This window comes from Actinomadura rubrisoli (assembly GCF_004349215.1).
Classification (GTDB): Bacteria; Actinomycetota; Actinomycetes; order Streptosporangiales; family Streptosporangiaceae; genus Spirillospora; species Spirillospora rubrisoli.
Genome location: NZ_SMKU01000044.1, coordinates 1 through 40403, shown reverse-complemented (window position 1 = coordinate 40403; position 40403 = coordinate 1). Strand labels below are relative to the sequence as shown.

General features: G+C 73.3%; 35 protein-coding genes. 14 read left to right on the top strand and 21 right to left on the bottom strand.

Going from position 1 to position 40403, the window contains the following annotated elements; genetic code table 11:
* Window positions 1-85: 85 nt before the first annotated feature.
* The 12 genes from E1298_RS11920 to E1298_RS11865 form a co-directional block, all read right to left on the bottom strand.
* Window positions 86-709, bottom strand: coding sequence for a response regulator (locus E1298_RS11920; RefSeq protein ID WP_243725530.1), 624 nt, complete (start codon window positions 707-709; stop codon window positions 86-88).
* Window positions 703-1551 carry a sensor histidine kinase gene (locus tag E1298_RS11915; RefSeq protein ID WP_131892343.1) on the bottom strand — a complete coding sequence of 283 codons (849 nt, stop codon included), beginning with the start codon at window positions 1549-1551 and terminating at the stop codon, window positions 703-705. The genes E1298_RS11920 and E1298_RS11915 overlap by 7 nt, the downstream gene beginning before the upstream one ends.
* Window positions 1552-1820: 269 nt before the next feature.
* The gene (locus E1298_RS11910; RefSeq protein WP_207944574.1) at window positions 1821-2879 is read right to left on the bottom strand and encodes an NAD(P)/FAD-dependent oxidoreductase; all 1059 of its coding nucleotides are present in this window, start codon (window positions 2877-2879) and stop codon (window positions 1821-1823) included.
* 87 nt (window positions 2880-2966) lie between these two features.
* A complete protein-coding gene (locus tag E1298_RS11905) occupies window positions 2967-3332 on the bottom strand; it encodes a nuclear transport factor 2 family protein (protein ID WP_131892341.1) in 366 nt (121 codons plus the stop codon).
* Between the two features lie 78 nt (window positions 3333-3410).
* Window positions 3411-5063 (bottom strand): amidohydrolase, encoded by a 1653-nt coding sequence (locus E1298_RS11900; RefSeq protein ID WP_131892351.1) that lies wholly within the window; start codon window positions 5061-5063, stop codon window positions 3411-3413.
* Window positions 5064-5065: 2 nt separating this feature from the next.
* A complete protein-coding gene (locus tag E1298_RS11895; protein ID WP_165975428.1) occupies window positions 5066-8086 on the bottom strand; it encodes an aminotransferase class III-fold pyridoxal phosphate-dependent enzyme in 3021 nt (1006 codons plus the stop codon).
* 92 nt (window positions 8087-8178) lie between these two features.
* Window positions 8179-9336, bottom strand: coding sequence for an ABC transporter ATP-binding protein (locus E1298_RS11890; protein ID WP_131892337.1), 1158 nt, complete (start codon window positions 9334-9336; stop codon window positions 8179-8181).
* Window positions 9333-10154 carry an ABC transporter permease gene (locus tag E1298_RS11885; protein WP_131892335.1) on the bottom strand — a complete coding sequence of 274 codons (822 nt, stop codon included), beginning with the start codon at window positions 10152-10154 and terminating at the stop codon, window positions 9333-9335. Before E1298_RS11885 ends, E1298_RS11890 begins: the two co-directional genes overlap by 4 nt.
* Complete coding sequence (locus E1298_RS11880; RefSeq protein WP_131892333.1) at window positions 10147-11043, bottom strand: ABC transporter permease; 897 nt, start codon at window positions 11041-11043, stop codon at window positions 10147-10149. The genes E1298_RS11885 and E1298_RS11880 overlap by 8 nt, the downstream gene beginning before the upstream one ends.
* A 7-nt stretch (window positions 11044-11050) precedes the next feature.
* The gene (locus E1298_RS11875; RefSeq protein WP_165975427.1) at window positions 11051-12100 is read right to left on the bottom strand and encodes a polyamine ABC transporter substrate-binding protein; all 1050 of its coding nucleotides are present in this window, start codon (window positions 12098-12100) and stop codon (window positions 11051-11053) included.
* A gap of 63 nt (window positions 12101-12163) precedes the next feature.
* Window positions 12164-13480 carry an aminotransferase family protein gene (locus E1298_RS11870; RefSeq protein WP_131892329.1) on the bottom strand — a complete coding sequence of 439 codons (1317 nt, stop codon included), beginning with the start codon at window positions 13478-13480 and terminating at the stop codon, window positions 12164-12166.
* A 10-nt stretch (window positions 13481-13490) separates the two neighbouring features.
* Window positions 13491-14957 carry an NAD-dependent succinate-semialdehyde dehydrogenase gene (locus E1298_RS11865; RefSeq protein WP_131892327.1) on the bottom strand — a complete coding sequence of 489 codons (1467 nt, stop codon included), beginning with the start codon at window positions 14955-14957 and terminating at the stop codon, window positions 13491-13493.
* Window positions 14958-15083: 126 nt separating this feature from the next.
* On the opposite strand from E1298_RS11865, the gene E1298_RS11860 reads away from it, so the two are divergent.
* The 8 genes from E1298_RS11860 to dacB all read left to right on the top strand — a co-directional run bounded on the left by E1298_RS11860 (window position 15084) and on the right by dacB (window position 23557).
* Entirely contained in the window at window positions 15084-15575 is a 492-nt protein-coding gene (locus E1298_RS11860) for a MarR family winged helix-turn-helix transcriptional regulator (protein ID WP_131892325.1), read from the top strand.
* Window positions 15576-15670: 95 nt separating this feature from the next.
* A complete protein-coding gene (locus E1298_RS11855) occupies window positions 15671-16615 on the top strand; it encodes a hydroxymethylglutaryl-CoA lyase (RefSeq protein WP_131892323.1) in 945 nt (314 codons plus the stop codon).
* Window positions 16608-17417, top strand: coding sequence for an enoyl-CoA hydratase/isomerase family protein (locus E1298_RS11850; protein WP_131892321.1), 810 nt, complete (start codon window positions 16608-16610; stop codon window positions 17415-17417). The genes E1298_RS11855 and E1298_RS11850 overlap by 8 nt, the downstream gene beginning before the upstream one ends.
* Window positions 17414-18601: a CaiB/BaiF CoA transferase family protein gene (locus tag E1298_RS11845; protein ID WP_131892319.1), complete on the top strand. Its 1188-nt coding sequence runs from the start codon at window positions 17414-17416 to the stop codon at window positions 18599-18601. The genes E1298_RS11850 and E1298_RS11845 overlap by 4 nt, the downstream gene beginning before the upstream one ends.
* 2 nt (window positions 18602-18603) lie before the next feature.
* Window positions 18604-19383, top strand: coding sequence for an enoyl-CoA hydratase/isomerase family protein (locus tag E1298_RS11840; RefSeq protein WP_131892317.1), 780 nt, complete (start codon window positions 18604-18606; stop codon window positions 19381-19383).
* Window positions 19380-20993 carry an AMP-binding protein gene (locus tag E1298_RS11835; protein WP_131892315.1) on the top strand — a complete coding sequence of 538 codons (1614 nt, stop codon included), beginning with the start codon at window positions 19380-19382 and terminating at the stop codon, window positions 20991-20993. The genes E1298_RS11840 and E1298_RS11835 overlap by 4 nt, the downstream gene beginning before the upstream one ends.
* Window positions 20990-21952 (top strand): NAD(P)H-dependent flavin oxidoreductase, encoded by a 963-nt coding sequence (locus E1298_RS11830; protein ID WP_131892313.1) that lies wholly within the window; start codon window positions 20990-20992, stop codon window positions 21950-21952. Before E1298_RS11835 ends, E1298_RS11830 begins: the two co-directional genes overlap by 4 nt.
* 54 nt (window positions 21953-22006) lie before the next feature.
* Complete coding sequence (gene dacB / locus E1298_RS11825) at window positions 22007-23557, top strand: D-alanyl-D-alanine carboxypeptidase/D-alanyl-D-alanine endopeptidase (protein WP_131892311.1); 1551 nt, start codon at window positions 22007-22009, stop codon at window positions 23555-23557.
* Between the two features lie 65 nt (window positions 23558-23622).
* Here the strand turns inward: dacB and E1298_RS11820 are convergent, their stop codons facing one another.
* From E1298_RS11820 to E1298_RS11785, 8 genes are all read right to left on the bottom strand, one after another.
* Window positions 23623-24036, bottom strand: a complete 414-nt coding sequence (locus E1298_RS11820; protein ID WP_131892309.1) for a nuclear transport factor 2 family protein — start codon at window positions 24034-24036, stop codon at window positions 23623-23625.
* Between the two features lie 179 nt (window positions 24037-24215).
* Window positions 24216-24893: a response regulator gene (locus E1298_RS11815; RefSeq protein WP_131892307.1), complete on the bottom strand. Its 678-nt coding sequence runs from the start codon at window positions 24891-24893 to the stop codon at window positions 24216-24218.
* Window positions 24890-27709, bottom strand: a complete 2820-nt coding sequence (locus tag E1298_RS11810) for a sensor histidine kinase (RefSeq protein ID WP_131892305.1) — start codon at window positions 27707-27709, stop codon at window positions 24890-24892. Before E1298_RS11810 ends, E1298_RS11815 begins: the two co-directional genes overlap by 4 nt.
* A 16-nt stretch (window positions 27710-27725) precedes the next feature.
* A complete protein-coding gene (locus E1298_RS11805) occupies window positions 27726-28643 on the bottom strand; it encodes a potassium-transporting ATPase subunit C (protein WP_131892304.1) in 918 nt (305 codons plus the stop codon).
* Window position 28644: 1 nt separating this feature from the next.
* Window positions 28645-30822 (bottom strand): potassium-transporting ATPase subunit KdpB, encoded by a 2178-nt coding sequence (gene kdpB, locus E1298_RS11800; RefSeq protein ID WP_207944573.1) that lies wholly within the window; start codon window positions 30820-30822, stop codon window positions 28645-28647.
* Window positions 30822-32483 (bottom strand): potassium-transporting ATPase subunit KdpA, encoded by a 1662-nt coding sequence (gene kdpA / locus E1298_RS11795; protein ID WP_131892302.1) that lies wholly within the window; start codon window positions 32481-32483, stop codon window positions 30822-30824. Before kdpA ends, kdpB begins: the two co-directional genes overlap by 1 nt.
* Window positions 32484-32573, bottom strand: a complete 90-nt coding sequence (gene kdpF / locus E1298_RS11790) for a K(+)-transporting ATPase subunit F (RefSeq protein WP_131892300.1) — start codon at window positions 32571-32573, stop codon at window positions 32484-32486.
* A gap of 76 nt (window positions 32574-32649) precedes the next feature.
* Window positions 32650-33189, bottom strand: a complete 540-nt coding sequence (locus tag E1298_RS11785) for a hypothetical protein (protein ID WP_131892298.1) — start codon at window positions 33187-33189, stop codon at window positions 32650-32652.
* A 275-nt stretch (window positions 33190-33464) separates the two neighbouring features.
* Here E1298_RS11785 and E1298_RS11780 point away from each other — a divergent pair, with 275 nt between their 5' ends.
* The 6 genes from E1298_RS11780 to E1298_RS11755 all read left to right on the top strand — a co-directional run bounded on the left by E1298_RS11780 (window position 33465) and on the right by E1298_RS11755 (window position 39945).
* Window positions 33465-34013, top strand: coding sequence for a toxin-antitoxin system HicB family antitoxin (locus E1298_RS11780; RefSeq protein ID WP_131892296.1), 549 nt, complete (start codon window positions 33465-33467; stop codon window positions 34011-34013).
* Between the two features lie 79 nt (window positions 34014-34092).
* Window positions 34093-34938 carry a DUF4097 family beta strand repeat-containing protein gene (locus tag E1298_RS11775; protein WP_131892294.1) on the top strand — a complete coding sequence of 282 codons (846 nt, stop codon included), beginning with the start codon at window positions 34093-34095 and terminating at the stop codon, window positions 34936-34938.
* A gap of 27 nt (window positions 34939-34965) precedes the next feature.
* On the top strand, window positions 34966-35946 hold the full coding sequence (locus tag E1298_RS11770) for an ATP-binding cassette domain-containing protein (protein ID WP_131892292.1): 981 nt from the start codon (window positions 34966-34968) through the stop codon (window positions 35944-35946).
* The gene (locus E1298_RS11765; RefSeq protein WP_131892290.1) at window positions 35943-36746 is read left to right on the top strand and encodes an ABC transporter permease; all 804 of its coding nucleotides are present in this window, start codon (window positions 35943-35945) and stop codon (window positions 36744-36746) included. The genes E1298_RS11770 and E1298_RS11765 overlap by 4 nt, the downstream gene beginning before the upstream one ends.
* A 193-nt stretch (window positions 36747-36939) precedes the next feature.
* The gene (locus E1298_RS11760; RefSeq protein ID WP_165975426.1) at window positions 36940-38358 is read left to right on the top strand and encodes a M28 family metallopeptidase; all 1419 of its coding nucleotides are present in this window, start codon (window positions 36940-36942) and stop codon (window positions 38356-38358) included.
* Between the two features lie 81 nt (window positions 38359-38439).
* On the top strand, window positions 38440-39945 hold the full coding sequence (locus E1298_RS11755; protein WP_165975425.1) for a hypothetical protein: 1506 nt from the start codon (window positions 38440-38442) through the stop codon (window positions 39943-39945).
* Window positions 39946-39968: 23 nt separating this feature from the next.
* On the opposite strand, the gene E1298_RS11750 is transcribed toward E1298_RS11755, so the two are convergent.
* The gene (locus E1298_RS11750; protein ID WP_131892286.1) at window positions 39969-40208 is read right to left on the bottom strand and encodes a hypothetical protein; all 240 of its coding nucleotides are present in this window, start codon (window positions 40206-40208) and stop codon (window positions 39969-39971) included.
* Window positions 40209-40403: the final 195 nt, after the last annotated feature.

The window sequence follows — 40403 nt, the reverse complement described above, 5'->3', positions numbered from 1 at the left end:
TATAAGAGACAGCCCCGCCCTCCCTTCCCTGGGCAACGATCGCGGCCAACGTAGGCCGCCGCCGTCGAGGCCCGGTCGGGGGTCGTCAGAGCTCCGGCTCGATCAGGCCCGCCGCCACCGCGCGGTTCACCGCGTCCAGCCGGGACCCGGCCCCGAGCTTGGCGAACACGCTGCGCAGATGCCGCTTGACGGTCGCCTCGGTCAGCGACAGCCGCGAGGCGATCTGCCGGTTGCTCAGCGCCCGCGCGGTCAGCGCGAGCACCTGCCGCTCCCGCTCGGTCAGCCGCACCGACCGCTCGCCCCGGGGCAGGCTGCGCCGGGACACGCCCAGCACGATCCGGCTCCCGTCGTCCCGCACCGCCCGGATCGCCGCGACCAGTTCCTCCCACGGGACGGTCTTCAGCAGGTAGCCGCGGATCCCCGCGTCCAGGAGGCCCTCCAGCAGCCGCGGGCCCTCGTGCATGCTCAGGATGATCACCTGGGAGTCCGGGGAGCACGCGCGGATGCGCCGGACGGTCGCCGCCGCGTCCGTCCCCGGCATCTCCACGTCCAGCAGCACCACGTGCGGCCTGCTCGCAGCGGCGGCCGCGACGGCCTCCTCCCCGTCCCCCGCCTCGGCGACCACCCGCAGGTCCTCCTGGGTCTCCAGGATCTCCCGGACGCCCTGCCGGACCAGCGTGTGGTCGTCCACGAGCAGGACGGTCAGCACAGCGGCACCCGCAGCTCCACGCACGTCCCCCGGCCGCCCTCGATCGTCACCGTGCCGCCGACGGACTCCGCCCGCTCGCGCATCGAGGTGATCCCCACCCCGGGCTCGCCGGTGAAGCCCCGCCCGTCGTCGCTGACCCGGCCCCGCAGCAGCCGCGTCCCCACGTCGACCTCGACCACGATCCGCGAGGCGTCCCCGTGCGCGATCGCGTTCCGGACGGCCTGCCGGAGCACGAAGAACGCCTCCGTCAGCACCTCCGGCGGCGCGTGGTCCCCCTCGCCGGCGACCCACAGCCGCAGCCGCGGGTCCGCGACGGCCACCACGTGCTCGCGCAGCGCCTCCCGCAGATCGGTGACCGGCTCCAGCACCAGCTCCGAGGTGATCTCCCGGAGCCGGTCCATCGCCCCGACGATCGCCTGCTCGGCGGCGTCGGACCCGCTGCCCCCCATCAGGCTCCGCAGCTCGATCCGCCGGAGCGCCACCGTCAGCTCCTCGCCGAGCCGGTCGTGCAGCTCCCGCGCGATCCGCCGCCGCTCCTCCTGCCGGGTCCGGGCGACGTGGCGCCGCTCCAGGCTCTCGTTCAGGGCCGCCAGGGCGGTGGCGAACGGCTCGGCGAGGCCGGGATCGTCCCTCAGGCGCCGCGCGGCCCACCGGGCGAAGCACTCGCTGAGCGTCCGCCCGCCGCCCCGTCCGGCGCCGTCCCTCACACCGGCCACGACGTCGTCGAGCACCTCACCGGCCTCGGGCGGGGCGCCCTCGCACCGCGAGACGATCTCCGCGCGGTCGGCCTCGACGAGGGCGGCGAATCGGCGGGCGGCATCGCGGCGGGGCTGTGGAGTCATCCAAGTTCCCGAGGGGAGAGGACCATGGCGACGGTCGCTTTACCCACCAGATCGGCTTTCTCACCTTTCGCCCCGGAAACCGGATCACGGGCGCGGGCGGTGATCAGCGCGGGCGGGCCTCCGTCCACCAGGCAGGCCGCCTCTCCCCCTGGTCCTCCCGATCACGAAGATATATCCGCCGCCCCGAGGACACACCGTTCCGGATATCCCCCGGGAAGCCGAGCGGAATGTCGCCAAAAATGCGCGTATACCCGTATCCGCTCGCGGCGTCAGAGACCATGGCGACGGTCGCCGAGGACGCGTTCGCAGGACTCGCGCTCCATGGCCGCGGAGAACGGGGCGCGGCGGGCGTCCACGGCCCGGCGGGTGTCCTCGGCGACCAGGTCGGCGTTCATCGCCGCCGCCGCGCGCGTCCCGGCGTTCGCGGAGCCGATGACGGTCTCGGCGACATTGGCGACGTTGCCCGCCGCCCACACGCCCGGCACCGCGGTCGCGCCCGACGGGTCGACTGGGACGTAGGTGCCCAGCACGTGCCCCTTCATCTCCATCTCGGCGGTCTCAAGGCCCAGGCCGGTCAGGACGCCGGCGCGGACGGTGGACAGCGGCGCCACGACCAGGGCACGGACGGCCACGGCGCGCCCGCCCGCGAGGACGACGCCGGTCAGCCGGTCCTCCTCGACCCGCAGTCCCTCGACCCGGCCGTCGGCCAACGCGATACCGCGGGCGGCGAGGCGCTCGCAGGCGTCGTCGTCCGGCTCCGGGGCCGTGTGGAGGAACAGTGTCACGTGCTCGCTCCACTGCCTCCACAGCAGCGCCTGCTCCACGCCCATCGGGCCGGTGGCGAGGACGCCGATGGGCTGGTCGCGCACCTCCCAGCCATGGCAGTAGGGGCAGTGCAGCACCTCGCGCCCCCACCGCTGGGCCAGCCCCGGGACGTCGGGCAGCTCGTCGGCCAGGCCGGTCGTCACCAGCAGGCGCCTGGCGAGCACCGAGCGGCCGTCCGAGAGCTCCACCCGGAACCCGCCGTCCTCCTCGCGCCGCGCCGCCGCCACGGTGCCCTCGGCGAGTTCGCCGCCGTATCCGGCCATCTCGCGGCGGCCCCGGGCGAGCAGTTCCCCGGGCGGGACGCCCTCCTGCCCCAGGTAGTTGTGCACCCCGTCCGCCGGGCCGTTGCGCGGCTCCCCGGCGTCGACGACCAGCACCGAGCGCCGCGCCCGGCCCAGGGTGAGCGCCGCGCTCAGCCCGGCCGCACCGCCCCCGGCCACCACGACGTCGTACCGGCGCGTGCCCTCCGGCGAGTCCATCGCCCGTTCTGCTTGTTCGCTCATGCCTCATACCTCCCCATCAGGGAAATCATCGGCGATCGAGCAACAGAACGACAAATCGCATTGCCAAAGTAGCAAAATGAGGCGTGTTCACCTTGGGGTCTGCTGGTGCAGGGCCATCTTCCAGCCGTCGTCGCGGAGCACGTACAGGCTGCTGACGAGGGCGGAGTACTCCGGCGAGCCCTCCCGGCGGGCCACCGCTCCGTAGGTCACCAGGCCCGTGCCGGACGCCGGACGGAGCACCCGCGGCTCCTCCAGCCGGTGCTCCGCCCATGGCGGGCCGCTCATCGACCGCACGATCTCCGCCCGGTCCGTCAGCCGCATCCCGCCCGGCAGCAGCATGACCACCTCGCCGTCCAGGACGCGGCCGTAGAAGTCCGCGGCGGCCGCGCCGCCGGTGGACAGCGCCCGCCAGCCCGCGCGCTCCAGCTCGATGAGCTCGTCCTCGTCCGCCATCGTCCGCTCCTTTCGGTGATCAGACGAGGTCCTCCCCACTGTGCCGCCTGCAGAACACCCTTCGCATGAACGATTCGGCTATGCGTCCCGGTTGTGGACGATCCGGCCGCCCGCGATGGTCAGGACGGGCGTGACGTGCTGGAGCATGTCGTCCTCGACCGTCATGACGTCCCCGTCCAGGACGACGAGGTCGGCGAGGCGGCCGGGGGCGAGCGAGCCCTTGCGCCGCTCGGCGTGCTCGAAGTGGGCGCCCGCCGTGGTCCACAGGCGGAGCGCCTGCTCGCGGGTGAGCCGCAGGTCCTGCGGGACGTCGGCGAACGGGCCCGGGGCGGCGCCGACGAAGGTGGCGACGCCGCGCCGCCAGTCGGGGAAGGTGACCGGCGCGTCCGAGCTGTCGGCGACGTGGACGCCCGCGGCGAGCAGCGCGCCGGCGGGGAAGGCCCGCGCCCACCGGTCGGCGCCGATGGAGCGGGTCATCGACGCGCCGCTGTGCGACTTCATCAGCGAGCTGGTGATCACGCCGATGCCGTGCTCGGCCAGCCGGGCGTAGGACTCCTCCGACAGCAGGGTCCCGTGGATGAGGGCGTGCCGCGCCTCCGGCCACGGGTCGGCCTTGAGCGCGCGGACCATGCCGTCGATGGCCGCGTCCGCCGCCCGGTCGCCCGTGACGTGCACCTGGGCCTGGAGCCGGTGCCGGTGGACGAGCTCGATCAGGCGCATGAGCTCCTCGTAGCGGGCGTCCTCGTCGTCGCCGTGGGTGACGAGGTGGCCGTGGCCGCCCTCGGGGTAGGGCCGGTGCAGCCAGGCGGTGCACTGGGTGGGCACCCCGTCGGCGAACAGCTTGCAGCCGCCGATCCGCAGCCAGTCGTCGCCGAGCCCGGTGGACACCCCCGCGTAGCCCAGCGCCGTCGCCAGGCCCTCGGACGTGCTGGACGGCGACGGCCAGTCCCAGTGCAGCAGCGCGTTGACACGCACCGTCATGCGGCCCTGCCGGTGCAGGGTGATGTAGTCGCGCAGGAGCTCCGGCCACACGATCGGGTCGGTGACGCTCGTGATGCCGAGCGCGTTCAGCGTCGCCATCGCCGAGACGATCGCGTCCAGCCGCTCCCGCTCCGAATGCGCCGGGACGTGCCGGGTGACCAGCTCCTTCGCCGACTCCAGAAGCAGGCCGGTGGGCTCGCCGTCCGGGCCGGCGACGATGTGCCCGCCCGCCGGGGCGGGGGTGTCGCGCGTGATCCCGGCCAGGCGCAGCGCGGCGGTGTTGACCAGGATCGAGTGCCGCGACGCGTGGTGCAGGATCGCCGGGCGGTCCCCGGTGGCCGCGTCGATCAGGGTGCGGTGCGGGCCGGGCTCCCCGTCGAACTCGGGGATGTTCGCCTCGCGCCAGCCCTCGCCCACCAGCCAGTCGCCGCCGCCGGGGCCGGGCGGCGCCTCGGCGAGCGCGCCGCGCAGGTCCTCCAGCGAGGCGATGCCGTTCAGGTCCGCCGAGTACGGCGGCCCGGCGAGGCCGAACATCGCCAGATGCAGGTGCGCGTCGTTGATGCCCGGCAGCACCGTCCGCCCGGCGAGGTCGATAACGGTGGTGGACGGGCCCGCGAGCGCCCGCACGTCGCCGTCGCCGCCCACGGCGAGGATCCGGTCGCCGGACACCGCGACCGCGGTCGCGGTCCGGGACTCCTCGTCCAGCGTGAGGACGTTGCCGCCGAGCAGCACCAGGTCGGCGTCGGTCATGGTCACCAGCCCTCCTCTAGGACGGCGTCCAGCGCCGCCGCGAACTCGTCGGCGTGGGCGGGCGTGAACGTCAGCGGCGGCTTGAGCTTGAGGATGTTCCAGGCCGGGCCGGTCGGATACACCAGCGCCCCCCGGTCCTTGAGCCGCTCGCAGATGATCAGCGTCTCCTCCGAGGCCGGCTCCTTGGTCTCGCGGTCGCGGACGAACTCGACACCGCTGTAGAAGCCCTGGCCGCGCACGTCGCCGATCAGCTCGTGCCGGTCCGCGAGCGCCGCCAGCCGCTCCCGCAGGTACTCCCCGGTCACCAGCGCGTTGTGCTGGAGCCCCTCGTCCTCCACGATGTTCAGCAGCTCCAGTCCCACCGCGCAGGCGACCGGGTTGCCGCCGTAGGTGGAGAAGAACCGCCCGGCCGGGTCGAACGCCCGCGAGATCTCCCGCGTGGTGACCATCGCCGCCATCGGGAACCCGTTGCCGATGGCCTTGCCCATCGTCACGAAGTCCGGGACGATGTCCGCGCCCTGCGTCTGGAACCCCCAGAACGCCTCGCCGAGCCGGCCGAACCCGACCTGCACCTCGTCGGCGATCGTCAGCGCCCCGTGCCGCGACGCCGCCGCGAAGACCGGCGCGAGGTAGCCGGGCGGCAGGACCACCTGCCCGCCGCCCGCCAGCAGCGCCTCGAACAGGTACGCCGCCGGCGGACGGCCCTCGGCGGCGAGCCGGTCGAAGGTCTCGATCACGTGGCCCGCGTACCGGGCGCCCGCGTCCGGGTCGTCGTACCCGTACAGGCCCCGGTAGCGGTCCGGCACGGGCGTGGGGTGGGTGGTGTCGGGCTTGCCGTAGTGCCGGTAGCGGGACGGGCTCACGTCCGCGACGACCGAGGTGTACCCGTGGTAGGCGTCGTCGATGATGACGACGTCCTCCCGCTTGGTGAGGTAGCGGGACATGCGCAGCGCCAGGTCGTTGGCCTCGCTGCCGGAGTTGACGAAGTACACGACGTCCAGGCCGTCCGGCAGCGTCGCGGTGAGCCGCTCGGCGTACTCCGACAGCACGTCGTAGACGAACCTGGTGTTGGTGTTCAGCCTGCCGAGCTGCCGGTTCGCCACCTCGACCAGCCGGGGGTGGCTGTGCCCGACCAGGGTGACGTTGTTCAGCGCGTCGAGGTAGGACCGGCCGCGCTCGTCGTAGAACCGGCAGTCGCGCGCGCGGACCATGGCGATCGGGCGGCTGAAGTAGGTCGGGTGGCTCTCGGGCAGGTGCTCGTGCCTGCCGCGCAGCGCCCGGTCGGCGGTGGGCGTCCAGGCGGTGACCGCGTCCTGCTCGCCGAGCAGCGGGGTCGGGTCGGGGAACAGCTCCCGCCACATCTCGCGCTCGTGGTCGGGCGCCCGGTGCGGCACGGCCGTCCACGCCGCGACCGGCACGGCCGTCGCCTGGATCCGGACGCGCGGCGGCAGCCCGTCGCCGGTGTCGGACGAGACGCGGCCGATCGGGGCGCCCGCGGTCACCTCCTCGCCGGGGGCCAGGTCGGTGGACAGCCCGGTGTAGAGCGTCCCGAACCGCACGCCGTCGGACGGTTCGTGCCACAGCACCAGGTCGGTGCCCGCGACGCCGGCGCCGTCCACGCGTCCGGCCAGCGGCGCGCGGACGGGGGTGCCCGCCGGGGCGAAGACGTCGAGCCCGAGTTCGATGTCGCCGCCGCCCTCGCCGCGCTTGCGGGGCGCGAGGAACCTCGGCTCGCCGTAGCGGGCCACCGGCACGCCGGGACGGTGCGCGAGGATGCCCGCGCGGGCGGCGGCGCGCAGCGAGTCCGGCTCGCGCGGGTCGGCGCCGTCGAAGCACTCGCCGGTCACGCCGAGGTCGACCGCGCCGAGCGGCCCCTCGACCGGCGCCGTCGCGGACGCGGCGCCGCCGGCCAGCCACGCCGCGGCGGGCGCGGTGGCGGGGTGCGCGGGCAGCCCGCACGCCCGCCGGAGGGCGGCGGTGCCCACCTCGGCCGGGATCCCGCTCAGCAGGCGGACGAGGTCGGCGGCGGCGGCCGACCGGTGCCGGGGGTCGCCGTGCCGCCGCCCGGCGTCGAGCCGGGCGGTGGTCGCCGCGACCAACGCCGATCGCACGGCGATCAGCGGGAACAGCAGGTCGATCTCGTCCTCGCCGAGCGGGCGGGCGCCGTGGTAGGCGGCGGTGAGTGCCGCCGCCACCCCTAGCGGGCGGTCCGCGCCGCGCATCGCGCTGGAGGCCAGCACCGCGAGGTCGGCGATCCGCGGGGCGGCCGCCGCGTCCCCGAAGTCGATCACACCGGACACCCGGCGCCACGGGCCGTCCCGGCCGGTCAGCACGTTGAACGCATTGAGGTCGTGGTGGACGACCGCCACCGGCAGCCCGCCGAGGCGCTCGTCCAGCACGGGCAGGTGGCGCGCCTGGATCCGGCCGAGCGCCGCCCGCAGGTCCGGGTCGCGGACATGCGGGACCGACCCGGCCAGCGCCGCGCCCGAGTGCGCGAACTCCCAGTAGTGCGGGTCGGGCGGCTCGGGGTGCGCGAACGTCGCCATGGCCTCGGCCAGCCGCCCGGCGGCCGCGCCGACGTCGGCGAGCAGCTCGGGCGACCTGCGCGGCGCCTCGGCCAGCGGCGTGCCCGGCACCCAGGTCAGCAGCCGCACCAGCAGGCCGTCCACGACCGTGGCCGCCTCGCCCGACCGGCTCCGGACGACCCGCGGGACCGCGAAGCCCAGCCGCCGGTCCGCCAGATGCCCGAGCAGCGCCGCCTGGAACTCGGCGGCCCGCCGCTCGGCCACGGTGGTGATCTTCAGGACGTACTCGGCGCCGGCGTCGTCCACGACATGGGTGTTGCGGTCGGTCTCCCCGGCGAGCGGCCGGAGCGCGGCGGCGCCGAGGCCGTAGACGTCGCGCAGGACGTCCCGCATGAACGCGTCGGTCACCTCGGGAACGCCGGCGGTGATGCGCTCGAAGCGCGCGTCGGCCGCGCCGCCGTCCTCGGTCACGGTGCGGTCGTCGGTGTGCGGTGGCACGGACTGGTCTCCCATCGCCGGGGGCGTGAGCGGGCTTCGGATGTCATGGTTCATGCGCCTGCGTTCATGCTCTTCGGTTCATGCCTTCGGGTTCACGCGTCCGCGGTGACCTCCGCCGCCGCGACGTGCGGGGCCGGGTCCCGGCCGCCGTCCTGGGCCGGGACGACCGCCTGGTGCAGCGGGTCCCAGCTCACGATGACGCCCTCCCCCGGCATCGCGGGCAGCGGCGAGCCCACCGCGTGGGTCGCCGTGCCGGTGCTGCCGTCGTCGAAGCGCAGCCCCACCTGGTGGCGGTCGCCGACGTACACGATCTCGGTGACGGTCGCGCCGATGTGGTTGTGCCCGGAGGCGACCTCCGCCGCGTCGACGTGCAGCGCCAGGCGCTCGGGCCGGACGACCGCGACCATCTCGGCCCGGTCGAGCCGCGGGTCCAGCTCCGGCGCCCGCAGCCCGTGGGCGCCGCACCGCAGGACGCCCGCGGCCCGGTCGACCGTCCCGCGGAAGCAGTTCGACTCGCCGAGGAACTGCGCGACGAACAGCGTCTCCGGCCGCTCGTACAGCTCGGCCGGGGCGCCGACCTGCTCGATCCGGCCCTCGTTGAACACCGCGATGCGGTCGGAGAGGGTGAGGGCCTCGTGCTGGTCGTGGGTGACGAAGATGAAGGTCATGCCGAGCTCGCGGTGCATCCTGGCGATCTCGCGCTGGAGCTGGTCGCGCAGCTTGCGGTCCAGCGCCCCGAGCGGCTCGTCCATCAGCAGCGCCCGCGGCTCGTACACCACGGCGCGGGCCAGGGCCACGCGCTGCTGCTGCCCGCCGGACAGCTGGCCGGGCAGCCGGTCGGCGTAGTCGCCCAGGTGGACGAGCTCCAGCGTCTCGGCGACCTTGGCGGCGATGTCGGGCTTGGACATCTTGCGCTGCTGGAGCGGGAACGCCACGTTCCTGGCCACGCTCATGTGCGGGAACAGGGCGTACTGCTGGAACACCACGCCCAGGTCGCGCTTGTGCGGCTTCAGCCGGGACACCTCGCGGCCGTCGATCTCGATGGACCCGGCCGACACCGACACGAACCCGGCGAGCATCGACAGGATCGTCGTCTTCCCCGATCCGGACGGGCCGAGCAGGGTCATGAACTCGCCGTCGGCGATGTCGAGGGACACATCGTCCACGGCGGGACGCGCCGTTCCCGAATAGACCTTGGAGACCCCCTTGATGCGGATTCCGCGGCTGCTGTCGTTGCTGGTCGTGCTCATCGTGTCCTCCGCTCGCGGCGAACGAACTGCGGGACGAGCAGGATGAGGGTGGTGACGACCACCATCAGGCTCGACGCCGCAGCGATGGTGGGATCGATCTCCAGGGTGATCGAGTTGTACATCTGCACCGGCAGGGTCTGGATGTCGGGTGTCTGCAGGAACAGCGCGACGACCACCTCGTCCAGCGAGGTGACGAACGCGAAGGCGAAGCCGGACAGCACGCCCGGCGCCACCAGCGGCACGGTGATGCGGAAGAAGGTCGTCCAGGGGGTGGCGCCGAGGGTGGCGGCGGCGACGTCCATCGTGCGGTCGTAGCCGGCCAGGCTGGTCGACACGGCCGTCACGACGAACGGCAGCGCCAGCACGGTGTGGGCCAGCACGAACCCGATGGCCGTCCCGTTGAGCTGCCAGCGCAGGAACACCCCGTAGATCGCCACCGCGACCACGATCCCCGGCATGATCATCGGGGCCATCAGCATCGACCGGACGATGCCGATGCCGCGGAACCGGGACCGGGTGAGGCCGAGCGCGACCGCGACGCCGAGCACGGTCGCCGTGAGCGCCACCAGCAGCCCGATCTGCACCGAGGTGAGCAGCGCGTACATCCACTTCTCCGAGCCGAAGAACGACCTGTACCAGCGCAGCGACCACGACTCGGGCGGGAACTTGAAGGTGTCGGCGCCCGAGAAGCTCATCGGGATCACCACCACCGTCGGGGTGATCAGCAGCAGCGCGGTCAGCGCGACGGCCGTCTTCAGGCCCCAGCCGAGGCCGCCCTCGGCGCTGCCCTTCGCGCGGCCCGCCGTCATCTCAGTCATTCCCCACCGCCTTTCCGAGGGCCCTGGCCGGCCCGGCGAACCGGGAGACCGCGAACAGCACCAGCAGCGTCGTCGCCAGCAGCACCGTGCCCAGCGCGCCGCCGCCGCCGAAGTCCAGCAGCTTGCTGACCCGCTCGCCGATCACCTGCGAGACCAGCGACTGCTGCGGCGAGCCCAGCAGCGCCGGGGTGATGTAGAAGCCGAGCGTCATGATGAACACCAGCGAGAAGCCGGAGAGCACGCCCGGCACCGACAGCGGCAGGTACACCCGCGCGAACGCCCGCCACCGGGGCGCGCCGAGACTGCCGGCCGCGTCCAGCAGGCGCCGGTCGATCCCCTCCATGCCGCCGTACAGCGGCAGCACCATGAAGGGCAGCATGACCTGCACCATCGCCAGCGCCACGCCGCCTACCGTGCCGAGCAGCACGACGCCGTCGAAGCCGATCGCGCCGAGGATCCGCTCGATCGGCCCGCCGCGCCGCTCCAGCATGTACCAGGCGAAGTTGCGGGCCATCAGCGACGTCCAGAACGGCAGCAGGACGATCACCGTCAGCACGCCCCGGGCCCGCGGGCCGACCCGCGTCATCGCGTAGGCGTACGGGTAGGCGATCACCAGCGTGGAGACGGCCACGATCAGCGCCGTGACGAGCGTCCGCACGAGCACCTTGACCGAGACGCCGTCGTGCAGCATCGCGGTGTAGTTGCCCAGGCCCACATCGGGGTCGGTGAAGCTGCGCCACACGATCGTGGCGATCGGGTAGAAGAAGAACACCATCAGCAGCGCGGCCGCCGGCAGGATGAGCCAGGCCGCGCGGCGCCGGGGGCGCTGCGCCGCGACCCCCTCAGGCGCCGCCGCCGGCCTCGCCGCCGTGGTCGTCGTGGTCGTCATCGTCGCCTCACCCGGCGAGCCAAGCGGTGTAGCGCTTGGTGACCTCGTCGAAGTTCTTGCCCCACCAGGCGGAGTCGGACCGCACGATGGAGCCCCGGCGCTCGGGCGTGTAGGGGTTGATCCGCTGCTGGAACGGGTCGTAGTTCGGCGTGATGTTCTCGTTGATCGGCTGGACCGACGCCAGTTCCGCCAGCTTGGCCGACGGCTTGTCCTTGGAGGCGAACGCGATGAACTTCATCGCCTCCTCCTTGTTCGGAGCGCCCTTGGGCACCACGAGGTCGTCCCAGTTGACGACCGTCTTGTCCCAGACGGGCTCGAACGGCGCCCCCGCCTTGAGCGCCTGGTAGGCGCGGGCCGACAGCACCAGCCCCATGTCCACCTGCCGGTCGACCAGCATCTGCTGCATCTGCCCGTAGGTCTTGGCGAACGTGGTGACCTTCTTGATCGGCTCCAGCTTGCGGAAGGCGCGGTCCAGGTCCAGCGGGTAGAGCTTGTCCCGGGGGACGCCGTCGGCCAGCAGCGCGGCCTCCAGCAGCCCCACCGCGATCTCCGGCGGCACGATCCGCCGTCCGGGGAACTTCTTGACGTCGAAGAAGTCCGTGATCGTGGTCGGCTGGTTCCCGGTGTACTTCTTCTTGTCGAACATGAAGATCAGGCTGTAGAAGTACGCGGGAACGCCGCACTCGCCGACGGTCCCCTTCGGGAACGCGTTCTTGTCGATGATGGAGAAGTCGAGCTTCTCGACGTACTTGCCGCAGTACTGCTCGGCGGCCGCGGCGCTGGTGTCGACGACGTCCCAGCTCACCTTCTTCGCCTCGACCATCGTCCGCAGCCGCGCCTCGTCGACGGGGCCGTCGTTGCGGATCTTCACCTTGGTCTCGGCGGTGAAGGGATCCTGCCACGCCTTCTTCTGGTAGTCCTGGAAGGGGCTCCCGGTCGACACGAAGGTCAGCGTGCCGCTGGTGCTCTCCGGATTGCCGATGCCGCAGGCCGCGGCCGCGGTCACGGCAAGACAGGCGGCCGCCGCCCTGGTCTTGGTGCCTGTGTTGAGACGCACGGTGTCCTCCGGGTGGGGTGCGTACAAGTCGTGCATGGGGTGGGATTCCGGCGTTGCCGGGTGTTATCGGGCGGCCTCGACCTGTTCGGTCAGCACCCTCGCGAGCGTGTCCACCTGCTCCTCCGTGATCACCAGAGGAGGGGACAGGACGATGCTGGTGCCGGACGCCCGGACGATGACGCCCGCCGCCCGCGCTCCTGCCTGGACCCCGGAGGTGTCTCCCCCGGTGAACTCCACGCCGAGCATCAGCCCGACGCCGCGCACTTCGAGGACGTGGTCCAGTCTCTCCAGCGGGCGCAGCGCGTCCAGCAGCCGCCGGCCGAGCCGGTCGGCCCGCTCCAGAAGCCCCTCGCGCCGCAGGATCTCGATGTTGGCGAGCGCCACGGCGGCGCCCACCGGGTGGCCGTTGTAGGTGAACCCGTGCAGGAACGAGGCGCCCTCGGCCAGTTCGAGCACCCGCTCACCGATCAGCACGGCTCCCATGGGGATATACCCGCTGGACAGGCCCTTAGCAGTGACGATGATGTCCGGCTCGATGCCGTAGCGCTCGCTGGCGAACCAGTGGCCGGTCCGGCCGAACGCGGTGACGATCTCGTCGGCGATCAGCAGGATGCCGTGGCGGCGCAGCACCTCCCGCACCCGCGGCCAGTAGCCGTCCGGGGGCGGCACCATGCCGCCGACGCCGAGCACCGGCTCGCCGATGAACGCGGCGATCCGCTCCGGCCCGATCTCCTCGATGCGCTGCTCCAGCTCGGCGATCAGCCGGTCGGCCGCCACCGCGTCGCCGGACAGGGCGTGCGGCTTGCCGAGGAACTCGATGCCTGGGACGAGGGGCCCGTACCCGGCGCGCAGCCGGTCGATCCCCGTCGCGGCCAGCGAGCCGCCGCCCATGCCGTGGTAGCCGCCCGTGCGGGCGAGCACGACGACCCGCTCGGGGCGGCCGGCGTGGTGGTGCGCCAGCCGGGCCAGCTTGATCGCCGTCTCGGTGCCCTCGGACCCGCCGCTGGTGAAGAAGACCCGCCGCATCCCGGCGGGCGCCAGCTCCAGCAGGCGCTCGGCCAGCCGGATCGACGGCTCGTTGGAGTAGTCGCCGAAGGAGGAGTAGAACTCCAGCTTGGCGATCTGCTCGGCGGCGGCGTCGGCCAGCTCCCGGCGGCCGTGGCCCACCGGGCACTGCCACAGCCCGCAGGTGCCGTCGATGTAGGAGCGGCCTTCGACGTCCCACACGATCGCGCCCTCGCCCCGGTCGAGGACCAGGGGCTCGGCCGGCGCGCCGATCACGCTGTGCGGATGGACCAGCGTGCGGGCGTCCAGCTCGGCGAGCTCCCGCGCGCGGCCGGCCTCGGACCGGGCCGGGGTGGTCTGCTGTCCCGTCGTCATGACACCGTCCTCACAGCTTCATCGAAACGGACTTGGTCTCCAGGTAGGCGTCGATGCCCTCGCTGCCGCCCTCGCGCTCCTGCCCGCTGTTCTTCATCCCGCCGAACGGCAGCTCCGGACGGACGGGGGCGGCGTCGTTCACCGCGACGATCCCGAACTCCAGCCGGTCCACCGCCCGCCACACCCGGGCGAGCCCCGAGCCGAAGACGTAGGCCGCCAGCCCGTACTCGGTGGCGTTGGCCCGCTCGATGGCCTCATCGTCGTCGTCGAAGAGGTAGACCGGCAGCACCGGCCCGAACGTCTCCTCCGAGCTGATCAGCATGCTGTCGTCCGCGCCGGTCAGGACGGTCGGCTCGTAGAAGGCGCCGGTGAGGCCGGGCCGGGCGCCCTCGCCGGGCGGCGGGGTCCACCGGCGGCCGCCCGCCGCGACGGTGGCGCCGCGCTTGACCGCGTCGGCGACGTGCCGCTCGACCTTGTCCAGGCCGGCGAAGTCGATCAGCGGGCCGAGCGTCGTGCCCTCGTCGGCGCCGTGCCCGGGCCGCAGGGCCGCGACCCGCTCCAGCAGCAGCGGCAGGAACGCCTCGTACACCCCCCGCTGGACGAACAGCCGGTTGACCGCGATGCAGCTCTGCCCGGCGTTGGCGAACTTCGCGGCGGCGGCGGCCGCCGCCGCGGCCGGCAGGTCGGCGTCGTCGAACACGATGGCCGGCGAGTGCCCGCCCAGCTCCAGCGAGGTGCGCCGCAGGTGGCCTTCGGTGGCGCGGATCAGGCTCAGGCCGACGTCGGTCGAGCCGGTGAAGCTCACCTTGCGCAGGCGCGGGTCGGCGAGCAGGGCGCCCACCACCTCCGCCGGGCGCGTCGTGGTGATCGACTGCAGCACGCCCGGGGGCAGCTCGCCCGCCTCGGCGATCAGGCGCACCAGCTCGGTGCCGATCATCGGGGTCTGCTCGGCGGGCTTGACGATCACCGGGCAGCCGGCCGCGAGGGCCAGCGCGACCTTGCGGACGAGCATGCTCGCCGGGAAGTTCCACGGGGTGATCGCGAGCGCGGGGCCGACCGGCGAGCGGAGCACCAGCCCCGGGCCGCCGGCGGCGCGCGCCGTCACCCGGCCGTCGGCCCGCCTGCCCTCCTCGGCGGCCCAGTCGAGCATCCGGGCGCTGCCCATGATCTCGCCGCGGGCCTCGTGGAGCGGCTTGCCGTTCTCGCCGGTCATCAGCGCCGCGAGCTCGTCGGCCCGGGCGCGGACCCGGGACGCGGCGGCGCGCAGCCTGGTGGCGCGGTCCTCGGCGGTCGTCTCACGCCAGGAGGGGGCGGCCGCGCAGGCGGCGTCGAGGGCCGCGAGCGCCTCCTGCGGCCCGGCGTCGGCGGCTCGCGCGACGACCTCCAGCGTCGCCGGATCCACCACCTCGAAGGCGGAGGCCCCCGCTCGCCACTCCCCATCGATGAGCAGGGTGGCGGTGGACGGGTCTACGGGCATGGTGTGGCCCTCCTCGTGATCTGCGATACGCCGACCGTGATCGGTACTGGTCAGCAGTCTGAGAACCAAGTGTTGTATTTGTCAACACCCTTCCGCGGATCCGTCCACGGGCTTTACAGTGGGCGCATGAACGCTCATCCAGCGCGCTCGGCAGATCCGGCCGCCGAATCGACGGCGCTCCTTCCGATCAGGGAGCTGCTGTCCTACCGGCTCCATCGGGTGGCCAACGCCCTGTCCCGCAGCGCCGCCCTCCGCTATCGCCGCGAGTTCGATGTCAGCCTGCACGAATGGCGAACGATAGCGCTCCTGGGAGCGGACGAGCCACAGACGGTCAACCAGCTCGCCCGGCTGGCCGGCCTCGACAAGGCCCAGATGAGCCGGGTGGTGACCAAGCTGACCGAGCGCGGGCTGGTGGAGCGCGAGCCGGGCCCGGGCCGCAGCACGCAGCTCAGCCTGACCCGGTCGGGGAAGTCGCTCTGCCGCGGGCTCATCTCCGCCGCCAACGACCGCAACAACGCCTTCCTCGCCTGCCTCACCCCGCTTGAGCAGGAAGTTCTCGACTCGGCCCTGCGCAAGCTGGCCGCCGTCGGACGGGCGCTGGAGCGGACCGAGCACTGACCGGCGGTCACCCGCTCTGTTGACATCATCAACACCGGCCCTGTATTCCTGCAGTGACGACCCGTGTGGCGACACACCCCAGGAGGCGGCCGCGCATGACCGACCGAGTCACTATCTGCGAATGCTTCGCCCGCGACGGACTCCAGCACGAGGAGACCGAGGTCCCGGCGGAAACCAAGATCTCCCTGCTCGGCGCGTTCGCCGACGCCGGCTTCGCCCGCATCGAGGCGACCAGCTACAGCCATCCCCAGCGGGTTCCGGCGTTCCGCGACGCGAGCGACGTCCTGGCCGGGCTCCCCCGCCGCGACGGCGTGGCGTACAAGGCGACGTGCCCCAACCCGCGCGCCGTCGAGCGCGCCCTCGCCGACCTCGACGCCGGGCACGGCGCCGACGAGCTCAGCCTGCTGGTCTCGGCGACCGAATCGCACACCGAGCGCAACATGCGGACGACGCGCGAGCGCCAGTGGGAGGCCGTCGCCGCGATGGTCCGGCTCGCCGCCGGGCGGTTCCGGCTGGTCGGGGTGGTGTCGGTCGCGTTCGGCTGCCCCTTCGAGGGCAGGGTCGACCCCGGCGTGGTCGTCGAGGACGTGGCCCGGTTCGCCGAGCTCGGCGTGGACATGGTGACGCTGGGCGACACCACCGGCCTGGCCACGCCGAGCGCCGTCAAGGACATGTTCGGGCGCGTCTCGGCGGCGCGGCCCGGCCTCCCGATCGTCGCGCACTTCCACAACACGCGCGGTTCGGGCCTCGCCAACTGCGTCGCGGCGCTGGAGTCCGGGTGCCGCGACTTCGACAGCTCCCTCGGCGGGGTCGGCGGCCATCCCGCGCAGATCCAGTACGGCGAGGGCCTGACCGGGAACGTCAGCACCGAGGACCTGGTGAACCTGCTGGAGTCCGAGGGCGTGGACACCGGGCTCGACCTCGACAAGCTCATGGCGGCCTCGCGGCGGTGCGAGCAGGCGCTCGGCCGCACGCTCTACAGCATGGTCGCCCGCGCCGGCTTCGGCCCGGCCGGCCGGAAGGAGTTCCAGGATGCCTGAGCACGACCCGCTCGCCACGAGCGCACCGCCCGGCGGGAACGGGGGCGCGCCGGCCGCCGCGGACGCGGGCCGGGCCGTCCTGATCACCGAGGACCACGGCGCGGTGCGCGTGCTGCGGATGAACCGCCCGGACAAGCTCAACGCGCTGAACACCGAGCTCACCACCGCCCTGCTGGACGCGCTGCGGGCCGCCGACGCCGACGGCGCCGTCCGCGCGGTCGTGCTCCACGGCGCCGGGCGGGCGTTCTGCGCCGGGGCCGACCTCAAGGAGTTCGCCGGGCTGACGCCCGCGAACCAGGAGGCGGTCACCCGGCGCGCGGAGCTGACGATGCGCACCCAGATGCTGCCGCAGGAGCTCACCAAGCCGATCGTCTCCGCCGTCCGGGGCGCCGCCATGGGCGGCGGGGCCGGCCTCGCCATCGGCTGCGACATGGTGGTCGCCGCGACCGACGTCAGGTTCGGCTACCCCGAGCTGCGGCACTCGCTCGTCCCCGCGATCGTGATGACCGGGCTCCAGCGCCACCTCGGCCGCAAGCTGGCGTTCGAACTGATCAGCACCGGCCGCATGCTGGACGCCGCGGAGTTGGCCGCGCACGGCCTCGCCAACCGGGTCGTCGAGCCCGGCGCCGAGCTCGCGGCCGCCCTGGAGATCGCGTCCGGCTGGGCCGAGGTGAACCCGCGCGCGATGGCCGCCGCCAAGGGCCTGTTCCACCGGGTCGCCGACCTGCCCTTCGCGGAGGCGATGCGGGCCGGCGGGGACGTCAACGCGATCATGCGGGGGTTCCGGGGAGCCGGGGCGTGAGGCCGCTGGACGGCGTCACGGTGGTGGACTTCTCGCGGGTGCTCGCCGGGCCGATGGCCACCCAGATCCTCGCCGAGCTCGGCGCGGACGTGATCAAGATCGAGCGACCGGGGGGCGGCGACGAGTCGCGATGGTTCGAGCCCCGGCTGCCCGGCGGCGAGAGCGCGTACTTCTTCGCCTTCAACCGCGGGAAGCGGTCGGTGACGCTCAACCTGGCGACCGAGCGCGGGCAGGAGATCGCCCGCGGGCTGGCCCGGCGCGCCGACGTCCTGGTGGAGAACTTCCTTCCCGGCTGGATGGACAAGCGCGGGCTGGGCTACGCGGCGCTGGCGGAGGAGAACCCGGGGCTGGTCTACGTGTCCAGCACCGGGTTCGGCCAGACCGGCCCGTACGCCGAGCGCAAGGGCTACGACACCGTCTTCCAGGCGCTGTCGGGCGTCATGGACCTCACCGGGCACCCCGGCACGCCGCCCGCCAAGGCCGGCGTCCCCGTCGCCGACCTCAGCTCCGGGCTGTGGATCGCGATCGCCGCGCTGGCCGGGCTCGCCGGGCGGACCTCCACCGGGCGCGGCGGCCACGTCGACCTGGCGATGATGGACGTCCAGGTGAGCCTGCTGGCGCTGGCCGCCGCCCGGCTGTTCGCCCTCGACGAGGACCCGGTGCGCACCGGCACCGCGCATCCGGGCCGGGTGCCCTCGGCCGCGTTCGAGTGCGCGGACGGCCGCTGGCTGCACATCAGCGGCAGCGACCAGCACTGGCGGCCGCTGTGCGCGGTGCTCGGCCTGGACGAGCTGGCCGCCGACCCGGACCTGGCCGCCAACGCCGGGCGCCTCGCCCAGCGGGAGCGGGTGACCTCCGCGCTCGCCGCGGCCATCGCCGCACGGCCCAGGGACGCGCTGGCCGAGGAACTGCGGGCGGCCGGGGTGCCGGCCGGCGAGGTGAACTCGGTCCGCGAGGCCCTCGCCGACCCCAACACCGTCGGACGCGGGATGGTCGGGCACTTCGACCATCCCCGCGAGGGCCGGTTCCCCGCCCTGCGCACCCCGGTGCGCATCGACGGGTACGACCGGCCGGAGCCCACCGCCCCGCCGCTGCTCGGCTCCGACACCGACGCCGTGCTCACCGACCTGCTGGGCCTGGGAGAGGCGGAGATCTCCCGGCTTCGCGACGAAGGGACGATCTAGCCGTGGACGAAGAACCCGTGCTGGTGAGCACGACCGGCGACATCGCGCATGTCGTGCTGAACAGGCCGGCCGTGCGCAACGCGCTCAACCTCCCGATGTGCCACGGGCTCCGCGAGGCGTTCGTCCGGCTGGACGCCGACCCCGGCGTCCGCGTGGTCCTGCTGCGCGCGAACGGCCCCGCGTTCTGCGCGGGCGCGGACCTCCAGGAGCGCAAGGACCGCGACGAGGCGTGGGTGCGCTCGCGCCGGCTGGCCTCCTTCGCCGCCTACGAGGCCATCGAGCGGTGCGCCAAGCCCGTGGTCGCCCTCGTGCAGGGGCCGGTGGTGGGGTCGGGCGGGGAGATCGCCATGTCCTGCGACTTCGTCGTGGCCGCCGACGACGCGTCCTTCCGGTTCCCCGAGCCGCACTGGGGCACGGTCGGCGCGACGCAGCGGCTGCAGCGCGTCATCGGCAAGCGCCGCGCCAAGGAGATGCTGTTCACCTCCAGGACGATGGGGGTCGAGGAGGCGTTCGCGGTGGGCCTGGTCGCGCGGACCGTCCCCGCCGCCGAGCTCGTCGCGGCCGGGGAGCGCCTCGCGGCGACGATCGCGGGCGCGCCCGGCCCGGCGATCGCGCTGACCAAGCAGGCGATCGACCTGGGCTCGGAGACCGACCTGGCCAACGGGATCCGGATCGAGATGGCCGCGATCGAGCGCTCCCTCGCCGACGGCGGCTGGCGCGACGGCGTGCGGGCCTTCGCCGACGGCGGCGCGCGGGCGCGGGAGAACGGAGCGGAACGATGAACCTGACCGGGCTCTGCCCCCTCACCGCCGACGCCGCGCTGCGGCGGGCCGCCGCCGTGGGCGCGGACGTCCAGGCCGTCGTCTCCCGGCAGGGCGACATCACCTACGCCGAACTGGACGCCGAGGTCGCCGCCGTCCGCGCCGCGCTCTCCGCCGCAGGCGTCCGCAGGGGCGACCACGTCGCGGTCTGCCTCGGCAACGGCCCGCGGTGGGTCGCGCTGTTCGTGGCCATCGGCTCGCTCGGCGCCGTGACGGTGCCGGTCAACACCCGGCTCCGCGCGGACGAGATCGCCTACGTGCTCCGGCAGTCCCGGGCCTCGCTGCTGTTCACCGCCGACCGGTTCCTCAACGTCGACTTCATCGCCATGCTGCGGCAGATCTGCCCCGGCGCCGACGCCTCGCTGCCCGACCCGGCGCTGCCCGACCTGCGGGAGGTGGTGGTGCTGGGCGAGGACGTCCCGGCCGCCGCCCGGTCCTGGACGGCGTTCCTGGCCGAGCCGTCGCCGCCCGTCCCGCCGTGCTCCTCCCCCGACGACGTGCTGCTGATCCAGTACACCTCGGGCACCACGTCCTACCCGAAGGGCGTGCTGCTGACCCACCGGAGCATGTGCGCCGACGCGTTCTTCTCGGGCGCGCGGCTCGGGCTGCGGGCCGGCGACCGGTTCCACAGCGCGCGGCCGTTCTTCCACGCGGCGGGCAGCACGCTGTCCGTGCTGGCCTGCCTCCAGCACACGGCCACACTGGTGACCATGGACCGGTTCGAGGCGGGCGAGGCGCTGCGGCTGATGGAGGAGGAGCGCTGCACGCACTTCTCCGGCAACGACACGATCGCGCTGATGCTGCTGGACCATCCCGACCTGTCCCGGCGGCGGCTGCGGCTGCGCGGCGCGTGGCTGGCCGCGTCGCCCGCGATCGTCCGGCGGGCCATCGACGAGCTGGGCGCCGCCGAGTGCGTCGTGGGGTACGGGCTGTCCGAGGCGTCCCCCAACGTGGCGCAGTCGGCCTGGTGGGAGCCGGAGGACGTGCGCGCCTCCGGCCGGATGCTCCCCGAGCCGGGGGTCGAGGTGCGGATCCGCGCCCCCGAGACCGGGCTCGACGTCCCGCCCGGCGAGGCCGGGGAGATCCTGGTCCGCGGCTGGAACGTCATGCGCGGCTACTTCGCCATGCCCGAGGAGACGGCGAAGGCGCTGTCGCCCGACGGCTGGCTGTCCACCGGCGACCTCGGCCGCCTCGGCCCGGACGGCCGCCTGGAGTTCGTCGGCCGGGCCAAGGACATCATCCGCGTCGGCGGGGAGAACGTCGCCCCCGCCGAGGTCGAGGACGTGCTGATCGACCACCCGAAGGTCCGGCAGGCCGCGGTGGTCGGCGTGCCCGACGCCCGGCTGATCGAGGTCCCGTTCGCCTTCGTCGTCCTCACCGAGGGCTGCGAGGCCGACCCGGAGGAGATCCTCGCATGGGCGAGCGGGCGCCTGGCCCGCTTCAAGGCGCCGCGCCACCTGCGCGTGGTCGCCGGCTTCGAGGAGATCGGCATGACGGCGAGCTCCAAGGTGCAGAAGCGGCACCTGGCCGAGCACGCGCGGCGGCTGCTGGAATCGGCGGAGGCCCCATGAGGATCGGCACGTCCGTCACCCGGCTGCTCGGCATCGACCTGCCGGTGATCCAGGCCGGCATGTCGTGGGCGTCCTCCTGCTCGGCGCTGCCGCTCGCGGTGTCGGCGGCCGGGGGCCTCGGTGTGATCGCGGCCGGGCCCATGCGCCTGCCCGACCTGGAACGCGCCATCGACGAGGTCGAGGCCGGCACCGACCGGCCGTACGCGGTGAACCTCCCCCTGTACCGCAAGGGGGCCGACGAGGTCATGGACGCGCTGTGCGCCCGGCGGATCCCGGTGCTGATCGCCTCGCAGGGCGGCCCGCGCCGCTACCTGCGGCGCTTCCAGGAGCGCGGGACCGTGTGCCTGCACGTCGTGGCGAGCGAGGAGCACGCGGCCAAGGCCGTCGAGGCCGGCGTGGACGGCCTCGTCGTCGTCGGGGCGGAGGCGGGCGGCCACCCGCCGGCGGGCCTGGTCTCCACCCTGGTCATGGTCAGGGCCGTGGCCCGGCAGACGCCCGGGACGCCGATCATCGCCTCCGGCGGCTTCGCCGACGGGGCGGGGCTGGCCGCCGCCCTCGCCCTGGGCGCGGGCGCGGCGCAGTTCGGCACGCGGTTCATCGCCAGCGCCGAGTCGAACCTGCACCCGGCGTACAAGAAGGCCGTCCTCGCGGCCGGCGTCGGCGACACCCGGACGGTCGGCCACCAGATCGGGCTGATCCGGCTGCTGGCGAACGAGTTCGCCGAGAGGATGGCCGAACTGGAGCGCACCGCCGCCGGCCTGGAACTGCGCCGCGCCGAGTTCGCCGGGTCGAGCCTGCGCATGGCCGCCCTCGACGGCGACGTCGCCCGGGGCAAGGTCGAGGCGGGCCAGTCGGCCGGCCTGATCGACGCGATCCTCCCGGCGGCCGAGATCGTCCGCGGCCTGGCCGAAGAGTACGAGGCGACCCTGAGCACGCTGCCCCCGGTGGAGCGGCCGTAGCGTGTCCGCGCGGGTCCGGGACCCGGCCTGTCCGGTGCCCTACGCTGCTGCCACATGCATGGACCACTGACGTGGGTCTCGTCCGTCCTGTTCGCCGGGGCGGTGCTGCTGACCGCACCGGCCGCGCATGCGGGGGTGGCGGGCACCGCGCCCGCGACCGCCGCGCCGGGCGACCTGCGCACCGATCTCGACGCCATCCTCGCCGACGGACGTCTCCACGGCGCCACGGTCGGCGCCGTGGTGCGCGACGCCCGGACCGGCGCGGTCCGCTACGCGCGCGGCGCCGTCCAGGCGGCGCTGCCCGCGTCGAACCAGAAGATCTACACCTCGGGCGCGGCGCTGTCGCTGCTGGGAGCGGGGTACCGGTTCCGGACGAGCGTGCACGCCGGGCGGATCTCGGGCCCGTCCGTCAAGGGGAACCTGTACCTGCGGGGCACCGGCGACCCGACGACGCGCGCCGACGACTACGACCGGCTCGCCGCGCGGGTCGCGGCGCGGGGCGTCAGGCGGGTCGAGGGCGACCTGGTCGCCGACGACGGCTGGTTCGACGCCGTCCGCACCCCGCCGCACTGGGACCCGGCCGATCTGCAGTACTCCTACGCCGCGCAGACCTCCGCGCTGACCGTCTCCCCGAACGAGGTGTTCGACGCGGGCTCGGTCAGCGTGTCGGTGGCCCCGGGCGCCGCGGGCGGCCCCGTCCGGGTCGCGCTCGCCCCCGCCACCGGCGTCGTCAAGATCGACAACAGGGCGGTCACGGGACGGCGCGGCTCGTCCTCCACGCTGGCCGTCGACCGGGCGGCGGGCGCCAACACCCTCGTGGTGAGCGGCTCGCATCCGGAGGGCGCCGCGCCCCTCACCGTCCTGCGCACGGTCGAGGAGCCCGCGCTGTACGCGGCGGACGTCTTCCGGCGGGCGCTGCGGGCGCACGGCGTCCGGGTCGCGGGCACGACCGGGCGCGGGACGACGCCCAAGGGCGCCGCGCGGATCGCCGCGCGCTCCTCCATGCCACTGTCGCGGCTGACGGTCCCGTTCCTCAAGCTGAGCAACAACATGATCGCCGAGGTCCTGGTCAAGGCGATCGGGCGGGAGGAGGAGGGCACGGGCAGCTGGGAGGCGGGGCTGCCGGTGGTCGAGAGGTACGTCCGCGCCCAGGGCGTCCCCGCCGGGCGGCTGGAGATGGCCGACGGCTCGGGGCTGTCGCGCCTCAACCGCACGACCGCCCAGGACGTCAGCACCGTGCTCGGGCGCGCGCAGAGCGCCCGCTGGTTCCCCGCCTGGTATGCCGCGCTGCCGGTCGCCGGCGACCCGGACCGCCTCGTCGGCGGCACCCTGGCCGGACGGATGCGGGGCACTCCGGCGGCGGGCAACGTCCACGCCAAGACCGGCACGCTGACCGGCGTCACGGCCCTGTCGGGCTACGTCAGGGACCCGTCCGGGCGAAGGATGATCTTCTCGGTGGTGCTCAACGGCCACCGGGGTCCGGCGCCCAAGGACATCGAGGACGAGATCGCCGTGCGGCTGGCCGGCGGGTCATCCGCCGCGGTCCGGGAACTGCGCACGGCCGCACCGCCGCTCGAATGCTCCTGGGTCCGGCGCTGCCGGTGAGCCGGCGCGGACAAAGGACAGCGGGTGCCCGGCCCGGCATCGGGAGGCGCGCGGACGCCCGGCCGTTACCCCAGCGCGTCGGCCACGGCCTGGAATCGCCGCGGGTCGAAATAGTCGTGGTATTTGGTGATCAGCCCGTCGCGGAAACGAAAGACCGCGATGTTGTCATTGGAATATCCGGTGCCGTCTCGCAGCGTGGCGCGGTTCTTGTACTCGACGCAGACGGCGTCGGAGTCCGCCGCCGGGTAGATGCCGGTCAACTCGGTTTCGAAGGCGTCGTAACCGGCGAACAGCCCCTGGAAGGCAGAGAGGATGTCCTCCTTTCCCTCAATGATGTTGTCGAATCCCTCGGGCGGGTAGAAGATGAGGATACGGCTGTCATCTGCCCACAATTCTCCCCAGGCGTCCATGTCCTTCTGGTGCAGCAGTTCAAAGAACCGGCGGACGATGCCGACATTCTCTTCGGCCGGAGACGGCATGGCAACGAGCTCCCTACGGCACTGAATACATTCCACGTATTTTCGTGAAATCCGCTTTATAGTAGGGACACGGGCCCGGCGTGTCCAGCGCCGGTGAACGGCAACGTTCTACGAAATCTCGCCGCCACCGGAGGCGCGCACGTGCCCCCGTCGCGGTCCAGCTCACCATGGCGCCGGTGTCAGGGCTCGAAGCGGTAGCCCATGCCGGGCTCGGTGATCAGATGGCGGGGACGGGACGGGTCGCGCTCCAGCTTGCGGCGCAGCGTGGCCATGTAGACCCTCAGGTAGTGGGTCTCCTTGAGGTAGGCGGGACCCCAGACCTCGCTGAGGAGCCTGCGCTGGGAGATCAGCTTCCCCGGGCTGCGCAGCAGGATCTCCAGAAGGGCCCATTCGGTCGGGGTCAGGTGGTTCCGCCGGCCCCCGGGCCCGGTGACGGTCTTGCGGGACAGGTCCACCGCGTGGTCGCCCAGCCGGACGAGCGGCGCGATCTCGTCGGCGGGCGCCCGCCGGGTGATCGCGCGGATGCGGGCGAGCAGCTCGTCGACGCCGAAGGGCTTGGTGACGTAGTCGTCGGCGCCGGCGTCCAGCGCGTCGACCTTGTCCTTGCTGCCGGCGCGCCCGGACAGCACGATGATCGGGATCTGGGTCCAGCCGCGCAGGCCCCGGATGACGTCCACGCCGTCCAGGTCGGGCAGGCCGAGGTCCAGGATGACCAGGTCGGGGTGCCAGTCGGCGGCGCCGGCCAGGGCGCGCCCGCCGTCGGCGGCGACCCTGACGTCGTAGTGGCGGGCGCGCAGGTTGAGCCGGAGGGTGGCCAGGATCTGCGGCGAGTCGTCCACCACGAGCACGCGCGTCATGGCCGCGCGCCCCGTTCGCGCCCGGCGCCGGGCTCCGGCTCGCCCGGCCCCGGGCGTTCATGGCCCTGGCCGATCCTGTCCCGCCAGGCGGCGACGCGGTCGATGATGACCGGGTCGGCGAGCCCGTCGTCCGGCACCGGCCCGGCCTCGGGAGGCGCTGCTCCGGCCGCGGGGGGCTCGGGCGCGGGCGGCGCCGTCCCGGCCTCGGGGGGCGCTGCTCCGGCCGGGGGCACCGGGCCGAGCTCCGCCCTGAGGCCGGAGCGCCGGATGGGCATGGTGAGGACCATGGTGAGCCCGCCGCCGGGGGTCTCCTCGGGGGTGATGGTGCCGTCCATGGCCTCGGCGAGGCCGCGGGCCAGGGCCAGGCCGAGGCCGACCCCGGTGTGGTTGTCGCGGTCGCCGAGCCGCTGGAAGGGCTCGAAGACGCGGTCGCGGTCGGCGGCCGGGATGCCGGGGCCGCGGTCGATGACGCGGAGTTCGAGACGGTCGGCGTGCGCGCTGGCGGTGACGAGCACAGGAGCCCCCGGCGGGTTGAAGCGGACGGCGTTGGTGATGAGGTTGGCGAGGACCCGTTCCAGCAGGGCCGGGTCGGCGACCATCTCCGGCAGCCCGTCCGGCACGCGGATCTCCACGGCGGCGTGATCGGCGTCCTCGATCGCCCGGGGGACGATGTCCTCGGCGGCGACCGTCCGCAGCGAGATGCCCAGCGATCCGGCCTGCAGGCGGCTCATGTCCAGCAGGTTCGCGACCAGGCGGTCGAGCTGGGCGAGGGACTCGGCGGCGGTGGCGGCCAGCTCGTCCTGGTCCTGGACGCTCCAGGTGACGTCGGGGCTGCGCAGGCTGTCGACGGCGGCCTTGGCGGAGGCCAGCGGCGTGCGCAGGTCGTGGCTGACGGCGCTCAGCAGCGCGGTGCGCATCTTGTCGACGGCCTCCAGCGGACGGACCTGGCGGGCGGTCTCGGCCAGCCGCTGGTGGCGCAGCGCGACGGCGGCCTGGGCGGCGAACGCCTCCAGCACCCGCCGGTCGGACGCCGGGAGCGTCCGGCCGCGCAGCACCAGGGCCAGCGCGCCGTCGTCGATGAGGACGTCCGACTCGCCCGCGTCGGGGCTGAGGCAGGGCGCGCCGCCGACGGTCGCGACGATGATCCAGGAGTCCGGGTCGCGGAGGGTGCCCGGGGTGACCGGCGCCTCGGGGTCGCGTTCCAGGAGCGTGACGGTGGTCAGCGCGTAGGTCTCCCGCAGCCGCTCCAGGATCCCGGCCAGCGTGCTGTACCCGCTCCCGGCCGCCGTCCCGTGCTCGCCGCGCAGGATGTCGCCCGCGAGGGTGGACAGCGCCTCGGCGTCGGCGCGGGCGCGCGCGGCCTCGCGGCCCCGGCGCGCGGTGATGTCGACGATCGTGCTGACCGTGATGCCCACCACGACGTACACCACGAGCTGGAGGAGCGCCTCCGGCCGCTGCACGGTGAACGTGCCGACGGGTGGGGTGAAGTAGTAGTTCAGCAGCAGGGAGCCGCCGATCGCCGCGAACAGCGCCGGGTAGAGCCCGCCGAGCAGCGCCACGCCGACGACCGCCGCCTGGAAGAGCAGGATGTCGCTGGTGAGCGACACCTGGTCGCGCATCTGGTCCAGCAGGAGCGTCAGCAGCGGCAGGCCGAGCGCGGCGGCCAGGAACCCGGCGGTCCGCCGCTCGGCGGGGACGCCCCAGACGGAGCGGAGCGCCTTCCACCGGCGGCCCTGGCTGGTCTCCTCGTGGGTGACCAGGTGCACGTCGATCGGCCCGGACTGGGCCGTGGTGGTGACGCCGACCCCGCGCGAGAACAGCTGCGCGAAGCGGCCGCGGCGGGACGCGCCCAGGACGAGCTGGGTGGCGTTGACGCCGCGCGCGAAGTCCAGCAGCGCGTCGGGCACGTTCGTCCCCACGACCTGGTGGTAGCTGCCGCCCAGGCTCTCGGCAAGGGCGCGCTGCCGGGTCAGGTTGGCGGGGTCGGCGCCGGTGAGGCCGTCGCTGCGGGAGACGTGGACGGCCAGCAGGTCGGTGCCCTTGGTGCGGTCGGCGATCCGGGCCGCGCGCCGGATGAGGGTGTCGCCCTCGGGCCCGCCGGTCAGCGCGACGACGACGCGCTCGCGCGCCTCCCAGGTGCCGCGGATGTCGTGGTCGGCGCGGTACCGGTCGAGCTGGTCGTCGACCTTGTCGGCCAGCCAGAGCAGCGCCAGCTCCCGCAGCGCGGTGAGGTTGCCGACGCGGAAGTAGTTGCCGAGCGCGGCGTCGATCTTCTCGGGGGCGTAGACGTTGCCGTGCGCCATCCGGCGGCGCAGCGCCTCCGGGGTCATGTCGACCAGCTCGACCTGGTCGGCGCGGCGGACCACCTCGTCCGGCACCGTCTCGCGCTGGGGCACGCCGGTGATCCGCTCGACGACGTCGTTGACCGAGTCCAGGTGCTGGACGTTGACGGTGGAGACGACGTCGATGCCCGCGTCCAGGATCTCCTCGACGTCCTGCCAGCGCTTGGCGTTGCGCGTGCCGGGGACGTTGGTGTGCGCCAGCTCGTCGATCAGCGCGACCTGGGGGCGCCGGGCGATCACACCGTCCACGTCGAGCTCGGTGAAGGCGGTGCCGCGGTAGGACATCGTCCGGCGCGGCACGACCTCCAGCCCTTCGAGCAGCTCGGCGGTGCGGACGCGGCCGTGGGTCTCCACGAACCCCACGACCACGTCCGTGCCGCGCGCCTGGCGCCGGGCGCCCTCGCCGAGCATCGCGTAGGTCTTGCCGACCCCGGGCGCCGCTCCGAGGTAGATGCGCAGCCGGCCGCGCCCCATCACGTCTCCTCGCAGGTCAGCCGCGGAACGGGAACCGACGGTCCAGGGCGGTGTTCAGTTTCAGGACGTTGATCCTGGGCTCGCCGAGGAACCCGAGACCGCGCCCGTCCTTGTTCGACTTCACCAGCCGCTCCACGTCCCCGGCCGGGACGCCGCGCGCCTGGGCGACCCGCTTGACCTGGATCGCCGCGTACGCGGGGGAGATCTGCGGGTCCAGGCCGCTGCCGCTGGCGGTGACGGCGTCGGGCGGGACGGCGGGCTCGGCGGGCGCGTCGCCCTTGACCGGCACGGTGAGGCCCTTGGCGTAGTCCTCGCCGAACCTCGCCAGTTCCACGCGCACGCCCTTGTAGGTGGCGATGAACGGCGCCTTCACCACGCCCTCCTGCTCGTTGACGCTGACGACGCGGGTCGGGTGCGGGACGGTGCCGCCGGTGGTGCGGTCGCCGAAGACCGCCAGGACGGCGCCGACGCCGCTCGGCGCGCAGAACGGGCGCGAGCCGTCCACGCCTTCGAGCTCGCCGACGGTCCTGCTGCGCTCGCAGACCTGCGTGAGCAGGCTCTGGACGGCGTTCTCGTCCTCCTTGCCCGCCGCGACGAGCCGGGGGTCGGGCAGGGTGTCGGTGACGTCCTCGGGCCCGAGGTTGCTCGCGCTGGTGGCGGTCGGGTCGTAGCCGTCTCCGGCGTTGGACGGGCGGCCCTGGAAGTACTGCTTGAGCGGGGCGCCGTCCTTCCCGGTGAACGACTGGCCGATGAGGGCGCTGCCGACGGTCCTGCCGCCGGCCTTGACCAGCGATCCGTCCGCCTTGTCCTTGAGGCCGGGGATCTGGGCGACCCCGAGGACCGCGAGCGGGTAGATGAGGCCGAGCACGACGGTGAGGACGAGCAGCGCGCGCAGCGCGGCCAGGTGCTGCCGGATCCAGGTGGGCAGGAACATATCAGGACATCCCCGGAAGGAATTGAATGAAAAGGTCGATGATCTTGATGCCGGCGAACGGGGCGATGATCCCGCCCAGGCCGTAGACGTAGAGGTTGCGCGACAGCAGCTTGGCGGCGCTGCTCGGCCGGTAGCGGACGCCGCGCAGGGCCAGCGGGATCAGCGCGATGATCACCAGCGCGTTGAAGATCACCGCGGACAGGATCGCCGACTGCGGGCTGTGCAGCCGCATGACGTTGAGCGTGTCCAGCCCGGGGAACAGCGCCACGAACATCGCGGGGATGATCGCGAAGTACTTGGCGATGTCGTTGGCGATCGAGAACGTGGTCAGGGCGCCGCGGGTGATGAGCAGTTGCTTGCCGATCTCCACGATCTCGATGAGCTTGGTCGGGTCGGAGTCGAGGTCCACCATGTTCCCGGCCTCCTTGGCGGCCGAGGTCCCGGTGTTCATCGCGACGCCGACGTCCGCCTGGGCGAGGGCCGGGGCGTCGTTGGTGCCGTCCCCGGTCATCGCGACGAGCCGTCCGCCGTCCTGCTCCCGCTTGATCAGGGCGAGCTTGTCCTCGGGCTTGGCCTCGGCGAGGAAGTCGTCCACCCCGGCCTCGTCGGCGATCGCCCGCGCGGTCAGCGGGTTGTCCCCGGTGATCATCACCGTGCGGATGCCCATCCGCCGCATCTCGGCGAACCGCTCCCGCATCCCCTCCTTCACCACGTCCTTGAGGTGGATGACGCCGAGCACGCGAGCCGTGCCGCCGCTCCCCTCCCCCACCACCAGCGGGGTGCCGCCGGACGCGGAGATGCCGTCCACGGCCCGGCCGAGCTCGGGCGGCACCGTGCCGCCGTGCTCGCGGACCCAGTCGGCGACCGCGCTCGCGGCGCCCTTGCGGAGCATCCGGACCGGCCGTCCGGCGCCGGGCTCCTCCAGGTCCACGCCGCTCATCCTGGTCTGCGCCGTGAACGGCACCCAGGTCGCGTGGGTGAGCTCGCCGGGGGTGCGCTCGCGCAGGCCGTAGCGCTGCTTGGCGAGCACCACCACCGAGCGGCCCTCGGGCGTCTCGTCCGCGAGGCTGGACATCTGCGCGGCGTCGGCCAGCTCGTCCTCGCCCACGCCGTCCACCGGCGTGAACTCGGCGGCCTGCCGGTTGCCCAGCGTGATGGTGCCGGTCTTGTCCAGCAGCAGCGTGTTGACGTCGCCGGCGGCCTCGACCGCGCGCCCGCTCATCGCCAGGACGTTGCGCTGGACGAGCCGGTCCATGCCCGCGATGCCGATCGCCGACAGCAGCGCCCCGATCGTCGTCGGGATCAGGCACACCAGCAGCGACACCAGCACGACGCCGGTGACGCCGTGGGCGTCCAGGGCCAGGGAGTCGGCGACGCCCGGGTTGTTGGCCTTGGAGTAGATCGCCATCGGCTGGAGGGTCGCGACCGCGAGCAGGAAGATGACCGTGAGCGCGGCGAGCAGGATGTTCAGGGCGATCTCGTTCGGCGTCTTCTGCCGGTTCGCCCCCTCCACCAGCGCGATCATCCGGTCGATGAACGATTCGCCCGGCCTCTGGGTGATCTTCACGACGATCCGGTCCGAGAGCACCTTCGTGCCGCCGGTGACCGCCGAGCGGTCGCCGCCCGACTCCCGGATGACCGGCGCGGACTCGCCGGTGATCGCCGACTCGTCCACGCTGGCGATGCCCTCGACCACGTCGCCGTCGCCCGGGATGATCTCCCCGGCCTCGACGACCACGTGGTCGCCCTGCCGCAGCTCCGGCGCGGGGACCCGCTCCTCGCGCAGGCCCGTGCGGCCCGCCGCCCAGTCGGCCAGGCGGCGCGCGACCGCGTCGGTCTTGGCGCGGCGCAGCGCGTCCGCCTGCGCCTTGCCGCGTCCCTCGGCGACCGCCTCGGCCAGGTTGGCGAACACCACGGTCAGCCACAGCCACACGGTGATCAGCCACGCGAACACGCTCGGGTCGAGGGCGGCCAGCACCGTGGTCCACACCGCGCCGACCTCGACGATCAGCATGACGGGGTTGCGCCACAGGCTCCGCGGATCGAGCTTGCGGACCGCGTCCGGCAGCGACCGGACCAGCTGCCCGGGATCCAGCAGGCCGCCGGAGACCTTGCCGCCGCCCTTCGGGGCCGGCGGCTCCGCGGAGGCGGGCGCCGGTTCCATGGTCTGTGTCGTCATCAGTGGAGTCCTTCGGCGAGCGGTCCGAGCGCGAGTGCGGGGAGGAAGGTGAGCGCGACGAGGATGACCGTCACGCCGGTGACCATGCCGACGAACTGCGGCCGGTGCGTGGGCAGCGTGCCCTCCGAGGCGGGCGTGTGCCCCTGGCGGGCCAGCGACCCGGCCAGCGCCAGCACGAGGATCATCGGTACGAAGCGCCCCAGGGCCATGCAGAGCCCGAGGGCGGTGTCGTAGTACACCGTGTTGACGGTGATCCCCGCGAACGCCGACCCGTTGTTGTTGGACGCGGACGTGAAGGCGTACAGCACCTCCGACAGCCCGTGCGCGCCGCCGTTGAGCGGCCCGGCCCGGCCGTCGTCGGTCGCCATCGACACCCCGGTGCCCACCAGCACCAGGATCGGCGTCACCAGGAAGTACATCGCCGCGAACTTGATCTCGCGGGAGCCGATCTTCTTGCCGAGGTACTCGGGGGTGCGGCCGACCATCAGCCCGGCCACGAACACCGTGATGATCGCCAGGACGAGCATCCCGTACAGGCCCGACCCGACGCCGCCCGGCGCGACCTCGCCGAGCATCATGTTCGCCATCGTCATCATCCCGCCCAGGCTCGTGTAGGAGTCGTGGAAGGAGTCGACGGCACCGGTCGAGGTCAGCGTGGTGGCCGCCGCGAACGTCGCCGAGTTCGCCACCCCGAACCGGGTCTCCACGCCCTCCATCGAGGCGCCCGCCGCGACCGGGACGGTCCCGTGGTGCATGAGCTGGAACGCGTTCGTCAGCGCCACGCTCGCGATCGCGATCGTCGCCATCACGCCGGCGACCGCGTAGCCCTGCCGGTTCTGCCCGACCATCCGCCCGAACGTGCGGCACAGCGCGAACGGGATGACCAGGATCAGGAAGATCTCCAGCCAGTTCGTCCACACGGCCGGGTTCTCGAACGGGTGGGCGGAGTTGGCGTTGTAGAAGCCGCCGCCGTTGGTCCCGAGCTCCTTGATGACCTCCTGGCTGGCGACCGGTCCCCCGGTGATCGTCTGCCCCGTCCCGGTGACGGTGGTGATCTCGTGGCCGTCGCTGAGGTTCTGCACGGCCCCGCCCGCGACCAGCAGGAGGGCGCCGACGAACGCGATGGGCAGCAGGATCCGCAGCGAGCCCCGGACGAGGTCCGCCCAGAAGTTGCCGAGCCGGTCCGTCCGCCTGCGGACGAAGCCGCGCACCAGCGCGATCGCCACGGCCATGCCGACGGCGGCGGACACGAAGTTCTGCACCGCCAGGCCCGCCATCTGCACCAGGTGGCCCATCGTCGACTCGCCCGAGTACGACTGCCAGTTGGTGTTGGTGACGAAGCTGACCGCGGTGTTCCACGCCTGGTCGGGCTTGACCGGGGCGAACCCCAGGCTCAGCAGGAGGTGGTCCTGGAGCCGTTGCAGCGCGTACAGGAACAGGATTCCGGCCACCGAGAAGGCCAGCGCGCTGCGGGCGTAGGTGCCCCAGGACTGCTCGGTCCCGGGGTCGGCGCCGATCAGCCGGTAGATGACGCGTTCCGCGCGCGAGTGCTTGCCACCGCTGTAGACGCGGTGCATGTAGTCGCCCAGCGGCCGGTACACCACGGCGAGGGCGATGATCAGGGATCCGATGAACAGGATCCCCGCGACGGTCGTACTCATCTAGAAGCGCTCCGGGAACAAGAGGGCGGCGATCAAGAACACGACCAGGAGCAGGGCCAGGGCGAGCCCGACTGCGTTCTCCGCGGTCACAGCTTCTCCACGCCCTTCACCAGCAGGCCGAGCAGGACGAATACCGCCACTGTCAGCAGGACGAAGGCCACGTCACTCACGGTTGATTCCTTTGCTGGGAGTTGCCGATGGTCCGGGCCGGCGCCCGGCCGGATGACCGTCCCGCCCGCCGGTCCCGCTGCGGCGGCACCGGATGCGGCAAGGGCACCGGACGGCGGCCCGGACCATCGGTGAGGTCCGGCATGCGGTGCTTTCCAGAGCCGTGCTCCTCGGGCGCGAGCCGCTGGTCGGCGGCCGCCGGACCGGCCGGCCGGCGTCCGGCGCGCCCGGCCGTCCGGCTACCGACCGCACCCGTGGCCATACCCAACGTGAGCAGGACTACGGCCCGGACGAGGTCATCGCCGGCGAACGACAGCTCGCCGGACTTCCCGACGTCGAACCCGGTCACGAACGCCCAGGCCGCCAGGCCCAGCGCGGCGCCCACGGCGGGCGACGCCGACAGCGCCCACCCGGCCACCGACGCCGCGACCGCGGCGAACGCGACCTGCCAGGCCGCGCCCTTCAGCACGACCGCGAGGACGAACGCGCACAGCACGCCGGCAGCGAGCGGCCAGGCGGCCGATTCCAGGCGTCCCATCACGGGCCTCCTCACGCACCACATCGGCCCCGTTGCTTTCGGGGCTCGATAGGGAGTCAATCGCCGTATTAGGGCCGCTATCAGCCCCCTTGACGGGTCCTTAGCGCGCCCGCTGACGGGCTTAACGCCGTCCTAACGCGGCCGGGCCCGAACGCCCGTCCAGTAGGCCCGGGGCGGTCCCGGCGGCGCGACGAGGCGGGGACAGACATCAGCCTGCGGCACATGACACCATGCCGCCGCTTGACATGACGTCACCGTGACGTCATAGTGAAGGCATGGACCTGACGCCGTATGTCGACCACCTTCGCCGCGAGCTCGTGGACGCCGCCGAGGCCGGCGACCCGGACGCCCGCGCGCTGGCCCAGCGGCTCACCTGGCCGCTGGAATCGGCCACCCGGCTCACTCTGCTCGAAGCGCTGTCCGCCGCCGCCGACGAGATCACCCGCGATCTCGCGCCGGGATCGGTCGACATGCGGCTGCGCGGCGGAGATCCGGCGTTCGTGGTGACGCCACCACCGACGCCACCTGCGACGTCATCGTCCGCCCCGTCCCCCGGGGACGGGGCCGAGGGCGGTCCGGAGGGCGACCTGCCGTCCGCGCCGCCGCCGGCGGCCGACGAGGGCGGCACCGCACGGATCACGCTGCGCCTCCCCGAGCACCTCAAGCTGCGCGCCGAGGAGGCGGCCGGCCGCCAGGGCGTCTCGGTCAACGCCTGGCTGGTGCGCTCGGTCTCCACCGCGCTCGACCCCGGGGCCGCGAGCCGCCGCGCCGGACGGCCGCAGGCCCCGCGCAACGGGCGGGGCTACGCCGGCCGGGCGCAGTAGCGGCGCCCGGCCCCACCACCTCTCATCGCCCGGCCCGTGACCGGGACGCTTCCCCCGGACCGACAAGGAGAGTTCCGCCATGCCCGCTTTCGACACGCCCGACCCGATCACCGCCGACATCGACATCTTCACCGGCCGGATCCGGATCCACGCGAGCGACCGCGCCGACACCGTGGTGGAGGTGCGCCCGGGCGACCCGTCCGCCGAGGCGAGCGTGCAGGCCGCCGAGCGGACCGAGGTCGGGTTCACCGGCGGCCGCCTGCTCGTGAGGGGTCCCCGGAGCAAGGGCCTCGTCTCCCTGCTCAACTGGCGCGGCTCGATCGAGGTCACCGTCGAGCTGCCGGCCGGGTCCCGCATCGGCGCCAGGGGCGCGGCGGACGTCCTCGCCACCGGCCGGCTCGGCGAGGCCGTCGTCCACAGCTCGAACGGCGACATCCGGTTGGAGGAGACCGGCCGGGTGGACCTGAAGGCCGACAACGGCGACATCTCGGTGACACGGGCGGCCGGGTCCGCCGACGTCGGCGCCGCCAACGGCGCGGTCCGGATCGGGGCCGTCGAGGGCACCGGCACGGTCACCTCCTCCAACGGCGACATCTCCGTCGGCGAGGCGACCGGCGACCTGCGGCTGAACGCCGCCACCGGCGACATCACCGTCGGCCGCGCGCTGGCCGACATCACCGCCAAGAGCGCCTACGGCCGGGTCCGGGTCGGCGAGGTGGTGCGCGGCGCGGCCCGCCTGGAGACCGGCTACGGCAAGGCGCGCATCGGGATCGCCGCGGGGACCGCCACCTGGCTCGACCTGCACTCCAAGCACGGCCTGGTGCGCCACGACCTGGCCGCCGGGCAGACCCCCGACAAGTCCGAGGCGACCGTCGAGGTGCACGCGCACACCAACTACGGGGACATCGAAGTCCACCGTTCCTGACCCACCGAACGAAGCGAGGAGCCCCCCATGACCAACGCGATTGTGGCCGAGGGACTGGTCAAGAAGTACGGCAAGGTGACGGCCCTGGACGGGATGAGCCTGTCGGTCCCGCAAGGGAGCGTGCTCGCCCTGCTCGGCCCGAACGGCGCGGGCAAGACGACGACGGTGCGGGTGCTGACCACGCTGCTGACCCCGGACGCCGGGCGCGCCGTGGTCGCCGGATGCGACGTTGTCAAGGAGGCCCGGCGGCTGCGGTCGTACATCGGGCTGTCCGGGCAGTACGCCGCCGTCGACGAGCACCTCACCGGTGCCGAGAACCTGGAGATGGTCGGACGGCTGTACCACCTGGGCGGCAAGCGCAGCAAGGCCCGCGCCCGCGAGCTGATCGAACGTTTCGACCTCGTCGACGCCGCCGACCGGCCGGTGAAGGGCTATTCCGGCGGGATGCGCCGCCGCATCGACCTGGCCGGCGCGCTGGTCGCCGACCCGCCGGTGCTGTTCCTGGACGAGCCCACCACCGGCCTGGACCCCCGTGCCCGGACGCAGCTGTGGGACGTCATCTCCGAGCTGGTCAAGGGCGGCAGCACCCTGCTGCTCACCACCCAGTACATGGAGGAGGCCGACCGCCTGGCCGACCAGGTCATGGTGGTCGACCACGGCCGCCCGATCGCCCACGGCACCGCCGACGAGCTCAAGGACCAGGTCGGCGGCAACCGCATCGAGCTGACCGTGACCGACCGCGGGGAACTGGCGACCGCCCAGGAGACGCTGGCGTGGTTCGCCGTCGGGGCCATGCAGACCGACCCGGAGTCGCTGCGGGTCACCGTCCCGGTCGCCAACGGCCCGGAGGCGCTCCGCGAGGCCCTGGGCCGCCTGGCCGGCCAGGGGATCACCGTGCGGGACGCCGGGATGCGGCGCCCGACCATGGACGACGTCTACCTCACCTTGACCGGGCACGAGGTGCCCGGCACCGACCAGACCGCTCCGGAGAAGGAGACCGCCCGATGAACGCCCTCACCATGCCGATCGCCGACGGGTTCACGATCGCCAAGCGCAACACCATCAAGATCAAGCGGTCCCCGGACCTGCTGGGCGCGGCGATCATGTTCCCGATCGTGTTCGTGCTGCTGTTCGCCTACGTCTTCGGCAGCGTCATCGACGTGCCCGGCATGTCCTACAAGGAGTTCCTGCTCCCCGGCATCTTCGTCCAGGCAGTGATCATGAGCGGGCAGGTCACCGGCTACTCGCTGACCCTGGACCTGCAGAAGGGCATCTTCGACCGGTTCCGCTCGCTGCCCATGGCACCCTCGGCGGTCCTGATCGGCCAGACCGTCAGCGACCTGCTGATGAACCTCAGCAGCCTGTTCGTGATGGCGGGGATGGGACTGATCGTCGGCTGGCGGGTGCACACCACGCCCTGGGAGGTCGCCCTGGGCTTCGGGCTGCTGCTGCTGTTCTCCTACGCGTTCTCCTGGGTGACCGCGACCGTCGCGCTGGCCCTGCGCACCCCGGAGAGCTTCAACAACATCGCGACCATGGTGTCGTTCCCGCTGGTGTTCATCTCCAACGCCTTCATCGACAGCTCCAAGCTGCCCGCCCCGCTGCGGGTCGTCGCGGAATGGAACCCCGTCTCCACCTTCACCCAGGCCGCACGCGAGCTGTTCGGCAACACCAGCACCGCCATGAAGACCTCCGACGCATGGCCGATCCAGCACGCGGTCACGGCCTCGCTGCTGTGGATCGCGGTGATCCTGGTGGTGTTCGTCCCCCTGTCGACCCGCCTCTATAAGAAGGCGGTCAGCAGCTGACCGCGCGAAACGGCTCGTCATCGTTCCCGGTGACGAGCCCTTCGCGGCGTTGAGGGCCGTTCTCCCGGCGGGGCGAACGGGTCGGGCGGCGTGGTTCCGGACGACGCGGAGCCAATTGTCGACACCCGGAGGCCCCGATCACTGGCAGCGTTCGCCCCTGGACACGGGCCGGTCGCCCGCATAGACCCGACTCGTGACGAGAAAACAGCCTCCCGCCTCGGCAAGCCGCAGGGTCTTCCTGTCCGTCTCGACGGCCGCCGTCGCCGGCGGCGTCGCGCTGCACGGGCGCGCCGCGCAAGCGCGCGAACCGCTCGGCCCGGGCCGGCCCGTCGCGGGACAGCCGCCCGACGCGGAGCTGCGGGCGCTGCTGCGCGACATCGACCGGCAGCGCATCGAGGCGACCGTCCGCACGCTCGTCGGCTTCGGGACCAGGCACACCCTCTCCAGCCAGGACGACCCGCGCCGCGGCATCGGCGCCGCCCGGGACTGGATCCTCGCGGAGTTGCGGCGGTACGCCGAGGCGTCCGAAGGGCGCATGACCGTGGAGCTCCAGTCCTACGTCCAGGAGCCCGCCCCGCGCATTCCCGCCCCGACGCGGATCACCAATGTCGTCGCGACGCTGCGCGGCTCCGCCGCCCCCGACCGGATCTACGTGGTGTCCGGGCACTACGACTCCCGCGTCACCGACGTCATGAACGCCACCGCGGACGCGCCCGGCGCCGACGACGACGCCTCGGGCGTGGCGGTCGTCATGGAACTCGCCAGGGTGATGGCCACCCGGCGGCCCGAGGCCACCATCGTCTTCACCGCCGTGGCCGGCGAGGAGCAGGGGCTGTACGGCGCCCGGTACATGGCCAAGCAGTACAAGTCCGCGGGCGCCGACGTGCGGGCGATGTTCACCAACGACATCGTGGGCAGCAGCACCGCGGACGACGGGACGCGCGATCCCCGCACCGTGCGGCTGTTCGCCGAGGGCGTGCCGACCGCCGAGACCCCCGCCGAGGCCGACGTACGCCGCTCGGTCGGCGGCGAGAACGACTCGCCCTCCCGGCAGCTCGCCCGCTTCACCCGCTCCGTGGCCGAGAACGACGCCACCGGCATGCGCGTCCGGGTCGTCTACCGGCGGGACCGCTACCTGCGCGGCGGGGACCACATCGGCTTCCTCGAACAGGGCTACCCCGCCGCCCGCTTCACCGAGCCCAGCGAGGACTTCGACCACCAGCACCAGGACGTCCGCGTGGAGGGCGGCAGGCAGTACGGCGATCTCCCCGAGTTCTGCGACTTCGCCTACATCGCGCGCGTCGCCCGGGTGAACGCCGCGACGCTGTGGTCCCTGGCCCAGGCGCCGGGGACGCCCAGGGGCGTGCGCATCCGGACCGACCGGCTCACCAACGACAGCGACCTGGTCTGGACCCGGGGCCCCGAGGCCGACCTCGCCGGATACGAGGTCGTGTGGCGGGAGACCACCAGCCCCGACTGGACCCACGTCATCCCCGTCGGGAACGCCACCGAGGTCCGCGTCGACCTGTCCAAGGACAACGTCTTCTTCGGCGTGCGCGCCGTCGACCGGGACGGGCACCGCAGCCCGGTCGCCTTCCCGGCGCCCTCGTGACCCAGGGACCGCCGTGACCAAGGGATTGGACCATTGACGTGGCGGGCGCGCCGCGCCAATGGTCTAATCCCCCCCGTGTTCATGACGACCTTCCTCCGGGAATTCCAGTCCTGGTACTGGAACTGCGACTTCGATGACGCCGAACTCCAGGCCGCGTTCGACGCCACCGACGTCGCGGCGAACCCGGACGATTTCCAGCGGGCGTTCCTGGTGTTACTGCGCAGCGACGACACCGCCGCGCGCGGCACCGCGCTGGACTTCTACGACCGTGCCGCCGCCTCCAGCCGGCACGGGGAGGAGAACCCGTTCGAGCCCTACCGCGCCGAGGTCCTGGAGGCCGCCCGCGAGATGCTGCGCCACCCGCCCCGGCCCGGCGACGCCATCGCCTTCGAGGGCGCCGACCACGCCAGCGCCCTGCTCGCGCTCAAGAACGACGCGGGCCCCGAGGACGCCGAGGCCGTCCTCGCCGTCCTGCGGCGCCGCCCCGACGGCGAGCTGCTGTACAACGCCCTGCGCGCGGCCAGCACCGCCCTCGCGAACTCCGAGACCCCCGACCCCCGGCTGGTCGCGCTGATCGGCGAGATGGCGTTCGACCACGCGCTGGACATCGACGAGAGGCGCGAGGCGCTCAGCGCGCTGCGCGGGGCGCCCGGCGACGAGGTGACCGCGCTCCTGGTGCGCGCGACCGGCGAGGACGACCGCCGCTTCCAGCAGGAGGCGGCGTGGGCGCTGTCGATCGGCGAGCGGTTCTACGCCCACCGCGCCCTGCTCGAACGCCTCGACGCGTCCTGGCCGGACGACGAGCGCGTCTTCATGGCGACCGAGGTGCGCGCGGCGCTGGCCCCCGGCCCGCACAGCATCCACTGGCGGTCGGCCGCCCCGGAGAGCCCGCGGCTGCTCCAGGCCCACCGCGAGCTGCGCGCCCCCACCAGCGAGGAGGCCCACCGGCAGGCGTTCCGGACGATGCTGCACAGCGGGCGGACCGCGGCGGTGGGCATCGCGCTCGACCACTTCCGCGACGGCGAGGGCCTCACCCGGTTCGGTCTGGACGCCGAGCCCTTCCGTCCCGACGTCCTCGCCATCGCCCGCCGGATCCTGGCGCGGCCGCCGTCACCGGAGCACGGCGGCGCCGATCACGCCAGCGCGCTGGACGTCCTGGCACTGCTCGCCGAGCCGGAGGACGCGCCGCTGATCGCCGCCGCGCTCCGGCGCCGCGACTCGGCGCCGCCGCTCCGCGAGCGCGCGATCCGCGCGGCGCAGGACTGCCTCGACCGGTGGGACGAGCCGGACGACCGGGTCGTCGCCGCCCTGGAGGAGCTCATCTTCGACCCCTCGGCCGCCATGGACGACCGCACGCTCGCCGTCATGGCCCTGTTCGACGTGCCCGGCCCGCGCGTCACCGCCGTGCTCCTGCGCGCCGCCCGCTCCAGCGTCCTGCCCGTCCAGGTGGAGGGCACGCTCGGCCTCACCTACGACCACCTGATCGACCAGTACCGCGATCTGGTGCGCGTCATCGTCGCGTCCTGGCCCGGCGGTGACGACGAACCCGCCCGGGCCTGGCTCGCGCGCAGCGCCCTGGGCGACTGAGCGCCGGGCGCGCCGCCGGACGGTCAGGAGGGCTTCCCGGGCGAGAGCGAGATCAGCGCCGTGCCCTTCTTGATCGACACCAGCGTCACCTCCACCGAGGGGCGGGACCGGAAGCCGAAGCTCGAACTCCCTCCCGGGCCCAGCACCTGCTGGGCGCCGCCGCCCCCCGGATAGGGGACTTCGTAGGCGATGGTCCGCGCGTTGACGGCGACGATCGACATCTCCGGGTAGTGGAACTTCTTGGCGTCGAGCCGGATGTCCACCGGCTTCGACGTCTTGAGCAGGCAGTCCCCGTCGTAGCAGTCCCTGACCCTGGTGGTGGGCGCGGCGCTGCGGGTCGCAGAGGATAGGGGACTTCGTAGGCGATGGTCCGCGCGTTGACGGCGACGATCGACATCTCCGGGTAGTGGAACTTCTTGGCGTCGAGCCGGATGTCCACCGGCTTCGACGTCTTGAGC

Coding starts and splice junctions, on each gene's coding strand:
- E1298_RS11770 (WP_131892292.1), top strand. CDS start 34,966: ATGACCAACGCGATTGTGGCCGAGGGACTGGTCAAGAAGTACGGCAAG.
- E1298_RS11865 (WP_131892327.1), bottom strand. CDS start 14,957: ATGCCCGTAGACCCGTCCACCGCCACCCTGCTCATCGATGGGGAGTGG.
- E1298_RS11910 (WP_207944574.1), bottom strand. CDS start 2,879: ATGAGCGAACAAGCAGAACGGGCGATGGACTCGCCGGAGGGCACGCGC.
- E1298_RS11785 (WP_131892298.1), bottom strand. CDS start 33,189: ATGGGACGCCTGGAATCGGCCGCCTGGCCGCTCGCTGCCGGCGTGCTG.
- E1298_RS11885 (WP_131892335.1), bottom strand. CDS start 10,154: ATGACTGAGATGACGGCGGGCCGCGCGAAGGGCAGCGCCGAGGGCGGC.
- E1298_RS11765 (WP_131892290.1), top strand. CDS start 35,943: ATGAACGCCCTCACCATGCCGATCGCCGACGGGTTCACGATCGCCAAG.
- E1298_RS11820 (WP_131892309.1), bottom strand. CDS start 24,036: ATGCCGTCTCCGGCCGAAGAGAATGTCGGCATCGTCCGCCGGTTCTTT.
- E1298_RS11880 (WP_131892333.1), bottom strand. CDS start 11,043: ATGACGACCACGACGACCACGGCGGCGAGGCCGGCGGCGGCGCCTGAG.
- E1298_RS11905 (WP_131892341.1), bottom strand. CDS start 3,332: ATGGCGGACGAGGACGAGCTCATCGAGCTGGAGCGCGCGGGCTGGCGG.
- E1298_RS11915 (WP_131892343.1), bottom strand. CDS start 1,551: ATGACTCCACAGCCCCGCCGCGATGCCGCCCGCCGATTCGCCGCCCTC.
- E1298_RS11835 (WP_131892315.1), top strand. CDS start 19,380: ATGAACCTGACCGGGCTCTGCCCCCTCACCGCCGACGCCGCGCTGCGG.
- E1298_RS11890 (WP_131892337.1), bottom strand. CDS start 9,336: ATGAGCACGACCAGCAACGACAGCAGCCGCGGAATCCGCATCAAGGGG.
- kdpA (WP_131892302.1), bottom strand. CDS start 32,483: ATGAGTACGACCGTCGCGGGGATCCTGTTCATCGGATCCCTGATCATC.
- E1298_RS11755 (WP_165975425.1), top strand. CDS start 38,440: ATGACGACCTTCCTCCGGGAATTCCAGTCCTGGTACTGGAACTGCGAC.
- E1298_RS11810 (WP_131892305.1), bottom strand. CDS start 27,709: ATGGGGCGCGGCCGGCTGCGCATCTACCTCGGAGCGGCGCCCGGGGTC.
- kdpB (WP_207944573.1), bottom strand. CDS start 30,822: ATGACGACACAGACCATGGAACCGGCGCCCGCCTCCGCGGAGCCGCCG.
- E1298_RS11850 (WP_131892321.1), top strand. CDS start 16,608: ATGCCTGAGCACGACCCGCTCGCCACGAGCGCACCGCCCGGCGGGAAC.
- E1298_RS11775 (WP_131892294.1), top strand. CDS start 34,093: ATGCCCGCTTTCGACACGCCCGACCCGATCACCGCCGACATCGACATC.
- E1298_RS11815 (WP_131892307.1), bottom strand. CDS start 24,893: ATGACGCGCGTGCTCGTGGTGGACGACTCGCCGCAGATCCTGGCCACC.
- E1298_RS11860 (WP_131892325.1), top strand. CDS start 15,084: ATGAACGCTCATCCAGCGCGCTCGGCAGATCCGGCCGCCGAATCGACG.
- dacB (WP_131892311.1), top strand. CDS start 22,007: ATGCATGGACCACTGACGTGGGTCTCGTCCGTCCTGTTCGCCGGGGCG.
- E1298_RS11855 (WP_131892323.1), top strand. CDS start 15,671: ATGACCGACCGAGTCACTATCTGCGAATGCTTCGCCCGCGACGGACTC.
- E1298_RS11870 (WP_131892329.1), bottom strand. CDS start 13,480: ATGACGACGGGACAGCAGACCACCCCGGCCCGGTCCGAGGCCGGCCGC.
- E1298_RS11780 (WP_131892296.1), top strand. CDS start 33,465: ATGGACCTGACGCCGTATGTCGACCACCTTCGCCGCGAGCTCGTGGAC.
- E1298_RS11805 (WP_131892304.1), bottom strand. CDS start 28,643: ATGTTCCTGCCCACCTGGATCCGGCAGCACCTGGCCGCGCTGCGCGCG.
- E1298_RS11830 (WP_131892313.1), top strand. CDS start 20,990: ATGAGGATCGGCACGTCCGTCACCCGGCTGCTCGGCATCGACCTGCCG.
- E1298_RS11900 (WP_131892351.1), bottom strand. CDS start 5,063: ATGACCGACGCCGACCTGGTGCTGCTCGGCGGCAACGTCCTCACGCTG.